The sequence below is a fragment of the Anabaena sp. UHCC 0399 genome, from assembly GCF_034931465.1.
GTDB classification, from domain to species: domain Bacteria; phylum Cyanobacteriota; class Cyanobacteriia; order Cyanobacteriales; family Nostocaceae; genus Trichormus; species Trichormus minutissimus.
In genome coordinates this window covers 1-57,671 of sequence record NZ_JAYGGZ010000040.1, presented here as the reverse complement: position 1 = coordinate 57,671, position 57,671 = coordinate 1, and the positions used below count along the sequence as shown (strand labels likewise).

Annotated in this window: 51 protein-coding genes, 1 tRNA gene and 1 pseudogene (1 of these 53 running past the window's edge); 30 read left to right on the top strand and 23 right to left on the bottom strand. The window is 40.5% G+C overall.

Going from position 1 to position 57,671, the window contains the following annotated elements; genetic code table 11:
- The 4 genes from VB693_RS20245 to VB693_RS20230 form a co-directional block, all read right to left on the bottom strand.
- Positions 1-242 carry the 5' portion of a serine/threonine-protein kinase gene (locus VB693_RS20245; RefSeq protein ID WP_323267820.1) on the bottom strand. 1,258 nt of this gene lie to the left of the window's left edge, so the window shows 242 of its 1,500 coding nt (coding positions 1-242); it begins with the start codon at positions 240-242; its stop codon lies off the left edge, out of view.
- Positions 243-290: 48 nt separating this feature from the next.
- Positions 291-1,898, bottom strand: coding sequence for a serine/threonine-protein kinase (locus tag VB693_RS20240; protein ID WP_323267819.1), 1,608 nt, complete (start codon positions 1,896-1,898; stop codon positions 291-293).
- A 439-nt stretch (positions 1,899-2,337) separates the two neighbouring features.
- Positions 2,338-3,516, bottom strand: a complete 1,179-nt coding sequence (locus VB693_RS20235; protein WP_323267818.1) for an esterase-like activity of phytase family protein — start codon at positions 3,514-3,516, stop codon at positions 2,338-2,340.
- Between the two features lie 81 nt (positions 3,517-3,597).
- On the bottom strand, positions 3,598-5,607 hold the full coding sequence (locus tag VB693_RS20230) for a glycoside hydrolase family 10 protein (RefSeq protein ID WP_323267817.1): 2,010 nt from the start codon (positions 5,605-5,607) through the stop codon (positions 3,598-3,600).
- Between the two features lie 175 nt (positions 5,608-5,782).
- On the opposite strand from VB693_RS20230, the gene VB693_RS20225 reads away from it, so the two are divergent.
- The 6 genes from VB693_RS20225 (at position 5,783) to VB693_RS20200 (ending at position 11,500) form a co-directional block, all read left to right on the top strand.
- Positions 5,783-5,923, top strand: a complete 141-nt coding sequence (locus VB693_RS20225; RefSeq protein WP_323267816.1) for a hypothetical protein — start codon at positions 5,783-5,785, stop codon at positions 5,921-5,923.
- Positions 5,924-5,943: 20 nt separating this feature from the next.
- A complete protein-coding gene (locus tag VB693_RS20220; protein ID WP_323267815.1) occupies positions 5,944-6,414 on the top strand; it encodes a hypothetical protein in 471 nt (156 codons plus the stop codon).
- A gap of 635 nt (positions 6,415-7,049) precedes the next feature.
- Complete coding sequence (locus tag VB693_RS20215) at positions 7,050-7,760, top strand: NYN domain-containing protein (RefSeq protein WP_323267814.1); 711 nt, start codon at positions 7,050-7,052, stop codon at positions 7,758-7,760.
- 197 nt (positions 7,761-7,957) lie between these two features.
- On the top strand, positions 7,958-8,668 hold the full coding sequence (locus VB693_RS20210; protein WP_190701718.1) for a response regulator transcription factor: 711 nt from the start codon (positions 7,958-7,960) through the stop codon (positions 8,666-8,668).
- A 150-nt stretch (positions 8,669-8,818) separates the two neighbouring features.
- Positions 8,819-9,910 carry a HAMP domain-containing sensor histidine kinase gene (locus VB693_RS20205; RefSeq protein WP_323267813.1) on the top strand — a complete coding sequence of 364 codons (1,092 nt, stop codon included), beginning with the start codon at positions 8,819-8,821 and terminating at the stop codon, positions 9,908-9,910.
- 288 nt (positions 9,911-10,198) lie between these two features.
- Positions 10,199-11,500 (top strand): hypothetical protein, encoded by a 1,302-nt coding sequence (locus VB693_RS20200; RefSeq protein ID WP_323267812.1) that lies wholly within the window; start codon positions 10,199-10,201, stop codon positions 11,498-11,500.
- A gap of 100 nt (positions 11,501-11,600) precedes the next feature.
- Here VB693_RS20200 and VB693_RS20195 read toward each other — a convergent pair whose 3' ends face one another.
- The 5 genes from VB693_RS20195 to VB693_RS20175 all read right to left on the bottom strand — a co-directional run bounded on the left by VB693_RS20195 (position 11,601) and on the right by VB693_RS20175 (position 16,505).
- Positions 11,601-12,746 (bottom strand): SpoIID/LytB domain-containing protein, encoded by a 1,146-nt coding sequence (locus tag VB693_RS20195; RefSeq protein WP_323267811.1) that lies wholly within the window; start codon positions 12,744-12,746, stop codon positions 11,601-11,603.
- Positions 12,747-12,918: 172 nt separating this feature from the next.
- Positions 12,919-13,662, bottom strand: coding sequence for a M50 family metallopeptidase (locus tag VB693_RS20190; protein ID WP_323267810.1), 744 nt, complete (start codon positions 13,660-13,662; stop codon positions 12,919-12,921).
- Positions 13,663-13,778: 116 nt separating this feature from the next.
- Positions 13,779-14,669, bottom strand: a complete 891-nt coding sequence (locus VB693_RS20185) for an FHA domain-containing protein (protein WP_323267809.1) — start codon at positions 14,667-14,669, stop codon at positions 13,779-13,781.
- 345 nt (positions 14,670-15,014) lie between these two features.
- Positions 15,015-15,737, bottom strand: coding sequence for a 6-phosphogluconolactonase (gene pgl / locus VB693_RS20180; RefSeq protein WP_323267808.1), 723 nt, complete (start codon positions 15,735-15,737; stop codon positions 15,015-15,017).
- 171 nt (positions 15,738-15,908) lie between these two features.
- The gene (locus VB693_RS20175) at positions 15,909-16,505 is read right to left on the bottom strand and encodes a phycobiliprotein lyase (protein ID WP_323267807.1); all 597 of its coding nucleotides are present in this window, start codon (positions 16,503-16,505) and stop codon (positions 15,909-15,911) included.
- Between the two features lie 114 nt (positions 16,506-16,619).
- On the opposite strand from VB693_RS20175, the gene VB693_RS20170 reads away from it, so the two are divergent.
- Entirely contained in the window at positions 16,620-17,438 is an 819-nt protein-coding gene (locus VB693_RS20170; RefSeq protein ID WP_323267806.1) for a pentapeptide repeat-containing protein, read from the top strand.
- Here the strand turns inward: VB693_RS20170 and VB693_RS20165 are convergent.
- Complete coding sequence (locus VB693_RS20165) at positions 17,428-17,634, bottom strand: hypothetical protein (protein WP_190701594.1); 207 nt, start codon at positions 17,632-17,634, stop codon at positions 17,428-17,430. The two genes, VB693_RS20170 and VB693_RS20165, sit on opposite strands and share 11 nt — an antisense overlap.
- A gap of 217 nt (positions 17,635-17,851) precedes the next feature.
- Positions 17,852-18,511, bottom strand: coding sequence for a HEAT repeat domain-containing protein (locus tag VB693_RS20160; protein ID WP_190701591.1), 660 nt, complete (start codon positions 18,509-18,511; stop codon positions 17,852-17,854).
- 131 nt (positions 18,512-18,642) lie between these two features.
- On the opposite strand from VB693_RS20160, the pseudogene VB693_RS20155 reads away from it, so the two are divergent.
- The 3 genes and pseudogenes from VB693_RS20155 to VB693_RS20145 form a co-directional block, all read left to right on the top strand.
- Positions 18,643-18,726: pseudogene (locus VB693_RS20155) on the top strand (DUF4351 domain-containing protein); the annotation flags it as partial.
- A 97-nt stretch (positions 18,727-18,823) separates the two neighbouring features.
- Entirely contained in the window at positions 18,824-21,175 is a 2,352-nt protein-coding gene (locus tag VB693_RS20150; protein WP_323267805.1) for a CHASE2 domain-containing protein, read from the top strand.
- Positions 21,176-21,202: 27 nt separating this feature from the next.
- On the top strand, positions 21,203-22,012 hold the full coding sequence (locus tag VB693_RS20145; protein WP_323267804.1) for a DUF928 domain-containing protein: 810 nt from the start codon (positions 21,203-21,205) through the stop codon (positions 22,010-22,012).
- A gap of 120 nt (positions 22,013-22,132) precedes the next feature.
- Here the strand turns inward: VB693_RS20145 and VB693_RS20140 are convergent, their stop codons facing one another.
- The 4 genes from VB693_RS20140 to VB693_RS20125 form a co-directional block, all read right to left on the bottom strand.
- A complete protein-coding gene (locus tag VB693_RS20140; protein WP_323267803.1) occupies positions 22,133-22,654 on the bottom strand; it encodes a hypothetical protein in 522 nt (173 codons plus the stop codon).
- Positions 22,655-22,719: 65 nt separating this feature from the next.
- The gene (locus VB693_RS20135) at positions 22,720-23,160 is read right to left on the bottom strand and encodes a hypothetical protein (RefSeq protein ID WP_323267802.1); all 441 of its coding nucleotides are present in this window, start codon (positions 23,158-23,160) and stop codon (positions 22,720-22,722) included.
- Positions 23,161-23,343: 183 nt separating this feature from the next.
- Complete coding sequence (locus VB693_RS20130) at positions 23,344-23,526, bottom strand: CsbD family protein (RefSeq protein WP_190701575.1); 183 nt, start codon at positions 23,524-23,526, stop codon at positions 23,344-23,346.
- Positions 23,527-24,044: 518 nt separating this feature from the next.
- Positions 24,045-24,533 carry a hypothetical protein gene (locus VB693_RS20125; protein ID WP_323267801.1) on the bottom strand — a complete coding sequence of 163 codons (489 nt, stop codon included), beginning with the start codon at positions 24,531-24,533 and terminating at the stop codon, positions 24,045-24,047.
- Between the two features lie 363 nt (positions 24,534-24,896).
- Between VB693_RS20125 and uvrB the strand changes: the two genes are divergently transcribed.
- The 3 genes from uvrB (at position 24,897) to VB693_RS20110 (ending at position 29,486) form a co-directional block, all read left to right on the top strand.
- Entirely contained in the window at positions 24,897-26,894 is a 1,998-nt protein-coding gene (gene uvrB / locus VB693_RS20120; RefSeq protein ID WP_323267800.1) for an excinuclease ABC subunit UvrB, read from the top strand.
- A 229-nt stretch (positions 26,895-27,123) separates the two neighbouring features.
- Entirely contained in the window at positions 27,124-27,609 is a 486-nt protein-coding gene (locus VB693_RS20115; protein WP_323267799.1) for a DUF2007 domain-containing protein, read from the top strand.
- A 236-nt stretch (positions 27,610-27,845) separates the two neighbouring features.
- The gene (locus tag VB693_RS20110) at positions 27,846-29,486 is read left to right on the top strand and encodes a serine/threonine-protein kinase (protein WP_323267798.1); all 1,641 of its coding nucleotides are present in this window, start codon (positions 27,846-27,848) and stop codon (positions 29,484-29,486) included.
- 120 nt (positions 29,487-29,606) lie between these two features.
- Here the strand turns inward: VB693_RS20110 and VB693_RS20105 are convergent, their stop codons facing one another.
- On the bottom strand, positions 29,607-29,948 hold the full coding sequence (locus VB693_RS20105) for a hypothetical protein (protein WP_323267797.1): 342 nt from the start codon (positions 29,946-29,948) through the stop codon (positions 29,607-29,609).
- Between the two features lies 1 nt (position 29,949).
- Positions 29,950-30,528, bottom strand: coding sequence for a phycobilisome protein (locus VB693_RS20100; RefSeq protein WP_323267796.1), 579 nt, complete (start codon positions 30,526-30,528; stop codon positions 29,950-29,952).
- Positions 30,529-30,553: 25 nt separating this feature from the next.
- On the opposite strand from VB693_RS20100, the gene VB693_RS20095 reads away from it, so the two are divergent.
- The 16 genes from VB693_RS20095 to VB693_RS20020 all read left to right on the top strand — a co-directional run bounded on the left by VB693_RS20095 (position 30,554) and on the right by VB693_RS20020 (position 51,725).
- Complete coding sequence (locus VB693_RS20095; RefSeq protein ID WP_323267795.1) at positions 30,554-30,763, top strand: hypothetical protein; 210 nt, start codon at positions 30,554-30,556, stop codon at positions 30,761-30,763.
- A gap of 1,339 nt (positions 30,764-32,102) precedes the next feature.
- Complete coding sequence (locus tag VB693_RS20090) at positions 32,103-34,145, top strand: nucleoside-diphosphate sugar epimerase/dehydratase (protein WP_323267794.1); 2,043 nt, start codon at positions 32,103-32,105, stop codon at positions 34,143-34,145.
- A 37-nt stretch (positions 34,146-34,182) separates the two neighbouring features.
- Positions 34,183-35,445, top strand: coding sequence for an oligosaccharide flippase family protein (locus VB693_RS20085; protein ID WP_323267793.1), 1,263 nt, complete (start codon positions 34,183-34,185; stop codon positions 35,443-35,445).
- Positions 35,405-36,607: a glycosyltransferase family 1 protein gene (locus tag VB693_RS20080; protein WP_323267792.1), complete on the top strand. Its 1,203-nt coding sequence runs from the start codon at positions 35,405-35,407 to the stop codon at positions 36,605-36,607. The genes VB693_RS20085 and VB693_RS20080 overlap by 41 nt, the downstream gene beginning before the upstream one ends.
- Positions 36,576-38,051: an O-antigen polysaccharide polymerase Wzy gene (gene wzy, locus VB693_RS20075; protein WP_323267791.1), complete on the top strand. Its 1,476-nt coding sequence runs from the start codon at positions 36,576-36,578 to the stop codon at positions 38,049-38,051. The genes VB693_RS20080 and wzy overlap by 32 nt, the downstream gene beginning before the upstream one ends.
- A 57-nt stretch (positions 38,052-38,108) precedes the next feature.
- Complete coding sequence (locus tag VB693_RS20070; protein WP_323267790.1) at positions 38,109-39,785, top strand: glycosyl hydrolase family 28-related protein; 1,677 nt, start codon at positions 38,109-38,111, stop codon at positions 39,783-39,785.
- A gap of 354 nt (positions 39,786-40,139) precedes the next feature.
- A complete protein-coding gene (locus VB693_RS20065) occupies positions 40,140-41,327 on the top strand; it encodes a glycosyltransferase family 4 protein (RefSeq protein ID WP_323267789.1) in 1,188 nt (395 codons plus the stop codon).
- Entirely contained in the window at positions 41,324-42,463 is a 1,140-nt protein-coding gene (locus VB693_RS20060; protein WP_323267788.1) for a glycosyltransferase family 4 protein, read from the top strand. Before VB693_RS20065 ends, VB693_RS20060 begins: the two co-directional genes overlap by 4 nt.
- 269 nt (positions 42,464-42,732) lie before the next feature.
- Complete coding sequence (locus VB693_RS20055) at positions 42,733-43,455, top strand: sugar transferase (RefSeq protein ID WP_323267787.1); 723 nt, start codon at positions 42,733-42,735, stop codon at positions 43,453-43,455.
- Between the two features lie 12 nt (positions 43,456-43,467).
- Positions 43,468-44,160, top strand: coding sequence for a WbqC family protein (locus tag VB693_RS20050; RefSeq protein ID WP_323267786.1), 693 nt, complete (start codon positions 43,468-43,470; stop codon positions 44,158-44,160).
- 8 nt (positions 44,161-44,168) lie between these two features.
- On the top strand, positions 44,169-44,837 hold the full coding sequence (locus VB693_RS20045) for a PIG-L deacetylase family protein (RefSeq protein WP_323267785.1): 669 nt from the start codon (positions 44,169-44,171) through the stop codon (positions 44,835-44,837).
- An 11-nt stretch (positions 44,838-44,848) separates the two neighbouring features.
- The gene (locus VB693_RS20040; protein WP_323267784.1) at positions 44,849-45,703 is read left to right on the top strand and encodes a hypothetical protein; all 855 of its coding nucleotides are present in this window, start codon (positions 44,849-44,851) and stop codon (positions 45,701-45,703) included.
- Positions 45,704-45,974: 271 nt separating this feature from the next.
- A complete protein-coding gene (locus VB693_RS20035) occupies positions 45,975-47,270 on the top strand; it encodes a hypothetical protein (protein WP_323267783.1) in 1,296 nt (431 codons plus the stop codon).
- Between the two features lie 11 nt (positions 47,271-47,281).
- Entirely contained in the window at positions 47,282-48,298 is a 1,017-nt protein-coding gene (locus tag VB693_RS20030) for an ATP-grasp domain-containing protein (protein ID WP_323267782.1), read from the top strand.
- A gap of 16 nt (positions 48,299-48,314) precedes the next feature.
- Complete coding sequence (locus VB693_RS20025) at positions 48,315-49,466, top strand: DegT/DnrJ/EryC1/StrS family aminotransferase (RefSeq protein ID WP_323267781.1); 1,152 nt, start codon at positions 48,315-48,317, stop codon at positions 49,464-49,466.
- 72 nt (positions 49,467-49,538) lie between these two features.
- Entirely contained in the window at positions 49,539-51,725 is a 2,187-nt protein-coding gene (locus VB693_RS20020; protein WP_323267780.1) for a GumC family protein, read from the top strand.
- 214 nt (positions 51,726-51,939) lie between these two features.
- On the opposite strand, the gene VB693_RS20015 is transcribed toward VB693_RS20020, so the two are convergent.
- From VB693_RS20015 to VB693_RS19990, 6 genes are all read right to left on the bottom strand, one after another.
- Positions 51,940-52,164 carry an indolepyruvate ferredoxin oxidoreductase subunit alpha gene (locus VB693_RS20015; RefSeq protein WP_190701510.1) on the bottom strand — a complete coding sequence of 75 codons (225 nt, stop codon included), beginning with the start codon at positions 52,162-52,164 and terminating at the stop codon, positions 51,940-51,942.
- A gap of 308 nt (positions 52,165-52,472) precedes the next feature.
- Complete coding sequence (locus VB693_RS20010; RefSeq protein ID WP_323267779.1) at positions 52,473-53,684, bottom strand: ATP phosphoribosyltransferase regulatory subunit; 1,212 nt, start codon at positions 53,682-53,684, stop codon at positions 52,473-52,475.
- 290 nt (positions 53,685-53,974) lie between these two features.
- Positions 53,975-54,931 carry a J domain-containing protein gene (locus VB693_RS20005; RefSeq protein WP_323267778.1) on the bottom strand — a complete coding sequence of 319 codons (957 nt, stop codon included), beginning with the start codon at positions 54,929-54,931 and terminating at the stop codon, positions 53,975-53,977.
- Positions 54,932-55,058: 127 nt separating this feature from the next.
- On the bottom strand, positions 55,059-55,871 hold the full coding sequence (locus tag VB693_RS20000) for an inositol monophosphatase family protein (RefSeq protein ID WP_323267777.1): 813 nt from the start codon (positions 55,869-55,871) through the stop codon (positions 55,059-55,061).
- A 280-nt stretch (positions 55,872-56,151) separates the two neighbouring features.
- Entirely contained in the window at positions 56,152-56,703 is a 552-nt protein-coding gene (locus tag VB693_RS19995; protein ID WP_323267776.1) for a thermonuclease family protein, read from the bottom strand.
- An 88-nt stretch (positions 56,704-56,791) separates the two neighbouring features.
- Entirely contained in the window at positions 56,792-57,160 is a 369-nt protein-coding gene (locus VB693_RS19990; protein WP_323267775.1) for a 2Fe-2S iron-sulfur cluster-binding protein, read from the bottom strand.
- Positions 57,161-57,264: 104 nt separating this feature from the next.
- On the opposite strand from VB693_RS19990, the gene VB693_RS19985 reads away from it, so the two are divergent.
- Positions 57,265-57,351, top strand: a tRNA-Ser gene (locus VB693_RS19985).
- The last annotated feature ends 320 nt before the right edge of the window (positions 57,352-57,671 follow it).

Below are 57,671 nucleotides of genomic sequence, written 5' to 3'. Positions count from 1 at the left end.
ATATGGAGGCTTTTTTGGCTCAAGGCTGCACTCATCAATGCTTCACGAAGAAAGTCTTTTTGAATTTTGGCATCAGATACAGTTTGTGTCAGAAATTTGATCGCAACTGGTGTCCCTCCTAGAAGCATATCAGTGGCTAAAAAAACTTCCCCCATCCCACCGCTACCAATTAATTTCTTCAATTGATAACGGTTAACAATCAGTCCTGTATTTTTTGGAGATGCAAATGTACTTTGATTCACTTTATGTAACCTCTAATATCACCCTTATCTTCAAAATATATATAAAAATCATTTATTGTTTTTATACCTAAACAATTGCATAAAATTTTCAATTATTTGAGCCAACCAATTTTTTAAATAAAATCTATCAATTGATTTGTTAGCCACTAAATTTTGCATGATTTCTAATTTAATTTTTTCATATTCTACTCTGAGTATAGCCTTAGCTTCTTCAGATTTAATTGATGCAGTTCCTTGCGCATTTTGAGTAAACTTCAAGCAATTTAATAATTGCTGACGCTGTTTAGCATTGAGTGTTAAAGTAATGACATGAGCGCAATTATTAGGCTCTTCTAGGGCGAAAAATAGTAAATGATAATATCCAGTATCTGCCAGGGTTTGGACTAATTTTTGTCCTTTATTTCCGTTTAAATCTATAAAAGATGATAACCAGCGAATTAGAGATAGTTGGGAATCATATAACACTGTTACCCATAATATCATCGGATAAGCTGATATTTGTTGCATAAATTCAGTGCTATGATTTCTACTTAAAAAGCTAACAATTTCTTGTTTAGGTAACATTGCCCAGTATGTAGGAATAATACCTTGAGTAGTATGTAGTAGATGAGGAAACCCAATTGTCTGAATCGGTTTATTTTTAGGCCATGTTTTTTGTAAACATTCTTTTTCTGAGATGGAAGTCACAGGTACTAACTGTACTGTAGGTAAGCTTTCCCACACATCACTATTGCCAACATTTGTCTCAATTTTGTTTTTAAATTGCTCTAGGACTTGTAATATTTGATGAATATTTTGTGGGCGATCACCTACTTCTTTAGCTAAACAATTCATCACTAATTCTTGTAATTCCTGCGGAATTTTTAATTGAGTATCAACTTCTGTCAATGCAGGTGGAGTTTGAAAACGATGAGCTTGATACCAATTACCAAAGGAGTTACTTTGTGTTTGAAATGGATGTTTTGCTGTTAACATTTCAAACATTAATACTCCCAAACTATAGATATCAGAACGGACATCAAGTAATTTGCGTCCTTCCATATGTTCTGGAGAGCAGTAGGGTAAACTGCCAATAAAAGAATCTGTTAGTGTCATCCCACTGCGTTCTGTCAAAAATTTAGCAATGCCAAAATCAAGAATTTTGACAAGCTCATTTTTTTGGGTATCTGTGGTCAGAAATATGTTCTCAGGCTTGATATCTCTATGTACAATTGGATAAATCTCACCTTTTAGGGTAATACCTTGGTGAGCGCATTCTAAACCCAAACAAATTTGATAAGAAATATCTAAGAATTTTCCGATTGTTAATGCTTGAGCTTTCAATATTTGCTTCAGGTTTTTACCTTGAAGATACTCCATCACATAAAAGGGAGTTTTATCATCAGTGACTCCATAACTCAAGACTCTGACAATATGTTTGCTTTTACGCCCTAATTGTGCGCCAATAAAAATTTCTCTGGCAAAGCGTTGAGATAACTGTTGATTTGCCAAACTTAGCATGAGAATTTTTAATGCGACTTGTTTACCACCCTTAGCTGTATCTTCTGCTAAGTAAACCCGTCCCATACCACCTTTACCAATCAAATCTATTATTAAATAGCGATTGTTTAAAAATTTTCCAATATAAACATCTGGCTCTGTTCTTGAGTTGACCATATTTGGAAATTTTACGCTATCAAATAATTTTCAATTACTTTAAGAGTTCATTAGTTATTTTTCAGATTTTATTAAATTTATAAAGTTAAGTAATCTGAAAATTGCTGTCAGAAACAGCTTATGTTCTAACATAGAATTTTGCTCATACTTCGGCAAAATCCCTTAAACATTATGTAACATATTGTTTAAACAAAAGATATGAGAAAATTTACGTAATCCCTAAATAAACTAAATTGACTTTAATAAAAATCACAGTAATTTTACTTAATTAATAAAATCGCATATAATTCAGCAGTAATGTGTCACAGTGCTACACTAGTATTAACAATACAATCATAAATTAATTTAGGAACTTGCATCATTTTTTTTCGTTAAGAGCCAAGAACACTGATTTATTTGAAAAGCTGAGGTGATGAATTAGCTCAATTTTCACACATCTTTACTTTTGCCAAAAAATACGATGAAATAAACTCATAATGGGTGATTCAATTTTAAGTTGAAAAGCTAAAAATTGAGTACGTTGTATAGTATTAAAATTGTTATCACTGACGAGAATTAAAAGGCGTTGTTTATTCGGTAGTTGTGGGCCAAGAGTTAAACCTTCTATATTGTCTAGTGCTACATCAAGAGTTCTTAAATCTAACAGTAATTTTTTTTGTACTGGTTTAATTTTTGTAGTATTGACTGCTAATAAACTATCTATATTGTTAATATTATTTGCTGCTGCTAAAGAGAACTGAAACAAAAAAACAGTAAATCCTAAGCCAGTAAAAGAACGTTCTACACTGAGAAAATGTCCTTGATTATCTAAGGCGAGTAAATCAGTTAATCCACTGGCAAATTTACCTGTGGGATTAAAAAAACTGGTTACTGGTTCAGTTTGGTAAAAGAACTCTTTTTCTGGTTGATTATTATTGAGATTATATTGCAAAATGCGGCAAGAAGTACCAATGTTAGGTTCAGCTATTACCCCATCTTGGATGAGAGCATTTTCTGTAGCAGTAAACAACGATTGGTTATCAGGTGTAATGGTGAGGCTTTCAAAGGCTAAATTATTACGTATGCCTTGCTTGCCATTTTTGTTAGGTAAAAACTTTTGTGGTATGGGTAGTGTTTGAATGACTTGACCAGAAGCTAAGTTAAACTCTTTAATAAAAGGTGCAATCAATCTATTAACATCACCTTCAGAGGAAATCAAGACTGTTTCATCTCTGGTGACAGCAATACCTTCTGTATCAGTTGCATTAGCGGGGAAGGGTTGATTGTTATCGTTTAATAGTGTGGTGACACCAACAGGAATAACTCCCCCATTTTGCAAATAACCTTTATTTAGCTCTATTTTAAAAGTGTAAAAACGGGCAGGGGCTTTTTGTCCACGGTCATCGGAGATTGCATAATAAAGGTCTGTTTTAGCATCGTAGGTAATGCCAGATAAGCCTCCAACTTCAGTTTTTTGGAAGGATAAACCTTTTGGTAAAGTAGCTTCTCCGATAAATTCGATACTGCTAATTTCAACAGCACCTGTTTCTAAATTAATTAAAAAGAAGCTGATAATTAAAATTGCGATCGCTAGATAAATAATTTTGGGTAAATGCCAGATTTTTTTCAAAAATTGCATAGATGGAAGGCTAATTGGGTTGATAGTAAGTCTTTAGTGCTTATTTTAGAAGGACTAAAGTCCTTACTACAAACTTGTTGATTAACTCACGGTAATTACTACACCCTCGCTTTCATTGGCTAATCTATCTACTGCACACACAGCGTAAGTTCCCGCCTGCACAGTGGCGAAAGTTGTTCCAGCTGATAATATTCTTTGTAGCGTCCAAGTTTCCCCATTTTGACGGTAGAGTGTCCATGAACGTACAGGTTGATTATCTCCGGGTTGCCAATTGAGTCTGCGGTTGTTGACTTGTAGTTCTTTGGGTGGGGGTGGTGCAGATTGATTTTGCCAAGACATTGTAGGTACTATGGCAGGTGTGGCATAAAGTGAGCCTTTAAATTTATCAGCGATACTTTGACGATTTTCAGTAATGGAACTCATGCTGAAGAAGATGTTCCCTAGTGATAAATCTTTGACTAAACTGCGGCTGATTTTTACTTGCTTTTCTATCTCTTCATCTTTCCAAGCTTTACCATCCAATTGTGAAATGTTATTACCTGTGTAAATGTGTCGTTTTTGGAGATTAATTTCTGTCCACCATTTGAGTAATGCAGGGTAACTTTGTTTAGGTTGGTCAGTCCGCCAATATAATTGCGGGGCGATATAATCAATCCACCCCTGTTCTAACCATTTTTTAGCATCAGCATACAATACATTGTAAGCATCTAAACCAGTGATTCCTGGTGGTTGTCCAGGGCGGTAAATCCCGAAGGGACTGATACCAAATCTTACATGAGATTTTGTAGCTTTAATTCCCTGGGATAGACGCAATACCATTTGATTGACATTTTCTCGCCGCCAGTCTTCTACACTGAGTTTACCCCCGGCTGATTTATAAGCAGCGTAGGTTTTATCATCGGGAAAAGATTGACCTTGGATGGGATAGGGATAAAAATAATCATCGAGGTGAATAGCATCTATGTTATAGCGGCGGACAACATCGATGATTACGTTGTAAGCTCTATCTTGAACGAGTTTTGAGCCTGGATCCATCCATAACTGATTACCCCATTGATATACTACGTCTGGATTGCTTAAAGCTATGTGGGGACTAACGTTAGCAGCACCTTTAATGCTCGTTTTGGCGCGGTAGGGGTTGAACCAGGCGTGAACTTCGATGTTGCGTTTGTGGGCTTCGGCGATTGCAAACTCTAATGGATCGTAAAATGGTTCTGGGGCTTTGCCTTGAGTTCCCGTTATCCAAGCACTCCAAGGTTCAATAAAGGAAGCATACAACGCATCACCTTCTGGACGCACTTGTAAAATGAGAGCATTAAAATTCAGTTCTTGTAGTTGCTTGAGAATCTCGACTAGTTCCGCTTGTTGTTGTGCTACAGGTAGTCCAGCTTTGGAAGGCCAGTCACTATTCCAAACTGTTGTTAGCCATGCACCCCGAAATTCCCGTTGATGACTAACTTTGACAGTGCTGGCGGAAGGGGGTGGGGGAACTACAAGATATGTAGAGTTAATCTTTTGGGCATTACCGAGATAAACTAAGGCTTGATAGACTATAACCGCGACATCAGCACGAGTAGCCGCAATCGTGTAGTTAAGTAATTTGATATTGGGAAAGCTAGAGACTAAACCTGCACTAGTAGCGATCGCAATTTGATTGCTACCATAACTAGGAATAGTCGCCGTATCTTGATAAATTTGCGGTAATTTGTCTAATAAATCGAGTTTAATCTTAGTGGCAATTTCCAAGCCATTCACCAAAGCGACTAAGACATCACCACGCGCAATTCTGTTATTGAGTCCGAAAGTTTTATCGGGGTAGCCAGTTAAAAATCCTGTTTCGTAAGCTTTTTTAACTGCACCAGCCGCCCAATGATTAGCCGGGACATCACTAAAGGAGATATATGGACGCTTTGCAGCAACGTTAAATACAGCTGCAACTATAGCTGCAAACTCAGCGCGAGTGACTGAGTTATCGGGGCGAAAAGTACCGTTAGGATAGCCATTCAAAATGCGTCTTTCCGCCAAGGCTTCAATAAATGGACGCGCCCAATGGTTTTGGACATCCGAGAAGCGTGCAGTAGTAGATACCATTGTTGATTGCCGCTAACTTGCTTGATTTTAGAGATTCTTTGCTAATTTAACAACCAAGCTGCGATCGCTACCTTAATCGCGTATAAATTTTCACATTTAGCAATATTCCCCTAGTTTACTGTTGAGAATGGGTAGACCTCTGGCAAAAGTCCGAAAATGAGATGTGTCATTCTGAATGAAATGTAGAATCTTTGAGATGTTTCGCTTCGCTCAACATGACAGCTTCAGCATTTATGCAAGAGGTCTGGTGTGTTATGCGATCGCTTCCGGCGGGCGGTTACGCCATCGCACTAAGCTAGCTAAAATAGCAACATGAAGTCGTCTATGGTCTAACAAATGGGGAAGAAATCACTAAAATCACGATTTTTTATCTTATTTGTACTGAGCTTAGTGAGTATTTTGGGTATATTTTATATTTTAGATATAGCAGAGCGATCGCCTATAGTGCGTTGTCATTCTTCGTGGGCTTTTCCTCAACCCAAAGAAGTTAAGTATTATACCCATCCCGAAAAAATAGTATTTCAGCCTTGGTTGGGACAGCATAATGTTTACGCTGTATTTATGATTCCCCAAGAATATCGATATGATTATCTATTCAGGCTAGATTTACCTGGTGGGGAAAATACTCGCTGCGGGGTAATACAACGAGCAAATCAATCTGTTATTGCTGATGTTGATGCCAAGCCAGGATATTATTTAGTAAGAGGATATTTAAAGACTAGGATTGCTTTGCGTCTGATTTTACAAGGACATCTAAGTCAGCTAAAGCAAACTCAAAACTGGCAATTAGGGTATTTTAAAAGATAATTATTAGTGATTGGGGTTTCCTTTTTTGACTTCTTTATAGCCTCTATTATCTGTGATTATTTCACTATTTAACCAACCCGCTTACTCGAAAAGACTGGGCTAATAAAATATCATGAATAATTCATAATTAGTGGATAAATATCGATTTATATGCGCGATCATTAACATTAAAAAATAAACTTAAAATATTAAAAAAATCTAAATTAATTGGTTTTATCTTCAAATCTTAACCATTAATTATTTTTACTAAAACTTGCCACATCAATATATAAATATTGCCTTAATGTAAGAAATTTTAAAGACAGAGGTACAATAGGAATAAGATGCCAATGGTTTCGCCACAGACCATGACAGCAAGTTGCTTTCGTCCAATTACTTCTGTAGCAAGTTGATGTGCTGTAGTGGTATGAAAAGAGCAGCATATCGACAGAGGGGATATCTCGTAAAACTTGCCTTAACAAGAGCTAAACGCTCTTGGTCATTAAACCTTGGAATCTCAAAAATGAACAAGATTTGAGTGTATTTGTGTCAAGCAACTGCATATATTTTTTTGCCTTGCTGATGATTTATCAGTACAGGCAACCTATTGTCAATTAACCCTTCAGCCTTGCAAGATTTAACATCCAGAGGAATCAATGACTAACACAAGTTTTACCAAAACAAGCAATATGTATAAACCCCTGTCCGAAGAACCTCATTTGTCAGGGAAAATTCAGATAAAAAATGGTAATAAAAGTGAAATTTCCAGACAGCGAGAACCCAGAAATGATTTAGCTGTAACAAGTGATTCAAATCGTGGTCGAGTAGCTATTTTTATTGACGGTATCAATCTGTTTAATGCTGCTTTACAAATTGGTATTGAAATCGATTATCTCAAATTACTTTGTCATTTAACCGCAGGTTCACGATTATTGCGGGCATTTTTCTACACAGGAATTGATATCTCACGACCAAACAATAACCGTCCTCGGAGTAACGACAAACAACAGGGGTTCTTATTTTGGATGCGTCGTAATGGTTATCGTGTAGTGACAAAAGAAGTCCAAGTTACAGATAACTCCAAAAGACCCAATTTGAATGTAGAAATTGCCGTAGATATGATTACCTTAGCTCCCTACTACGATACTGCGGTTTTAGTGAGTGGAGATGGCGATTTAGCATATGCTGTTAATGCTGTCAGTAGTACAGGCGTGCGGGTAGAAGTCGTGAGTTTGAGAACGATGACAAACGACTGTTTAATAGATGTTGCTGACTATTTCATTGACCTCGATAGCATTAAACAACATATTCAAAAAGATGCCCACATGGGGTATAGCTATCGAACACTGTCTAATTCCAATCTCTAGAAAAAGAACACATTGTCAATTTTTAGAGTAAATTACGACCTACATCAAGCTCAAAAGCGATGGTGTAGGTTTTTTGCTGAATTAAATGCAGCGCAATCCGCAATCCAACAAAGCAACGCAAATTTTGGGTTTCCTCATCCCTACAACTAGAGTACAATGACAATCCAGAAACTCTGCGTGGTCAAATTCTAATCAAGATGGATATTTTAATTGTTGAGGATGAATCAGAAATTGCTCAGTTAATCCAACATTCATTAGAAAAAGAAGGATTTACTTGTCGCAGTAGCCGCGATGGAATCAATGCTTTACGAATGTTTCAAGAGCAATCACCAGATTTAATTATCCTAGACTTAATGATTCCTGGATTAGATGGTTTGGAAGTTTGCGCAAGAATTCGTCAAAAACCTGGTGCAAAAGACCCTTATATTCTCATGCTGACGGCTAAGGGGGAAGAAATAGATCGGGTAATTGGTTTATCTACGGGTGCGGATGACTATATGGTGAAACCCTTTAGTCCTAGAGAATTGGTAGCTAGAGTGAGGGCGTTGTTGCGTCGTAGCCTGCGTCAAGGGGGACAAACTCAGGTTAACCGTACCCAACACTTTATAGTAGATGTAGACCAACGCACTGCCAGCCGCCAGATCAATTCCCAAGCACCAGAAATCTTAGATTTAACTACTCTAGAATTTAACTTGTTAAGTAACTTTGTCAGCAATCCGGGTCGAGTTTGGAATCGTACCCAGCTAATTGACAAACTGTGGGGAAATAATTTCTTTGGTGATGAGCGTGTGGTAGATACTCATGTAGCGAGGTTACGTAAAAAAATTGAGACTGACCCTGCTAATCCCACTTTTATTAAAACTGTAGTTGGGGTTGGTTACAAATTTGAAGATTCCCCCCCGGTTTAAAAAGTGCTGAGTAGTGAGTAGTGAGTAATGAGTAATGAGTAATGAGTACAAGCTTGGTAAAGTAGATTAGTAATAAATAAGGCGTAAATACAGGTAGACTCACTCAGCACTCATAACTCATAACTCATAACTCATGACTTTCTCAACATAATGAAATCCTTACCCTTAGCATCGCGCTTGTTTGTTTCCCACTTGGTAGTGATGATAGTGGGGTTAATTAGCCTTGTGATCATTAGTAAGGTTTCTTCCCCCCGTTTTTTCATTTTGCATTTAGAAACATTAGAAAGTAGGGGATTTAATATCGTTCATAGTCGCACAGAATTAGTGCAGGGATTTGAAATTGCTTGGTGGCGTAGCACTCTCTGGTCGGTGTTTGTGGGTACTAGTGCGGCGGGAGGTTTGAGTTACTGGGTTTCTCAACGGATTATGCAGCGATTAACTGAGATGGAACAAATCACTCAACAGTTTGCAGCCGGTCATTTAGAAGCACGATTACCTTTATCTGACATTCCCGAACTCAATCGACTGGGTACTAGTTTTAATCGCATGGCGGATAGTTTAGAGGGAGTGGAAATACGACGACGAGAACTAATTGGTGATATGACTCATGAACTGCGGACACCGTTAACTGTGGTACGTGGTTATTTGGAGGAACTGGCGGATGGGGCGATGGAAGCATCCCCGGAAGTTTATCGTCGGTTGGTTAGAGAAACCAGACGTTTAGAACGTTTGGTCAATGATTTACAAGAACTTTCTAAGGCAGAAGCTGGTTATTTACCGATTAATATTCAACCTGTAGATTTATATCCTTTACTAGATTCATTGGTACAGAGATTTACTGATCAGTTAATGGAAGATGGCCCGGTGCTGCGTTCAGAATTGTCCGCACAATTACCACTGGTGTTAGCAGATATCGATCGCACTGAACAGATTTTAGTGAATTTGTTGGGGAATGCAGTGCGTTATACTACCAACGGCTCAATTACTCTCAGTGATTGGATGGAAGCAGGTAAACTATGGATAGCAGTTATTGATACAGGTATTGGTATTTCTCCAGAGGATTTACCTCATGTGTTTGAGCGTTTTTGGCGAGCTGATCAATCGCGCGATCGCCATTCTGGAGGAACGGGGATTGGTTTAACTATTTCCAAGCGTTTGGTTGAATTACAAGGTGGTCAAATTCAAGTAGAAAGTGAACTAGGAAAAGGTTCTATTTTCCGCTTTTGCTTGCCTCTAGCGTAGATACAAACGATTGTCACAGTCTGGTTGTATCTACGTCATATTCAACTGTTAGGTTAAAGGGATACAAACACTTTACTCAAGACTAGAGGATCATCTGGCTTCTATGTCTACCCTAATTTTCGCTACTTTGTTGGTCAGTTTAATCACTGCGTCTGGTTACGCTGCGATCGCCTACCTGTTTCCTCAGAATAATTCTCACGACTAAATTATTCATGGGTGGGTGGTTAGCCCAAAACCAAACTTTATACTTAAGGAAAGGCGAATAAATTTCAATAGGAGAGGAGAGCAATGACTCCCAATCCCACTGTTATGCAAGCTGTGGAAAAACTGGGCTACCGCGTCACCGTTGGAGATGTGGCAACTCAGGCTGGATTGAACTTAGCAGAAGCTAACCAAGGATTACTAGCTTTAGCCACCGACGCTGGAGGACATTTACAGGTAGCAGAAACTGGTGATGTTGTTTACTTATTTCCTCGGAATTTTCGAGATATTCTCCGGAATAAATACTTTAAACTGAAATTGCAAGAATGGTGGCAGAAGCTATGGGGCGTTCTGTTTTACTTGATTCGGATTTCCTTCACGATTTTTCTAATTGCTTCCATTGCTTTAATTACTATCACTATCATTGTGATTATTACTGCTCTCAACTCCAGTAGTGATAATGACAACCGGAGCAGCAATTCCAGTAGTAGTTGGGGATTTTTTTATATTCCTGATTTGTTTTGGTACTTTAACCCCAATCATCAAAATTATCCCGAACAACGGCGGCGTGGCAGGCAACAAGACAGCCAAATGAATTTCTTCGAGGCTGTATTTTCCTTTTTGTTTGGTGATGGAAATCCTAATGCACGTCTAGAAGAACGCCGTTGGCAAGAAATAGCCGCAGTGATTCGGAGTAATCGGGGTGCAATAGCAGCAGAACAAATTGCGCCTTATCTTGATGATTTGGGTGCAGGATATCAACAGGAGTACGAAGATTATATGTTGCCCGTGCTGTTGCGATTTAACGGGCAACCAAAAGTTAATTCTGAAGGACAAATTGTATATTATTTCCCAGAATTGCAGGTGAGAGCTAGCAATAAAAAGCAGGAATCTGTGTCAACCTACCTAGAGGAATTACCTTGGCGGTTTAGTGCGGCTGGTTCTGGGCAAATTATGCTTAGTGCTGGATTGGGTGTAGCTAATCTTGTGGGTGCTTTGGTACTGGGAAGTTTATTAAGAGATGGTATAGTTGCGGCTCAGTTAGGTGGACTAGTAGCTTTTGTCCAAGGAATTTACTGGCTTTTATTGGCTTATGGTATAGGTTTTTTAGGTGTACCTTTGATTCGTTATTTTTGGATCAAGTGGCGTAATGGCAAGATTTTAACTCGTAACCGCGATCGCATTTCTAGAGCCAGACTATTAGCCAATCCCAATCCAGATTTACAGCAAAAGATTGATTACGCTCGTCAGTTCGGCACGGAAACAGTGATTACTAATGAAAATTTGGTGTACAGCACTGAAACTGACTTACTGGAACAAGAAGTAGAGCGTTCTGCACAAATTGACGCAGAATGGCAAAGGCGATTAGAGCAAGGGAGTGGGGAGTAGGCAGGGAGCAGGAGGGCAGGGGGAGAAGAATCTAATGCCCCCAATGCCCACTCAGCACTCAGCAATCAGCAATCAGCACTCAGCACTCAGCACTCAGCACTTACTTCGCCTTAATAGGTGTGAGGGCGACACCGCGATAATAATGTCCGAGGATTTGGAGGTGGTTAGCACCGCGTAAGGCTAAATTATACGCTCCCCATTGGCTCATGCCTAAACCGTGACCAAAACCTAAGCCTTGGAGTAGAAAATTACCATCGGCTGCTTTGGTGACATTAAACCGAGTGCTTCTCAGTTTGAGTGCTGTGCGGACTTCTTCGCCGCGCAGTACCTTTGTACCTTTATCTCCAACGATTCTTAAAGCTTTTACACTCTTAAAAGGCGAAAATGCCTCCGGAACTACTTGTTGAACATTGCCCACCCCAGCGATTCTGGTACTAATTTCCGTAGGTGAAAAGGTGCGTTGCCAATTACATTCTTTGATGTTTTGATCGTAGTCTTCTACTGCACGCAGGTAAGGCAGGGGATTTCCCCAAACATCTTCTACGTTTTCGGTATGTCCTCCCGAACAAGCATGAAAGACTGAGAGAATGAGATTATTTTGATAAGTTAATACTTGCCCAGCCGTAGTATCAACTGCGCCATAAGTGGCGGCAGATTCACTACTTACGCCTTTATAAATTTGCCAGCGATCGGGACTATCACCTAAATCATAAACGGGGTTTTTACGCTGTTCTTGTCGCTTGTAAAGTGCATAAGTACGGGCAGCGATCGCCTGAGCTTTGAGGGCTTCTTGTGGCCAGCTAGAACTCATTTCTGCGCCGATAACGCTGTAGAGATATTCTTCTAAATCTACCCAGTTAACGACATCGATACCTTTGTCTGTGGGGACAACTAGAGTTCTACCGCGATACCAGCGATCGCCAATATACACGAATCCTTTCCCTGATGGTTCAATCCAAAATAAGCCAGATTGCCATTTATCTAAAGCTACACCTCCAGGTACGGCTTGAGCATAAAAAGCACTCATGGCTGGTAATTGTCCTAGAGTTCGCCCGGTACTGTCTTTGACAATCGCGGTTGTGGAACTGCCAACTTTAGTTTGATTGACTCCCCTCTCAATAGCTACACGCAGAATCACAGAAGCTTGAGCCGGAGCAACCAAAGCTATCCACAATAAAGCACCTAACCACCAATGACGTATTTTAAGCTGGGATAATAAAGAGCCGAATAACAGTTGAAATTTCATGCTGATTATCTAATCACAAGTATCTGTTGGTAGCTCTGGACGATGATGTCCATAAATTAAGATAAAACAATTCCCCGATGTCGGAGGTTGCCACCTCCTTCATAATTATGCAATGGGTTTTAGTTAGTCTCCTGTGTACAAATCAGCATTTCTCGTGTCAGATTTTTAATGACTATACGGAACGATAGGCTATGCGGAGACTTTGTACGAGAATAATTAAGGATGCGATCGCCATTAATCCACCCCAAAACCAATAAGGTAACAACAAATATTTTTGCATCTGGGCTGTATCAGAAAGTCCTAAAGGGCCAGCTGTGCTGCTAAATAAATAATCTAGTTGGTGGTAGGTACTCACACAGGCTTGTACGCCTAAAAATTGGATGGCAAATCCTTGCATCCATTGGGGGGCTTTATAACCAATGCCTAAAATCATTAAACCCAATAGAGGAATTGCCACAAATCCAAACGGGGAACGTACCCAAATTAATGTAGAAACTAGTAAAAAACCTCCGAGAATTTTGAGACTCAAGGAGGCAGTTTTAAAATTACGAGACGCTAAAATTAAAGCTGCGCCAGCTAGTGGTGGCCCCATTGGCCCGGCGGCGGCGACTAAGAACGGGCCAAGGGGAGCTAATGACGAACGGAGAGCATAGGTTGCTACCCCAGAACCATTACTAAAAATTTGTAATTGCTGAAACTTTCCCCCTAATAGTAAGGCCATCAGCCCGTGACCCATTTCGTGAAACCACGTAGCTAAAATACTAAAAGGGTATAAAATATAATTACCTCCCGGCACTTGCCAGAGGACGGCTGTAGCGATCGCTGCGCCTACTAGCCAAGTTAGCTCCATACGTTCAACCACTGGCGGAGCTTCGTTAGTAAATAATTTATAAAAATCTTTTCCTGGTTCGCTCATACTAATTCGTAGTTCGTAATTCGTAATTATTACTATTTTGGACGGTTATTAGGTTGTAGGGGTTTCAGGGCTGTAAATACCTACACCCTTCTACCCCTCATCCTTTATACCTATAGTTAAGCGAGTTTAAAGAGGAATGTCATTAAATCTCCTTTACCAAGGCTGATGCGATCGCCTGGTCTGAGGCGGTGTCTGTTACCTGGTAATAAGGGCAAATTATTAATGTAAGTGCCGTTAGAACTGCCGACATCTTCTATGTAGTGAGAATCTCCCTCCATGCGAATATCAGCGTGGATGCGGGAAACAATTTCCGAATTAGAAAATCCTGAAACATCTATATCTGGGGGGATACGGTCATTGGGCTTGCCAATGTGAATTACAGACAGACTTGGTGGCAATTCAATTTCTCTGTCGCTTTGGACATGAACTAATAAGGCTGTGATTTGCTGTAATTGGGTTCTAGCTGGAGACGGTGGTGCAACTACAGGCTGTGGTGCTGGTGTTGGTGCTGGTTCTTCCACTACTTGCACTGGTGCTGGTGCTGGCTCAGGAGGTGCAGTAGGAATAGCTTCTTCAGGTTCTTCAGGTATTACAACTGGTGGTGCTGGTGGTGGTGTAATTTCTGCTTCTACTGGATTAGGCATTACAGGAGGCACAACTGGAGGTGCAGCCATTTCTGTAGGTGGTAAAGGTGAAACCCCAGGGTCAATACCGAAAGCATTAGGTTGTAATAATTCTAACATTGGATCTGGTATTGGATCAGGCGTAACCAATGCTGGCACTTCTACAGGGATGTCAGGAGCAACAGTAGCGACAACAGTAGCAGCAGCAGGTACAGCCGTTGAATGTAGGTTAAAGCCACATTGACCGCAGAAGGCGGCATCAGACTGTACCGTTGCACCACAATTGGGACAGTGGCTAGTAGCGGGTAACGGAGTGTAGCAAGCTTCACATTGAACCGCGCCGTCTGGATTTGAGTGATTGCAATTAGGGCAGACTATAGTCATTGATTTAAGCCTTTGTTCAAGAGCATCCTAAAATATAGTGTTGGGGACTGGGGACTGGGGACTGGGGACTAGGAATTTTAGATTTTGCGGAAAGTTCTGTAGGCGGGTTTCCCGCCGTAGGAAACTTTTCAAGACGGATTTTGGATTGAATAATTAAAAATCCAAAATTGCAAATCCACTCATTGAAAGGCTGGGGATTGGGGACTGGGATAAAATCTCCCTCCCCTGCTCCCCTGCTCCCCTGCTCCCCTGCCTCCTACAATCTGCCTTCTTCAAAAAGAATCAGAATTGTGGCAAAAGAGTAACTCTAGCTTTCGATTTTAACAACTACTTGTGATACAAAAATCAAGCTGGCAGTTCCGCACCTGCGGCGGCATCAAGTAGCCACAAAAGTTCCCCTTGGGGTTTAATTAGGCGGGATGGGTAGGTGGATTCATCCGCTTCTGGGGCAAAGATTTGAGCTAGAGCGGGTCTTTTATTCGCACCAGCCACTATAAATATGACAGTGCGAGCCGCATTAATGAATGGGTATGTAAAGGTGATACGGGGATTGCCGTCTTTGTTACCCACAGTAATTAAGCGATCGCTTACTTTTAAAGCTTCTGTCTGGGGAAACAAAGATGCCGTGTGGGCATCATCACCTATGCCGAGCAAAACCACATCTAAAGCGGGAAATTCTCCCGGTGCAGATTGAAAGAATGCTTGCAGGTGTTGTTCGTATTTAGCAGCAGATCGCCCTGGATCGTTATCTAAGGTGGGTACAGCATGAATATTGGCGGCGGGGATATCAACCCGATCTAGCCAGGCACGACGCGCCATTAATTCATTACTATCAGGATGATTTGGGGGGACATAACGCTCATCGCCCCAAAACACATGAATTTTATCCCAAGGTAATTGTTGCTGGGCAATCGCTTCATATAATGGCTTAGGCGTGCTGCCACCAGATAAGGCGATCGTAAATTTTCCCTGCTCTTTAATGGCAGTATCTAACTTGGTCAGGATCAAATCAAGCGATCGCGCAACTAACGCTGATTGATCCGGTAGGACTTCAACCGTTTTATTCATGGCTTTATCATCACATTACCGGCTTCCAGCAATACCATACCTAACTTATAACAACTCCCCTGTTGAAATTTTGAAACTTTTAACATCAGGAGGTAGGACAGAATAAGTCAACTCAATTCAATTCATGCTTATCACTTTCTTTGGTTAGTTGTCAGTAGTCAGTTGTACTAACTAGTGAATAGCGTTTCCAACCCTAGACAAGTTGTGTTGCACCATTTCTGCTAAACTCGCCTCAGTTAAACAGCGTCGTTCGGAGCAATAGGTCATCAAATATACTCCATTCATCATCCGCACTGTACTGACGCGCACTCGAAAATCATCTGTCATAAACCAGCAGCGTTCCTGTCCCTGGTTGCTGTCATATTCTGTATCAATTGTTAAAATCCCGTCTTTGCCAAACCAGTAACGGCTAACCACGGGAATCTTTTCCACATACCCTTGGTTGCGGAGCAATTTGCCTGATCGCCCTGTCTCATCATCTGGGACATCAATCAACACAGCAGCCTGCTCAGGATTAGGTTCTTGGTCACTATCGTGTGCTTGCCACATAAAGCTAGCTCCTCCCTTCGCCGCCACTGGATCGATGCTTTGCTGTTCACAAATCATATTGATCCGTGGATCATCTAGTGTAATCACCCCCACATATAACTTTGATTCTCCCGACTCATCAGCTACCGTATCAAAGTGATGCACCGTGCGGTGGGTAAACCAGACTCCTTCACTCTTACGAAAAAAGTCCATCATCGTCATCGGTGTGATCAACGCCATAGGTTATCCTCAAACAAACAAAATAAATTTAATTACGAATTACGAATTACGAATTACGAATTACGAATTAGTGTCGCGGTACAATACCCCTAAATAATCTCACGATTTCAACTCATGATCAGCAGGGAGACTCTCAAGACACCCCAAGACGTTTTGGCTGTCCTCAAGGCGGGACTTGCTCTGTGTCAGCAAGATTTATACCAATTCAATCTCAGTGGGATGGAACTGCAAAAAGCCAATTTTCATAGAGCCACTCTAATTCGAGCAAATCTCAGTCAAGCCGATCTGAGTGCAGCTGATCTCAGTGCAGCTGATTTACGGGGAGCGGATCTCAGCCAAGCTATTTTGCGGGATGCAAATTTACTCTCAGCTTGTTTGTACCGAGTTGATCTCAGTGGTGCAGATTTACGGGGAGCGATTTTGACAGACACCAAGTTGCTAGGGGCTAAATATAATAGCCAGACCCTTTTTCCAGAAGGCTTTGTCTATAAATCCTCTGGGGCGATCGGTCCAAATGCCAATTTGAATGGGGCGCAGCTGAATACAGCCAACTTGCGGAATGCTGATTTGCAAGGTGCAAGCTTGTTGGGGGCATATTTGGGGGGTGCTGATCTAACTCTTGCGAATCTTCAGGGGGCGCGTTTAAGTCAGGCAGACTTGCGGACAGCCTGGTTGGCGGGGGCTTATTTACGTAATACTCGATTGAATGGTGCTAATTTGGCAGGTGCAGATTTGCGGGCAGCAGATATGACTGGCGTTGAGTTCGAGAAGTTAGAAAGCATTGCCGGAGCGGATTTTACCCAGGTGCAGGGGCTAAGTGACAAAATGCGATCGCGCCTGCTTAGTCACCCTCCACAAGAGCTAGATACACCTCATGCTTTAACCCGCCGCACTACACGCGCCAGCTTGGAAAGTTTAGCTATTAAGATTTAGTTGCCGTCCAATCTTTCTTCAGCAATGCCAAAAAGGTAGCAATCCCTTTAGAAAATCCTTGAGGATCGGGTAAAACATACTGCGGAAACTCTTCATACGGCCGCCACTGCTCCGACGAATTATGCCGCAGGTATAAGACCCGATCGTCTCCTTCCATTTTCCAGAGCATTTCACCGCCGGTGGGAATTTCAGCCATGTCTTTCTCCTTTCGTGCAAACAAAAATACTCAGTAACAGTTTGCTCTTGACCAATTCTGCTAGTCTAAATATTAAATTCTGTAGATATTAATACAATACGTCTAGACCTTTATGTCGAATTGTTGTCCGAGCGCATGGATACATTATAGGTGTCTCTTACAGAACGAGTAAAAAGTTAAAAGGCAAAAGGTAAAAGGTAAAAGGTAAAAGAAAGATTTACGGGACTAAATCTTCCATTGCTGCCCCCACTACTCGGTAATCAGCATCCTGTCTCAGTTCTGCTAGGGCTTCTTTGGCTTCGGAGGCATCAAAATGTTTTATGGCATAGGCAACGCGTACCCGGATATATTCAGCCTCAGAATTTTTCAGCATCAGGAGTTGAGACAAAGCAGCCTCAGACTGACGGGAACTAGCCAACCAACCCAGCGCATCTACGGCTGCTTCCTGCACTGCGGCATCTTCCCCTTGTAGTCCCAAAGCACAAACCTCCAGCACTTCTTCAGGGCAGTCCATTTCTACAAGGGCTGCCAGAATGCTGCGCCGCACCAACCAGTGATCATCTCGCAAAAATGTCTGCACTAGATGAGAGGCAGAAACCCTGCCAAATAAGGATAGGGAGTTAGAAGCTTCTGCCCGCACATTGGGCGTGTTATCAAACTTCATAATTTGCAGCAGGGCAGCAAAGGATTCAGACGTTTTTTGCTTGCCCAACTCCCTAGCAACAAATGTTCGCACCAGAAACTCTGGGTCTTGGATATGGCGGGTTAGTAAAGGAACAGCGACATCGGTGGGATAATCTTGGAGGGCAGAGATTGCTTTGAGGCGGTATTGAAAATCCGCGTCTTGCAATTTAGTTTCGATTTCGTGGAGTTCCATAGCAACGAACAATAGATGATTTCTTATACTTTAGTCTGAAGCGGATGTCTCATATCTTGACTTTTCATGTTACGTGGAAAAGCTCACGCGAAACATAACCCCCTAACCCCCTTCCCTACTAGAGCTACTGTGTGCCTGTTCTCGAAGATTTGAGTGAAGCACTGTTAGATTTTACCAGTGTTGCTGATTTACAATCTTGGTTAGAAGCACGTTGACGACTCATTTGCTGCATATACCCTGACAACAGTCGTACACAGTAGTGTAACCTTTCGTACTAAAGTAAGTTACATTGCCATATCTGGGGTACTGACGTTGGGTAAGTTAGTAGTTTTAAAGTTAGGCACAGGAAGTTTTGAGGCGGGATTTTCCGTCATATTGCAAATTGGTGATGAAAATGTGCGACCAATTGTAGAAATTATTGGCGAACTACCACCAAACCCAGAAATTCCCCTTTGTTACCATCAATGGCAATCTATTTATTGTCAACTTAAATTTTCTGGTCGTCCTATCGGTATTCCTAAGCAATCAAAACAAACCCTTTCCTTAGAAGATTGCGAAAAAGCGGCGGATAATTTGAGGTTTCACTTAAATACTTGGCTATCATCCAATAGTTTTCGTCCTATCCGTGAAAAATGGCTGGAAAGGCTTGTACCAGAAGACCATATCCGCGTACTACTACAAACCGATGACCTGAGATTGCAAAAACTGCCTTGGCATTTGTGGGATTTATTAGAACGCTATCCCAATGCCGAAGTTGCTCTGAGTGCGCCTAGTTATGAACAAGTTAGCCGCAACTCACCGCCTAAACCACAGGTGAAAGTTTTAGCCATTTTGGGTAATAGTGAGGGAATTGATATCCAAACAGACAGTCAGTTGTTGAAAGAATTGCCTCATGCCAATACTACTTTCCTAGTTGAGCCATCAGGTAAAGACCTCACTGACCAGCTATGGGAACAAGACTGGCAGATTTTGTTTTTCGCGGGACATAGTGCTACTGATGGAAGCAGTAATCAAGGGAAAATTGATATTAATCAAACGGAAAGCTTGACAATTACTCAATTAAAGTACGGTTTGCGAAAAGCAGTGGAACGGGGTTTGCATTTAGCAATTTTTAACTCTTGTGATGGTTTGGGTTTGGCGCGGGAGTTTGCAGATTTGCATATACCCCAAATCATCGTCATGCGAGAACCAGTTCCTGATAGGGTAGCGCAAGAATTTCTGAAGTATTTTTTAGAAGCATTTGCTCGTGGCAAATCTTTATACATAGCTGTTAGAGAAGCGCGGGAACGCTTGCAAGGACTAGAAACGCAATTTCCTTGTGCTACTTGGTTGCCTGTAATTTATCAAAATCCGGCAACGATGCCTTTATTATGGCGAGAATTACACGTCAACCAGAATAGTCAGCAAATAACATCTGTACCCAAAAACCCAACTAACAGAGGTATCAAACTACGACAAGCTTTGTCTGCGGTCATGCTTGTCAGCATAGTCATCACACCATTGTTAATGGGAGTAAGGTATTTTGGTTTACTGCAATCATGGGAGTTAATGGCGTTTGACCATATGCTGCGTTTGCGTCCCCAGGAGAAACCAGATTCTCGCATACTGGTGATTGAAATTACGGAAGAAGATGTACAAGCTCAGTCTTCCAATAGGCGGGGGTCTCTGTCTGACGAGGCTTTAGATAAGTTATTAGCCAAATTAGAGGCGTATAAACCACGGGCAATTGGTTTGGATATATACCGAGACTATGCTGTACAGCCAGCTTATCCAAAGTTGGCGGAACGCATGAGAAATAGCGATCGCTTTGTGGGAGTATGTCAAGTTAGTAACTCTCAAACTAGCAAACCAGGTATCAAACCACCGCCAGAAATTTCTCCCGACTCTCTCGGCTTTAGTGATATCGTCGTTGATGCGGATAATGTGGTACGTCGTCATCTCTTGGCTTTAACTCCCCCTCCCTCATCTCCCTGTACTGCATCTTATGCTTTAAATGTGCAGTTGGCTCTACGTTATTTATATACTGAAGGAATTCAGTTACAATTTGCCTCTGATGGAGCATGGCAATTAGGTAAGCTAACTTTAAAACCTATTGAGGCTCATACCGGAGGCTACCAAGGGATTGACGCGTTAGGACACCAAATTTTACTCAATTATCGCTCCTTTCCTAACTTAGAAGCGATCGCCCCCCGCATCACTTTACAAGAAGCATTAACTAGTAAACTACAAGCAGATGCAGTTAAAGACAAAATAGTTTTAATTGGCACAACAGCCGAAAGTTTTCGAGATTATTCATTGACTCCCTACGCTTCAGCAAAAGGTCAGTCACAGGAAATCGCCGGAGTTTGTTTACAAGCACAGATGGTGAGTCATTTGTTGAGTGCAGCTTTGGATGGGCGGCCTCTGCTAAGGACTTGGAATCTCTTGGGTGAAGTGTTTTGGGTTTGGGTTTGGGCTGTTATTGGAGGCGTACTTGCTGCATATCTGCGACAACCCACTTATTTAAGCTGGTCAGTTGGGGGGGTATTTCTGAGTTTGTACGGGTTTTGCTTGATATTATTAATACTATACAGTTCTTGGATTCCTTTTGTACCTGCGGCGATCGCTTTAGGAGGTAGTGCTGTCATTGTCATGACCGTCATCAAGCCTATCAAACAATCATAAAAATATATTTTTGCTTGACAACAAATTATGAAAATCCTTCAATTAACTATAGCCTTGGGGATACTATTGACTAGTAATATATCCTACCCTTTAAAACTTCAGGCTTTACCAGTTAATCATCATCTTGCTTCGGTCAAATTTATCCCACCACCGCCACCACCAGACCGTAGTGCAGCCGGTTCGAGAAGTGGGGCCGCAAGCCGTGGATGCGATGCAGGGAGTCAAACAGTAACAGCCTTAGTCCCAACCTACCAACAGACTATTAACCAAGATCAGCAAGCGGTTGTTCCCATAACTCAAGTTTGGGGTTTAACAAACGCTGAACATCCTGATTTTTTCTTTTTTGTTCCCTACAATGCTTCATCTATCGCCAATATAGAGTTTGTTTTGCAAGAACAAACTCAGAATAAAAGTAAAACTGTATACCGTACTTATCTGACACCACCAGAATCACCAGGAATTATGAGCGTTCATTTACCCCCAGGTGAAGCCTCATTGCAGGTAGGAACAATGTATCACTGGTTTTTTAAGGTACGGGTTCAATGCAGCCAAAAACTACCTCTGAAACTGGATTATGCAGAGGGTTGGGTGCAACGGGTTAACCAAAATTCAACATTAACAGAACAACTAAAACAAGCAGAACTCCAACAAAAAGTAACGCTTTATGCCACAAATGGTGTTTGGTATGATGCTATTGCAAGTTTGGCAGAATTACGCCTTACCAATCCCGAAAATGAATCTTTACTAACAAAGTGGACAACTTTACTTCATTCAGTTGGCTTAGAGGAAATAGCTAATCAGCCACTGATTAATTGTTGCAAACCCAGAACGCAGTAATGAGTGGTGAGTAATGGGTAATGAGTAATGAGTAATGAGTGGTGAGTGTCAAAGGTCTTTCGACTCAGCACTCACCACTCTGCTCAAAGTCTCGCTACGGCTAACCGAACTCAGCACTCTTTATTTGCGGCTACCCAACCACTTGGCGGCTGCTATACCGATAATCCCTGCAACTACAGGATTGCTGAGGAACTTGATAATCCCTGGCTGTTCGGCTAGAACTTCGCGGAAAATGTCGGGGTGATTGTGATAGGCGAAGGATGCAAGCCGACTGACATCATCCGCATTCATCCGGCTGGCGTGGTGTGTGGAAAGACCTAATTGCTGTTCTAGGTGGCGGTCGTCTAAACCTCTTTGCTTGAAATGTTTGAAAAAGGCGCGTGCGACATCATCCCGTTCGTTGGGTTTAATTTGGGCGATCGCTTTTTGCAATTCGGGTTCCATTTTACTAGGGGGAATCCGTTCTGGTTGCAAGGAACGATTGAACAAACTACGGCGTTGATCTGGTGTTGTCCGTTGAGCAAAATCATCGAAGGTTTCGTATTGAGTCCCAGAATCACTACTTACATCATCTAGAGATTCAATATTTCCTCCAGCTAAATCCTTCATGATTTGCCGTCTGTATTCTTCACTGCTGGTCACTTTTCTCATCTCCTTCTAGTTTTAAAAGTTTGCAGTTAAGACTTAAGTCCTAACTACGAACTCTATTAGGTATACTGAATCTGATTGGTTTGAGTATCGTATTTGGCAGTTACAATTAGCTTTTTGTCAGGCCCGTAAATCAGAACAGTTAAATTTTGATTGGGGAAATTCTTCCGAAAACCTTGTGCTAAAGATTTGGCTAAAGGTTTCACTTCGTTAGGACGGACTTGAGGAGAAATCACAACGCCTAGTTTGTTGTTATCACGTACATAAGCATCTTGGACTAATCCCCTAGATGTTTGTACAACCCAGTTACCAAAACTTTGTCCTGATGGGGTGTTACCTCTCTCTAACTCTGAATAAGTTATATCTCTACCAATGGCTGGAGGTGAGGTAATACGGTCACTTTGTGTTATTGTTCCGCCACCGCAAGCCGTAACTATCATCAACACCAAAATTAAAACAAAAGTCGTCAAAAATTTGCGACTCTGCTGTAGCAGAATCATATTTTTTCCTCCCATTAAAATCTTTACTAGACAATTTTCTAAAATTTTGAATTTTTATTTATTTAAATATGAATTATATGCTCAAAACCAGTGTAGGAAGGTAGAGATATGATATACATATCCCTACAGTCAATGCTATATTTCCACCCGGAAAAGCCTTCAAATACTTAAAACAAACTAGAGTTAATCAAGCTTCTTCTTCACGTTATCTTTGACATCTTCGACACCGTGACGTACTTGACTTTCGGCTTGCTTGGCTTTGCCCTCAGCTTGATCTTCAGGATCACCAGTCACATTTCCGAGTGCTTCTTGAGCTTTCCCTTCAATATTTTTACCTGTAGCTTTCGCTCTTTCTTCTAAACTCATTTTGCACTCCTAAATTTATGAATGATTAGCTTCAAAGCAATAAATTAACTTTGAATTTATTTGGTTATCACTCTATACAATCTAACTTTATAAATTTTTCCTAACTTCCTCCACAGGATATATTGTTGACCTATACACAAAGACATAAAACCAACAAACATATATAGCTTTTCTATCTATTACATGATAAATCTGAAACTTTAAAAACCCGCTTTCCCTATATATTGCACCAGTTTTTTCTGCTGACAATAAATTAATTTCTTGGTGTTGCAAAAAATATAGGTTGGGTTGACGTAAGGTAAACCCAACACCAATATCTATGTTGAGTTTCTGAGTCCATGTTGGGTTGCGCTGCGTTTAACCCAACCTTGTATCTTAGATTTTTAAGCGCAAGCGCAGGCTACGCCAACAGAAATCAAATCGGATACCTATATATATTTTCTCAATCAAAAACCCAGTCACTATCAGCAACTGGGTTAATAATGGATTTATTAAAATTAATGAGATTCTTTGCTTATCTAATCTATAAAACCCATTAGGCTATCAGAATCATCTGTCTCGTTGGGAGCAACTGGACGATTACCCATTACAGAATAGTTGCTAGAAATAACTAGCGCACTAGAAGAAATTGGACGAATTCCTGACAAGTTAATACTATCCATAACTTGGAACGTATTAGCACCAATGGGACGAATTCCCATTATATTTATTGTCTCAACTACTTCCAAATGACTTACACCAATGGGACGTATTCCAGCACTGGAAAATGTATGAGCAACTTCTAAATCACTACTAGTAATAGGACGCTCTCCAGCAACGGCTAACGTTCCTACCACTTCTTGTTTATTCGATTTTTCTAACTGCACTGGTAAATTAGCACCTTTTTCGACTTGTTCTTGATTCGAGCTATGACCTTGGTTATTTTCGACTTCCACCGTTGTTTCTCCTTTAAGTTTGGCACGTCTTTGCCGAGGGCTGACTGTTTTGCCATTAGTGCTGATGGTCATAACTAGACACCTCTGGTTTCGTAACTGAACTTTACAATATTTAAGGAAAACTTAAAATATTTCCTATATAACAGAGTTTAACCTTAAACAACCTTGCATAGATATAAGTATCTTCAAAACTGAGATATAAGTAAATTTAAATTAAGAATTTTTGCAAAGTAAGATTACTGAATTGAAAAGGGACTGAGGAAAAGAAAGCAGGGGAAGCAGGGGAAGCAGGGGGAGAAAAATACAATGGCCACTCAGCACTCACTACTCATCACTCATCACTCATCACTCATTACTCATTACTCATTACTCAGCACTCAGCACTCAGCACTCCCTAACGCTACTATGAGATAGGGTATTTCTTAGTACAAATGTATGACAGAATTTGGTCTGCAAGCTCCCTTTAGTCCGACTGGTGATCAACCACAAGCGATCGCACAGTTAGTTGCTAGTATAGAAGCGAATAACCGTTACCAAACCTTACTAGGGGCGACGGGAACAGGTAAAACATTTTCCATAGCAGCAGTAATTGAGAAGGTGGGTAAGCCGACTTTAGTTTTGGCGCACAATAAAACCCTAGCTGCACAACTTTGTAATGAGTTGCGGGAGTTCTTCCCCAATAACGCTGTTGAATATTTTGTCAGTTACTACGACTACTATCAGCCAGAGGCGTATATTCCTGTTACCGACACTTACATTGAGAAAACGGCGGCGATTAATGATGAGATTGATATGCTACGTCACTCAGCGACGCGATCGCTATTTGAACGGCGTGATGTGATTGTTGTAGCATCAATTAGCTGCATCTACGGTTTGGGTATCCCCGCCGAATACCTGAAAGCGGCTATACCCTTACAAATTGGGATGGAAGTAAATCAACGCCAGATTTTGCGGGATTTAACTTCAGTACAGTACAGTCGTAACGATATCGAAATGGGACGGGGACGTTTCCGTGTCCGGGGTGATGTCTTAGAAATTGGCCCCGCCTACGAAGATAGGATTATTCGGGTAGAATTCTTTGGCGATGAAATTGATGCAATTCGCTATATTGACCCTGTAACGGGTGAAATTATCAATAGTTTGCAAGCTGTGAATATTTACCCAGCGCGTCACTTTGTCACCCCAGAGGAACGTTTAGAAGTCGCCTGTGAAGACATTGCGGCTGAATTAAAACAACAAAAAACAGAACTAGAAGCAGCTGGTAAGTTAGTGGAAGCTCAACGCATAGACCAGCGTACACGTTATGACTTAGAAATGTTGCGTGAAGTTGGTTACTGTAACGGGGTAGAAAACTATTCTCGTCACCTAGCAGGTAGACAAGCCGGAGAACCACCAGAATGTTTAATTGATTATTTTCCTAAAGATTGGCTGTTAGTAATTGATGAATCTCACGTTACTGTACCGCAAATTCGGGCTATGTATAACGGCGACCAAGCCAGAAAGAAAGTTTTAATTGAACATGGTTTTAGACTGCCTAGTGCGGCGGATAACCGGCCTTTAAAAGCAGAGGAATTTTGGACGAAAGTCAATCAATGTATTTTCGTTTCCGCTACTCCAGGGAATTGGGAATTAGAAATTTCTGAAGATAGGATAGTCGAGCAAGTAATTAGACCGACTGGTGTAATTGACCCAGAGATTTTTGTGCGTCCCACAGACGGACAAATTGATGATTTGTTGGGAGAAATTAAAGATAGAATTGATCGCCAAGAACGGGTATTGATTACCACTTTAACTAAACGCATGGCGGAAGACTTAACCGAGTATCTGCAAGAACACAGCATTCGGGTGCGTTATTTACACTCAGAGATTAATTCCATTCAGCGCATTGAAATTTTAGAAGATTTGCGAGAGGGTAAATTTGATGTTTTGGTGGGTGTGAACTTACTGCGGGAAGGTTTAGATTTACCAGAAGTTTCCTTAGTGGTAATTATGGATGCTGATAAAGAAGGATTTTTGCGAGCCGAACGTTCTTTAATTCAAACTATCGGGAGAGCCGCGCGTCACATCCGAGGACAAGCGATTTTATACGCCGATAATTTTACCAACAGCATGGTGAAAGCTATTGAAGAAACTGATAGACGGCGGGGAATTCAAATGGCACATAATCGAATGCACGGAATTACACCGCAACCAATTGTGAAAAGATCAGGTAATGCAATTTTATCTTTTTTAGATATTTCGAGAAGATTGAATGCAGGAGATTTTAAAGTTGTAGAGGAGAATTTATCTGAATTGCCATTAGAGCAGATTCCTGAATTGATTACCCAACTGGAAACACAGATGAAAGCCGCAGCGAAAAACCTAGAGTTTGAAGAGGCGGCAAAATTGCGCGATCGCATCAAGCAACTGCGCGATAAAATGCTAGGACGTTAACAAAATTACCCCGATTGTGGATAAAAATCGGGGTTTTAACTGCTGACTCAAAACCAGAGCGATTACTTGCCAATATCAATCAGTTAAATATTTTGCTACTTTAGTCTACGGTATTTACATAGGTTTATTATAATTTATTTCGAGATAACTTATAATTCCTGATTTACACCTATACTGCAATTCCAGAACAAATAAATCTTGCTGTATTCAATATATTACACAAAGCGGCATGGTTAATAATTTTGTCACAGTATCCACTTTTAGTAACTATGTTGATGCCAATTTAGCCAAGCAGTTATTAGAATCTGAAGGCATTCAATGCTACTTAGCTAATGAGTCTACTGTCAACATGGCATGGCATCTAACAGTAGCCGTTGGCTGGATTAAATTACAAGTTAATCAAACAGATTTAGAACAAGCCAAAAAAGTTTTAGTATCTTCTGAGTTCGAGATAGAAGATTCAGTAGACGAATGGCTGCAAGATGATGATATAGAAAAAATATCTTGGGCAGATGAAACCGCAGATAGAGCATTTCGCACATCTGTAATTGGTCTAATTTTACTCTTCCTACCCATTCAAATTTACTCTCTCTGGCTACTGGTGCGTTTATTAGTTTCCGGTCGTCAAATCAGTTCCAATCGACGTATTAAAGTAATTGTTGCCCTGCTACTTGATTTACTAAATCTTTATATACTCTGGGAAATATTATTTTAGATGGGCATTATTTTTCGCCTACTGTATTATTGAGAAGAAAAAACTATAGTCAACCACAGAAGGGTTTGACCAAGACGGGAGATACAAAAAATCAATTGTCCTGATTGCAGCAGAACTTTGAGCTAGTTAACTAATACAATCAATATGGACAGGCTTTTGATTTGGCTCTCTCCCGACAACCAGAAAATAGTACCGTATTCTCATCGTGGAATCAGGACTCAGGACGCAGGCTCTCTATGGTAGCAGGTAAAATTTTGCAGGGTGGGAAATACACCCTTATCCAAGAAATTGGACGCGGTGGCTTTGGCATCACGTTTAAAGCTACTCATCACTACTTAGAACAGGAGGTAGTGATGAAAACAATTAATGAAAAACTGCGACAACATTCTGAGTTTGCGAAGTTCGAACAACAATTCCAAGATGAAGCCCGAAGGTTAGCTACTTGCGTTCATCCCAATATTGTCAGAGTCAGCGACTTTTTTGTAGAAGACGGACTCCCTTATATGGTGATGGAATATATTCGTGGGGAAACCTTGGGAGATGCGTTTATCTTGCCAGGAATACCCTTACCTGAAGCCACAGCTATTCATTACATCCGACAAATCGGCGCAGCATTGCAGGTAGTTCACAGCAATGGCTTACTGCATCGAGATGTTAAACCAGATAACATTATTCTTCGTCAAGGCACTCAGGAAGTCGTCCTAATTGATTTTGGCATTGCCCGTGAATTTAATAATGGCGTGAGGCAAACTCACACAGGGATAGTATCTGAAGGCTATTCCCCTATTGAGCAGTATTTAACCCAAGCGATGCGTACACCCGCTACAGATGTTTATGGTTTGGCAGCTACTTTGTATGCCTTATTAACAGGACAAGTACCCTTACCAGCATTATTACGCGATCGCGAACAAATGCCAGCCCCCCGCGAACTGCAACCCCATCTCAGTGCATCTGTCAACCAAGCCGTCATGCGTGGAATGGCTGTAGAATCTCGCTTTCGTCCCGCCACCGTTGCTGAGTGGCTGCAACTACTACCAGGTAGTGGTATAAACGTTGCACCGCAAGTCATCCCCACCTATGCAGTCCCTACTATCGATTTATCTGTTCACAATCTTGAAAATGCGGCTAGCGGCAATATTTTCAGTAGTGTGAAGAAAACCTCGCCATTAAAAAACATCGCCATCATGGTTCAGAAGCTAGCGACTTCTAAGGTTTTCTTGGGTGTTAGTGTAGCTTTAGTTGCTGCTACCGCAGGTTTTGGCATCACCAATATGTTTTCTGATTCCCAACCCAAGTCACCTTCCAAACCATTGTTTGAAGAACGCCCACTAGAATTAGGGGGTAAAAACACTACCCCACAAGAAAACAACAATATCCGCAAATCTTCCACTGTTGATTCTGGAGAAACTACACCCACTACCAACTTTAGACGACGCAGACGCAACTTACCTGAACAGCAGACTGAACCTGCAAATACCAACAGCAGTGCTACAGAACAATCACCACAACCCAACACTGGAGAATCAGCAAGGGTCAATTCTGAAAAAACTCCTCCCTCATCTAACACTGAAGCTTCACCATCCCTAGTCGAGACATTGCGGGAAATTCGTTCCTCTCGTAAAGCTAACCCCGCCAACTCTTTAGAAAATTCCCCACCCTCTAGTAGCCAGAATTCTACCCCGTCCCCAGTTGATAAACAGCCTAAACCTGTGATACTACCAAGCGCACCACCTACGGAGTCGAAAAATCCCGATTCTTCTTCTGTGGTAGTGCCAACAGTGGAAGTTAAACAAAATTCATCGACTGATAGCCAACCAGCAAAAGTACCATCTCAGAAAAACGACAAGCTTTTAGAAACCCAACCAAGCAATAATTAACAAGGCAAAATAATTGATTCAATTTTGCTGGCTACGTCAATGAGCAAGTGCGATCGCATCGCTGAGGACGTTTTCAATTTCGTGAAGATTTAGCGAGCTAACATTAGTAAAAATGTCAACTTAGGACAACTCTTCCTGATTAAATAGTTCTAACAAACCAATTGTGCCTACAAAAAAAGTATAAATACCATAATGTAATGGTGTCCTGTTTTTTGCAGGTGCATAAGTAGTTGCTATTACTGCTTCTAAAAAATGGGTTGTGATAACAATTCGCCCTATCCAAAGAATTATATTTAAATGATTTAAAATTTGCTGGTTATTTATTAGCAGATAATCATTCCATAATTCTAAGAGAATTGCTCCAGTCGTAACCACTATAGATATGATTTTTATAAAAATAAATATCTTGGGGTTGACTTTTTGAAAAACCTGATTATAAAGAAATAGTTTGATATTAACCATATTAAAATCGCTTTAATTGCTCAATCAAATGATCGAAATAGGGGGCTATCTGGGCTTGTTGGTCTGGTTCAACTCGCTTTAAACTGGCAGTCTTAATACCTTCTAGTCCTACCACCATTGCATCTAACGGCACTTGCAACTCTTGATACAGCAGTTGCATATAGTGCAATCCTTCCGTGCTGGTGTAGTCAGTATGCTGTCCAGCGATGCCATAGGTAATACAGCGCAGGAAGTGCCAAAAATCACGCCAGCAGGCATCTGCCCTAGCGGCTGGGTAGAGTCCGCCACCGGGTTGAGTGATGTTAGGGAATGTTTCCAATACCTGGGTTCTGGCTTCATCTACAATTTCATTGACGCGATCGCGCATTTCCCTAGTTACTATAACGAATGCTGTGCTTGATGGCACAAGCTGCTGAATTTGCTGTAAATCTTCATCTGTGAGGTAGCGTCCCTCATCATCTGCCGCCTGGAATCGCTGAATTATTGCCAGAGGATGGGTACTCTGCCAGGTAGCAAAACTGACAATTCGAGCTTTCTGGATCAATTCTTGAACGGCTGCACTTAGGGTTGGCTTCGTCACGTTGCTTTGCTCCGAAATCAAGGCCATGGAACAAAATATATTTTCCCATGTTTTGGGGCGATCGCCGGATATGAGTTCTGACTTTTCATTTGAAAGCGTCGCGGCTGCGGTTACGTTTGACCCGTTTGACATCGCCAGGCGATCGCTTCACAACAGTTTTACCGTCTTGGCGTATTTTCTCTACCCGTTTAACTTCCCTAACTTCGTACTCAATCAGGGGTTTACCATCAACTAGAAATACTTCAAACGGATAAATCCAACCGAGCAGCCTAAAACTCGTACCCGCAAGCCAAAACCAAACTGACTAAAAATCTGGTTGTAAGATTTGAAGCATTTATGATCAAGGATGGTTTAAATTTCCGACTCAAGTCGCTGCGTATGGGGTCGGCAATACCGTAATGCTTGGCAGCTGATGAATTATATTTGTTATTTATCATCTTCCAGGCTACGCGACATTCAGCGATTTTTACAGCGTAGCACTGATTTTCAAATTCCTCACTGGGGATTCACCATACATAGTTATAGCGTTCAGGTTAATCCATAACGCTCATTCTCCCTTCACTATCACCTGTCCCCTGTCACCTAATCCAACTACCATGTTCTCAATGACTCTGTTATTCCTACTCATTCTGTTTAATTACTACTCATACTTGATTTAAAAGCTATCCAACTGTGTCATTCTAATCACACAATAAAGCCTCAAAGCATTGCTTTTTCGTCTTTAGATTCTATTATAAAAATCAGCTATGTAATTTGAACCACATAAACATCTATAAAGGTTTAATGTCCTTATACATCTTTAATTCTATGTTCAGAGTAATTTGTTTTGCAACTTCATATTTTTGCTAAATATTATTCATCTGAGTGGCTAAAAATTGAAGTTTTGATAAACATAAATCAAAGATTGCTTTATTCTTTTATTTTCGATTCTTTGCCAAGTTGGCGAGACTTAATCGATTATCTTCTGGTAAAACAATAATGTCTTTAGTTAAGTCCTGCACCATTTATTTTCATACAATATATCAATCAAAGTATAAAATAAGCCAATTTTATACTGTCTTCCTAACGGTCTTTTTGCTATGTAACGTTGAGGAAACTAATATTAGTATGAGATACCTCATGTTCAGAGGAATTTATATAGCGTTTCTCGGTTGAGTGAGGTACAAAAACCCCACCCCCAACCCCTCCCCGGAAGCAAGGAGGGGATTATGACTACCTCATCTAATTAAGAAAAGCTATATATGATTTTCAGTACACTAGATAATGGATAATTAATTTATCTGAGACTCATGTTTATTGACAGCCCATCATTGACTTGAAGAAGAATTTAGAAGTCAGAATAGCTTAAAAGCTATGCTTAGATAAATCAGTACAAAGAAGTGGGGTATTAAAACTCACCACTTTCTACAAAATTTTTCACTAATTGAAGACCAGTTGTAGAGTAAGGGTTTTAATCCTCTATCCCTCTACGAACTGGACTCCAATTCATACTGTAGCTTTTTGTGTGGAAAGGTTAATCTGACAACTAACGCATATATTCTTTGTTGATAAATCATCTAGAGGCTTGCACGGGTATGAATGACTTATTTTTGAATTACCATCAGTGGGTACAAAAACCCGTTAACCATTTCTTGAAAAGTTTTTTAAATCTCAGAAACAAATACTTAATTATCATTGATAGTATTATCTTTGTCATTACACCATTGTTAGCTTTATTCCTATCTTCAGATGGCACAATAGGTCTACGAACATATATATCTGAGCTAGGAAGAGTCACAATAATTTTCTTATTCGTCAAAATAATTGTCTTGTGGAATTTGCGTTTTTATAGATTTTACTGGCGTTATGCCAGTATTGAAGAACTAATAAATATCATCTTGTATATGGGCATTACGACGGTTATCCAAATGTTGATATTTTATAATTTGGATTTACTACCGTATTTCAATATAGCTAAATTGCCACCATCAATACCATTAATTGACGGCTTGCTTTCCTGTATTCTCGTTGGTGGAGTACGTTTCAGTATTCGGATTATAGAAAGAACCAGGCAAAAGTATACAGTATTTTCTTTACAAGAGCGTGTCCTAATTGTGGGTGCAGGTAATGCAGGAATCGACCTCGTGGAAGAAATGCAAAGAAATCCGCAATTAGGGTTTAATCCTATTGCTTTTGTTGATGATGATCCACAGAAATTACACGCCAAGATTCGCGGGATTAGCGTAGTAGGCGATCGCTACACTATTCCTAACATTGTACAATCTCTGCAAATTCAGAAAGTTATCATTGCCATGCCAACAGTTGCAGGTAAAATTATTCGAGAAATCGTCGATATTTGTCAAGCAACTGGCATCCAAACTAGCACTTTACCAGGAATACATGAAATCCTCAATAATCGGGTCAGAGTAGACAGCATTCGAGACGTGAGAATTGAGGATTTACTCAGACGAGAACCAATACAGACAGATATTGAAAGAGTATCTCAATTTCTTAAAGGTAAGGCGGTACTAATCACAGGTGCAGGAGGATCAATTGGTAGCGAACTTTGCCGTCAAATTTGCAAATGTCGTCCTGCCAAAATTATGCTGATGGGACACGGAGAAAATTCTGTTTTTAATATCCAACAAGAATTAGAGCAGCTAATTTACATACTCAAAAAAGATGTAAAAGCACAACAATATACACCTCAAATTTCTAGCTTTATTGGTGATATTCGCTGTAGAGAACGACTAAAATACGCGTTTGAAAAATTTCAGCCTGACGTAATTTTTCATGCCGCTGCTCATAAGCACGTCCCCCTGATGGAATTAAATTCACCAGAAGCAATCACTAACAATGTGTTGGGAACAAAAAATCTCTTGGATATGGCACTAGAATATGATGTGCAGAATTTCGTGATGATTTCCACTGATAAAGCTGTGAATCCAACTAATGTCATGGGAGCGAGTAAGAGAGTTGCAGAAATGCTAGTGCTGCAAGCTGCCAAAGATAGTGGGAAACCTTATGTTGCAGTCCGTTTCGGTAATGTTTTAGGCAGTCGCGGTAGTGTTGTTCCTACTTTTAAAAGACAAATTGCCGCAGGTGGACCAATAACAGTTACGCATCCAGATATCTGCCGTTATTTTATGACTATTCCTGAAGCCGTACAATTAGTGTTGCAGGCAGCAGTCGTTGGGCATGGTGGTGAGGTTTTCATGCTAAATATGGGTCAACCTGTGAAAATTGTGGACTTAGCAAAAGAATTAATTCATCTTTCTGGGTATGAAGTCAATAAAGACATAGATATTGTATTTACAGGATTACGACCCGGAGAGAAATTATTTGAAGAACTGTTTATTGACGGGGAGGAATATGAGCCAACTCAACATGAGAAACTCATGATTGTGAAAAATGCCAGTCGAATCTTGCCAAAAAATCTAGCCATTAATGTAGAAGCATTATGTTCTGAAGCTAGAAATAATAATCCTAGTTCTATAATTTTTCTTCTAGAGAAATTAGTGGCTGGATACAAACATGAGCAAGAAAAAACTTTTATTCCATACACAAATAATACCAGTTTGGCTAGCTCTAATTCTAAAGTAAATATCTTAGCGACTATAGAGACTAAAGGTGTGTAATAGGTTGAAAAAGTAAGCACTAATTCCTCAAAAATGTATGTTAAGAAATAAGCCATTAACATTACGAAAAAACTTCTCTTGGACATTCATTGGTAATTTAGTTTATGCAGGCTGCCAGTGGGGAATGCTCGTAGTGATGGCTAAACTCGGCAGTCCAGAGATGGTGGGGCAGTTTACGTTGGGGCTTGCAGTCACCGCGCCCGTAATTATGTTTACAAATCTCCATTTGCGATCTGTGCAAGCAACGGATGCTAAAAAACAATATCTATTTAGTGATTACTTAGGTCTTAGACTAATCTCAACTGTGCTGGCTCTTTTGATTATTGCCATCATTATTTTGTTAGGAGGATATCGATGGGAAACCATTTTAACTATCTCGCTCATCGGTCTAGCAAAAGCATTTGAGTCGATTAGCGACGTATTTTATGGGTTGATTCAGCAGCAGGAACGGATGGATCGAATAGCCCTATCACTAATGCTCAAAGGTCTTCTATCACTACTATTTCTGGCAATTGGAATATATATATCTGGCAGTATTTTGGGAGGAGTAGCAGGTCTAGTCTTGGCTTGGGGTCTGGTGTTGTTTGCCTATGATATTCGCAGTGGCTTCTTAATGCTCAGGCGGAAGTCACAGTTACAACCATGCTGGCATCGGAAAACTATTACCAAACTGGTATGGCTCTGTTTGCCTTTGGGATGTGTGATGATGCTCATTTCACTCAATAGCAATATTCCACTCTATTTTATTGAGCAATATCTAGGCGAACGGGAACTAGGAATTTTTTCCGCCTTAGCCTATTTGATGGTGGCAGGAAATATGCTAGTCAATGCTTTAGGAGATTCAGCCACACCTAAACTAGCCAAATATTACGTCGCAGGCGATCGCCAAGGTTTTCGTTCACTCTTACTCAAGTTGGTGGGTATTGCAGTTCTCATTGGCGGAACAGGTGTATTAGTGGCGATCTTTGCTGGAGAGCAAATTCTTACACTGCTATATCGATCTGAATATGCAGAGCAGAATAATTTGTTTGTCTGGCTAATGGTGACGGCCGGAATGAACTATATATCCTCCTTTTTAGGCTACGGAATGACCGCAGCCCGGTATTTTCGGATTCAAATACCTTTGTTTATTACCGTAGCTAGTATCTCTGCAATAGGTTGTCTGTGGTTGTTGCCAAAACTGGGATTGCTAGGAGCGGCGATCGCTTTGTTACTAGCAGCTACAGTGCAAGCTTTGATTAGTTCGGGAGTAATTATTTATGTATTACACAAGCAACAAAGTCATACCTCAAGAATATGAAAAACTAGCCGTTCAGCGTCCTATACGTGTACTTCATGTTGTAGGGGGGATGAATCGAGGCGGAATTGAAACCTGGTTAATGCACGTCCTGCGCCACATTGATCGCGATCGCATTCACATGGATTTTTTAGTCCATACTACCGAGCCTTGTCATTATGATGACGAAGTACGTCAGCTTGGTAGTCAAGTTATTCCCTGTCCTAATCCGACAAATCCCTGGTTCTATGCCCATAATTTCCGGCGTATTCTGCACCAACATGGTCTTTACGATATCATTCACAGTCATGTTCATCATTACACCGGCTTCATACTTTACTTAGCACAGTTGGCCGGTGTGCCTGCCCGTATCGCCCATAGCCATTTAGATAGCTCTTACCAAGAAACTAAGGCTAAATGGCAGCGCAAGTTATATTTAGCTTTCATGAAACAGTTGATTACTCATCACGCTAGTGTTGGTTTAGCGTGTAGCCAAGATGCAGCTGTAGATTTATTTAACTCTGGCTGGACAACTGATCCTCGTTGGCAACTTCTTTATTGTGGTATTGACCTCAAACCATTTCAAGAGGTCATCGATACTGGCACAATTCGCACTGCATTGAGTATACCTGGGGATGCTTTTGTCATTGGTCATGTCGGTAGATTTGAGCCGCAAAAAAATCACAAATTTCTCATAGAAATCGCTGCCGCAGTTGCCCAAAAAGAACCAAAGATGCGTCTGTTGCTAGTCGGTCAAGGTTTCTTACGGACAGAGATTGAGCAACAGGTGGTTGAATCAAATTTAGTTGACAAAGTGATATTTGCAGGTACTCGATCTGATGTTCCCCATCTGATGCGAGGCGTTATGGATCTCTTTCTATTTCCCTCCCTCTACGAAGGGCTACCCATCGTCGGACTAGAAACTCAAGCGGCTGGACTACCCATAATTATGTCTGATGTGATTCCCAGAGAGCTAGATCAAGTAGAGTCACTAACACAACGCCTCAGCTTATCTCAACCTGCATCTGTATGGGCTGAAGCAGTTTTAGCCGCACGAAATGCTCGGAGACACGACAGTCAAAACCGTAGTTTAGCATCCCTAGAAAAAAGCAAATTCAATATTAAATACAGTGTAGAAAGTCTCATAAAAGTTTATGAAAATCAATACTATCAAACCAAATCATAAACACGCAGAAATTATAATTGCGGCTCATTTGTTTATGATGATAATTTTGATTATCTTCCGTTTACTATATGAGCCATTTGATTCTCAACCAGAGTCACTAATCCCCCTCTTTTCTTGGGTAGTTTGCATTCAAATTATTTGGTCTTTTTGGTCATGGTATACTCTCGCGGAAAGTTTATTCAATCCTTATCTGTTATTTTTACTATCAGCATTTCTCTTCAATGCTGGACAAGCATTCATAGAAATATTTCATCTGAATAAAGATGGATTATTAGGAGGGTTTGATTTTATTAGATTTTCTTCCATCACTTTACTAGATTCTTTATTTCTAGTTATATTGTCACTAGGGGCATGGCACTTAGGAGCATTAATCAGTTTTGCTCAATCTCCAGCGAATGAACAAAAAATTAGCCCCAAATCACAAGCATTTTATATAAGTAGCAAGTCTTCTTATAGAGTTGGAATTTTCTTGCTTAGTATATCCTTATTTCCTGCCATCTATACCATCAGTAATAATTTATCACTTGTCATGGCTTCCGGTTATTCTGGGTTATACCAAGTAGAACACGCCACAAGTGTTGGTGCTATACCTAATATATTGACGGCTTTTCTGATTCCTTCAGCTCTCTTTATATTAGTCGGAAGTAAGTATCAAAAAAAAGCAAAGTTTATATCTATAGCTATCGTCCTTATTTACTCAATTATCCAGTTTATTTTGGGTCAGCGAAATCAAGGAGTAATGCCATTAATTAGCTTTGCTTGGCTATGGCATCATGTGATTTACCCAATTCCTAAAACTTTATTGCTGGCAGTAGGTTCTGTAATCATGTTTATTATTATTCCTTTGATTGCAGTGATTAGAAATATTGGCTCTCAAGACCGATTATCAATTGATTTTCTAATCGAAACATTTGCGAATATAGATAATCCTATAGTTGCAGCAATATCAGAAATGGGAAGTTCTATGTTGACAGTAGCTGCCACTTTAGACTTAGTTCCAAATGTGAGAAATTTTCAAATGGGAACTGATTATTTATACGCCTTACTCACGCTAGTACCTAATTATTTCGGAGCAATTCACCCAACGGTAGCACGAGGTATCCCTGAGCAATGGTTGGTCGAAGAAATAAATCCCTACTTTGCTATGCACGGTGGTTCTTATGGATTTTCTTTCATCGCTGAAGCTTATCTTAACTTTGGTTGGATTGGAACACCAATTGCTTTAGGAATAATGGGGTTTCTGTTTGCAAAATTCACATTATGGATATCTAAATCTGGTGAACCAGCAAAAATGGCAATGCTTGCTAGTTTTCTTTCTTTTTTCTTGTTCTTTCCTCGTGCCGAATCTGCTTTATTAATCCGCCCTCTATTATGGTATTCATTTCTGCCTTATTGGATTGTGTCTTGCTTAAGCAAAAAGACATATAAAAGACTAGCAAGATGATTTGTATGAGGCAGACTTTACTTAATTTTACTAAGTTATTCAACTCTAGAGAATACTATGCTTTTTAAAATTTCAAATCCCTGGAAAATTGTGGTATTTTTAAGCCCTATATTTTTAGTAACTCTAATTATTTATTTTCCTGGATATTTGACTAAATGTACTGATTGCGAACAGAATAATAAGCATCAAATATGGCAGAATAAAATGGACAAATTAAAATATGACGAATTAAAAATAACAAATTTTATTCATCAACCAATTCCAGATTCTAATTATCAGATAATTCTTTCTCAACAATCAACCAAGCCCAGATTAGAAGTTTCTGTTAAGAAATTTGGTGCTGTTGGTAATGGTAGCTTCAATGACACACCTGCAATTCAAGCAGCAATTGATGCAGTTGCTAAAGCTGGAGGGGGAGTTGTCTTTTTCCCAAGTGGTACTTACAAAGTCAGGATTAACCCATCAACATCACAGGCGATTACGATTCGGCCGAATGTGACAATCCAGGGTGCAGGAAATGACAAAACTATGATTCAGCTAGCAGATAACCAAGGTAGTTATAACGCAATACTGGCAGGAGAAAAACCCAACTCTGATCTATCTAATTTTGCTATGTATGACATAGGCATTGATGGTAATGGTAGTAATAATCCTGTGAAAGCAGAATCAGATTTGACTGACGACAGAATGAGGTATGCGCTACGAATTTTTGTAGGTTCAAAAATTGAGATCGCTAGATGCCGATTTAAAAATCAAAATAATGCTAACACTATCACAGTTAATAATGATTCTCTAGTCTCAGATGTCACAATCAAGCATAATATTTTTGAATTAATTGGTGGCGGACTGATAGACTATGATCATTCCACCATTTATAGTCATGGCAAAAATATAGAAATATCTCATAATTCTTTTTCTTCCAGAAATGGCGCGGGTACTAATGGAGCAAGAACGGCAATTGAAATACATGGAGATAAACATACTGTCAAAAATAATATTATTAATGGTTTTACTAACGGTATCAATGTAACTGGTTTCGCGACAAGTTCAAATAATCAGATCATCACGGATAACACAATAAAAGATGCCTATAATGGTATAGTAATATGGTCATATTTGCATCAGCCGCAAAAGAATGAATATGCACTTGATAATATCTTGATTTCTGACAATAAAATTACCCTGAATATTGATGGTTGGCGGAAATTATGGGGTGAGACTCCGAGTTCAGGTATTTCATTAGAACCAAGTTCAGATGCACCATTCACAAATCTGAATATTGTGAATAACGAGATATCTTTTACCAATTTTATCAAGAAAGGTAATGCTAGTGACAGTTTAGCAAATGGGGTCAGAATATGGAGGAGTGATTTTCCCAATATAGAGAGCCAAAATATTCTGATTTCAGGTAACAACATTAAAAACTCTCTAGCTGCTGGTATCTATATCTCTACGCCAATCAATAGAGGTGAAATATCGCAAAATATCATTGTTAATCCAGGGAGAAGTAATGGAGATTTTCATAATGATTACCGAGCAGCAGTTATCATTGATGGAGTTTTTGATCGTGTAAATATTAATGAAAACTTTTTAGCTGATCATCAAACAAATAATACACTTAAAGGAGGCATTATTTCATTTATCAAATGTGTAAAAGGTTGCCAGTTTCAAGGTAATAGTTTGTATGTAAAAAGTGGTGCTAAATTCCCAGTAATTAAATCTAATTCAAATTAATAAGTGCTGGTTGGATAGCCACTATTTGGAAGTTTTCAAGAAATACAGGTGACAGGAAAGAGAGAAAGATAGAGTCTCTTTTGTATTTTGCCAGTGCGTAGCTGTGCTAGTCGGCGGTAAATATTTTGCATCATTCTCAATAATCCTAGGGTGGGCAATACCGACGGCACAAAAATCATGACTACAAGTGAATTTTCAGCATTGCCTACCCTACAGAAATTGGCATTCAAGAACTAATTAAGGCAAATGTAAGCCCCAAAGAAAAAGCATAGAATCTCTTCAATTTATTAATGTATTTTACCCTACACCCTTTTGTTGATATTGCAAAAAATTTATTTTGGAGGCTATGACTAAATGAATGTTGTAGTTACACTTGAACATCGCTTTGATAGCACACCAGATGGTAAGCTATGGACACAAACAACTTTTGCACATACGTTTTGGCAGTGCTATCTGGAGGTTTTCGATCATGTGCTTGTGGTGGCGCGTGTGCGGGAAGTATCATCAGTTCCCGATGATTGGAAGCAAGCTAATGGCAAAGGAGTTTCATTTATTGCTGTACCCTACTACGTTGGTAGTTGGCAGTATCTTCTGCGATCGCAACAAATCAAACGTACCACCCGCATAGCAGTTAGTCCGAAAGATGCGGTGATTCTCAGAATTGGTTCACAGATTGCTTCTTGTATCCAACCTCTTTTACACCAAAGTGGTCATCCCTATGCAGTGGAAGTTGTCAGTGACCCCTACGATGTCTTTGCTCCTGGTGCGATGAGCCATCCACTACGGCCTTTTTTCCGTCGGTTTTTTCCTCAAATACAGAAGCAGCAATGCGCTCAGGCTATGGCTGCTGCCTATGTGACAAGACAGGCTCTACAACAACGCTATCCCTGTCCTAACTACTCAGTTGGAGTCTCTGATGTTGAACTTTCATCTGATGCCGTACAAATTGAACCTCGTCCTCTATGTCAGAGCAAGTCTAGATGGACACTCATCTTTGTCGGGACATTAGCTCAACTCTATAAAGCTCCCGATGTACTGATCAATGCCGTAGCTATTTGTCTGCAGGAGGGATTATGTCTGAAGTTAATTATGCTTGGTGAAGGCAAGCATAGAAAAGAATTAGAGGCGAAAGCCGTAGCATTGGGTTTAAAAAATCGAGTCTGTTTCCGTGGTCAGTTAGCATCTGGCGATACTGTGCGTGCAGAATTAGACCGGGCTGATTTGTTTGTTTTACCATCCCATCAAGAAGGCCTACCAAGGGCGATGGTGGAGGCTATGGCGCGAGGATTACCTTGTATTGGCTCTACAGTCGGCGGTATCCCGGAATTATTAGCGGCTGAGGATATGGTGCAGCCTGGTGATGCGAATGTTTTAGCACAGAAGATTCGGGAAGTAGTGACTAATCCTGAACGTATGGCCAAAATGTCAGCTCGTAATCTCCAGAAAGCCAAAGAGTACAAAAGTGAAGTGCTATATGAACAACGAATTGATTTTTATCGGTATGTGCGTGAACAAACAGAACTTTGGTTAAAAAAACAATGAAAAGTTTGTTAATGGTGACTACTGTACCAGATACTCTGAGTGCCTTTCTGATTCCTTTTGCTCATCACTTTCGCACTCAAGGTTGGCGGGTTGATGCGATGGCTACGGGAGTTTCTCAGAATGTGGAATGTATAAAAGCTTTTGATCAGGTTTGGGATATAGAATGGTCACGCAATCCTTTAAATCCATTGAATCTTGTTGTTGCTCCGCGTATCATCCAACAGGTAATACGGCAGGAGAAATATGATCTAGTTCATGTCCACACGCCAGTAGCAGCTTTTGTGACCCGCTATGCTCTCAAGGATTTGAATAAGCAGAACAGACTCAGGGTGATTTACACGGCACATGGTTTTCACTTCTATAACGGTGGAGAGCTTTTAAAAAATGCTATTTTCCTAACTTTGGAGAAGTTGGCTGGACGTTGGACAGACTATTTAGTAGTAATTAATCGTGAGGATGAAGAAACAGCAAAACGTTACAGATTGATTCCCCATGAAAAGATTAGATATATGCCGGGAATTGGCGTGGATTTACAGTATTACAATCCTCAAGCTGTTTCCGATGCTGAAGTTGAGCAGCTACGCCAGGAATTAGGATTAGCACCAGATACCCCATTCTTTTTATCAGTAGCTGAGTTCATTCCTCGCAAGCATCCTCAAGATGTTTTAAGGGCATTTGCTCAGTTGGCTAGACCTCAAGCCTGCTTGGCTTTTGCTGGAGATGGATTTTTAATGAATCAAATACAGAATCTGGCAATGCAACTAGGGGTGCAAAATCAAGTCCGCTTTTTGGGTGTGCGCCGAGATATTCCCACTTTAATGCGTGCAGCCACAGCTACGATACTTGCGTCTGATCGAGAGGGTCTACCCCGGTGTGTGATGGAGTCTATGTCTATGGAAACTCCTGTAATTGGCACAGATATTCGTGGAACTAGAGATTTACTCAAAGAAGGCTGTGGTTTACTCGTAAAAGTGGGTGATATAGAGGCAATTACACAGGGAATGTCCTGGATATTAGATAATCCTCAAGCAGCTCAAGCGATCGCCAAGCAAGGACGAGAACGTATAGCCAGCTATGAACTTTCGTACATTCTGAAAGAATACGAAGCTTTATATGCTGAAGCTATGTTGGCATAAATTGGGGATTGGAGGAGGGAAATGACTTTTCAGCACGCTGCTCACGCTCCACTCCGCTAACACAACTCAGCGATTATTTATCAAGTCTGCATTATATGGACTTGTCGTAGCGATCGCCTTTCGTCCTTCATGCCATTTCTAGTATTTATCTAGCAATTTGTTGTTGCATCAAAAGATTTTACCTGTCTATCTATCGCTAGCTAGATAAAGTCTGCTAGATGGCTAATAAATGCTGTTTTTTTGTTTAGTAATATCAATATATTACACACATGAACACCAAAAATATTAATGACAATATTGTCCAAATATCTGCTACGATTAATACAGATTTTTGGACAAAGAAAAAATGGCTTAAAGTTCAACAATCTTATCTAAGCATACATAAAAATATCAGGTTGCAACTGATATGTAAACGTGCGTTTGATGTTGTAATATCTTGTATAGCGATTGTTAGCTTATTTCCTATTTTCCTTCTCATCGCTTTAGCTGTTAAACTTACTTCTCCGGGTCAGATTTTATTTTGCCAGGAACGCCTAGGACAACTAGGTAAACCATTCGTGATTTATAAATTTCGCACGATGATGGATGGAGCTATTCACATCGGTGCTGGTCTTGATACATTCAAAGGTGATCCCCGCATTACACCCGTTGGTAAGTTTTTAAGGGAATATCACCTGGATGAATTACCTCAGCTTTTCAATATTTTGTGCGGAGATATGAGTTTAGTAGGGCCTAGACCGCTATTGGTTTCATCTCTAGAAACTTATAGCAATTTACAGAAAAGACGCTTATTATTACCGCCTGGTTTGACTGCTTGGGAAGCAGTAAAGGGCGGCTTATCCAACAGCTTAGAGGAACGGTTAAATTTAGATATTTGGTATGTAGACAACTGGAATTTTTGGTTAGACATCATGATTATTTTTCGCACGATTCCAGTTGTGCTGCGCCAAGAAGGTGTATACGAACAAGATAACGGTTTATCAGATAGTTAAGGTATTTAAATAATGAAAACCGCAGTGATTCACCAACCACAGTATTTTCCTTATCTGGGATTTTTTCACAAGCTAAATCAAGGTGACATTTTTGTAGCGATGGACACTGTACAGTTTGAAAGGCGTGGTCTGCAACATCGCAATAAAATCAAAACTAGCCAAGGAAGCCAATGGATAACCGTACCAGTATGTCATCGCGCCAGGGAAGAAGAATTTATCAATACAATGGAAATAAACTCTGAATTTCCTTGGTCACGGAAGCATTGGAATGCGATTGTAACAAATTATGCCCGCGCTCCTTACTTTGCTCAATATAGCTCAGGACTAGAAAAAATATTTCAGCAAGAATGGGTGAATCTCTGTGAACTCAACATGGCAATGATGAGATGGGTAATGGAAATTTTAGAAATTAATAAACCCATTGTATATATGTCTGCATTAGGGGTTGAGGGTAACAAATCTGAATTACTAATTAATATTTGTCAAGCAATAGGAGCTAATGCTTACTTGTCAGGTATTGGCGGGAGACAATATATGGATATGGCAGAATTTACCACTGCTGGTATAGATGTATTCTGGCAAGAGTTTAGTTATCCGACTTATACACAAATGTTTCCCGAATTGGACTTTGCACCTAACTTGTCAATTTTAGACACTCTTTTTTGTTGTGGTTCAGATACTAAAAAATTCTTGAATGTTTGTTGAGTCAAAAAATGAAAAATCAAGTATTGATCATTGCACCCCACGCTGATGATGAAATCTTAGGCTGTGGAGGCACAATTGCACGCTATGTAGATAATGGAGATGAGGTACATATTTTAGTAATTACCTATGGTGATCCAGAAATATACCCACCAGAAGAAGAAATACAAACTCGTCAGGAACTCAAGGCTGCTCACGAAATTTTAGGTGTATCTAGTGTGCAATTTCTAGAATTTACTGCGCCCAAGTTAGATACTTTTCCCGGTTATAAATTGGCTGATACCATTAGCAGTGTAATTCGTTCATTACAGCCCAATATTCTGTATTTGCCCCATCGTGGAGATATTCACGCTGACCACCGCATTGTTTATCAGGCTGGTATGGTTGCAGCACGCCCTATAAATGCTTGTTCTGTACGCCAGATTTTTTGTTATGAAACTCTATCTGAAACTGAATGGGCTTCGCCATTTGGTGATGAGGCTTTTATTCCTACGGTGTTTGTAGATATCACAAATTGTTTAGAGCGCAAGCTCAAGGCTATGGCTTGTTATCACAGCCAACTCAAAGAAGCTCCCCATCCCCGTTCTTTGCAGGCGATCGCTAATTTAGCACAGTTACGTGGTAGCACCGTCAGTTTACCTGCGGCAGAAGCTTTCATACTGGTGCGGGATATACATTAGGTAAAACTAAAATGTCAATCAATAATTTGCAGATACGAGATGTATCAGAAGCCAAGTTAGTACCGATAACAGAAGAAGAATATGCAAACTGGCTGCGAGGGAAAGGAACACGTATCATCAAGCATAGAGGTAGATATTGGCAAGAAAGCTATCCTGGTTTTTTTCAACCTGTTCATTTGTTAGCTCGTTTAAGCTATGAACAAGCCACCGCGCCACAAATTTTCAATTGGGGATTTCAGACAACTCTAGATACTAATGATGCAGCCTTTGCTAATGGAGTATTACCCATTCATCTGTTGTCTGAAATAGAAAACTACGATTTGCAGAGTTTGTCCGCAAATCGCAGGGGACAAATTCGCAAGTCTCATAAGTTAGTTAAGTTTGTTGAGTTAACTGGCCCAAAGCTTTTGCAAGAACAAGGACATGAAGTTCTTGCTTCAGCATTAAAGAGGACAAATTATGGCAATCTCAAAAATTATTTAGCAGATATTGCTAATCTAGATTTCCAGCATTGGTTTGTGATGGGGGGTTTAATTGAAGGCAAATTAGGTGCTTTTATGACTGCCTATGCTATTGATAACACAGCATATATGCACACACTTCATATTGCAACTGAGGCATTATCAACCTGTATTAGCCCAGGGTTGCATTTTGAATTTGTACAAATGTGCCGTCGTTCAGGTAAAATTCGGGAAATTGCTCATAGTTTGCACTCTAGAGAAGACTCAGCACTCTGTACTTTTAAAGATGGGATGCGCTTCGGTGTTCAGAGGATTCCTTCTAAAGTAGAAATAAATCCGATCATAGCCAAATTTATTCAGAAGCGATATCCAAATAAATATTATCGTTTAACTGGACAAGATTAATAAGTAGTCGGAAAAAATTAAATTCATGGGTGGAGATAGGGTATAGGGGACAGGGTTATAGGTTACGGGAAAAAATTAATTCTGTATGATTACTTACCAACTTATATACTCATACTCTGATCAGACTAATTAACTGTCCAGAAATCCAGGTTATGTAAGAAGCTTTCTATTTGGCATGATTGTTATAGTCTCCCTTTTTTAGGGGGATTTATGAGAATATCAAAATATTTGATACGGAACTCAGGACTTTTAAAACATACTTCAAGTATCTATGCAATTAACAAACATTGTAGTCAATCAGTCTATTTCTCCAGAAATTGAAATGCCTCTTTCTTGGACAAGACTATTCTATTTAGAAAAAGAGTATGGAGATTCTTTTTTTATCCTCGACATCAAAAAATTTGAGAGCAACTATCAAGAATTTTTACAAGCTTTTCGGGCAATTTATCCCAATACCCATCTTGGTTATTCTTATAAAACTAATTACATTCCTAAGCTATGCCAGAGTGTAAATTTTATGGGAGGTTATGCGGAAGTTGTTTCTCAAATGGAGTATGATTTAGCGATCGCAATTGGTGTACCGCCATCGAGAATTATCTTTAATGGCCCTTTAAAATACTCAGAAGATATTGAAAGAGCAATATTAGCTGGCTCTATCGTTAACTTAGATTGTTTAGAAGAAGTTGACATAGTTACAGCATTAGCGCGAAGATTGCCTGATCAGCAGATTGCAGTAGGACTAAGATGTAACTTAGATGTGGTGGGTATAGGTCGGATATCCCGATTTGGATTTGATGTAGAAGGAGGCGCACTAGATGATGTTTTTAAGGTATTTAGAGAATTAAATAATTGTTCTGTATTGGGATTGCATTGTCATATTTCTTCACCAACTAGAAGTGTAGAATCTTATAAGTTACGCACTCAGAAATTAATAGAACTTAGTGATTATTACTTTCAGGAAAAACCGCCGCAATTTATTGATGTGGGAGGTGGTTTCTTTGGCAAAATGAATGATGATTTGAAGGCGCAATTTGACTGTTATATTCCCAGCTATCAGGAATATGCAGAAGCGATCGCACCCCAATTAAAAAGTAGATTTCCTGGTAATTATACCCCAGAGCTAATCGTTGAGCCAGGTGTAGCCGTTGTTGCCGATGTACTTAAGTTTGTTGCTAAAGTAGTGGGGATGAAAACAGTACAATCACGCCAGATTGCATTGGTTGTTGGCAGTATCCACAATATTAAACCAACTTTAACAGGCAAAGAATTGTCATTGCAAGTCTATAGAAGTGAAGAAAATTCTGATCATAAAAATATCAGTCCCCCGGTGGATTTAGTGGGATATACTTGCATGGAACATGATTGTTTATATAACAATTATTCCGGTCAAATAGGCATTGGAGATTATGTAGTTTTTGATAATATCGGCGCATATACTGTAGTCTTTAAACCTCCCTTCATTCGCCCCAATCCTCCCATTATTAGCTATGATTCTACCTTGAATGAATATGACTTAATCAGAAGGAGAGAAACTACTAAGGATGTTTTTTCTACCTATGTGATATGAAAGGTAAAAATATGAATATCATGTTGACTTGTGCGGGAAGACGGAACTATCTGATTAAATTCTTCCAGGAGGCTTTAGAAAATCGTGGATATGTATTCGCTGGTGATGCTAGTCTAGAAGCTCCGGCACTTCAGGAAGCTGACGAAAGTTTTTTATTACCATCTGTAAATCATCATGACTATTTTGGAAAATTACTCTATATCTGTGAACAAAAACAGGTTCGTTTGTTAATTCCACTCAATGATTTAGAATTGCCACTGTTAGCAAAACAACGCGATCGCTTTTTCAAAATCGGAACTATCCCAGTGATTTCTGATTCGGAAGTCATAGATATTTGTTTTGATAAGTGGGCTACTTGCCAGTTTTTAAATAATCTGGGGATTGCCACACCCAAAACTTATCTTTCTGTTAATCAAGCCAAAGAAGCTATTAAGCAAGGGGAAATATCTTTTCCCTTAGTCGTTAAACCTCGTTGGGGAAGTGCATCTATAGGTATTGAATACCCAGAAGATGAAGAAGATTTAGAATTAGCGTATCGCTTCGTCAAAAAATTGCTGAGTAAATCATTTCTGGCGGAGATTAGCTCTACCGACTCTGCGCAATGTATCCTGATTCAAGAAAAGTTACTCGGACAAGAATATGGTCTGGATATTGTTAATAATTTAGCAGGCACTCACATCAATACTTTTGTCAAACGAAAGTTAGCTATGCGAGCCGGAGAGACAGACCGAGCGATAACTGTTTCTCATGAGGGTATGAGCCGAATTGGTGAGCAAATCGGCCAAAATCTCGGACATATTGGCAATCTTGACTGTGATGTGATGCTGACTGAAAAAGGGGCGTGTGTGTTAGAAATGAACCCCCGTTTTGGTGGCGGTTATCCATTCTCTCAAATAGCAGGGGCAAATCTACCAGCAGCATTGATCGCTTGGGCAAATGGGGAAACGCCTCATCAGCAATGGCTGAAGGTACAAACTAATACCATGAGTTCAAAATGCGATCGCCTTGTCAACGTCATGAGCAATTAAATCTCTCAAAATAAAGATGAATAAACCTATTCTTCTATCAACGCCACATATAGGTGCTGACGAACTAGAATTCGTCAAAGAAGCATTTGCATCTAATTGGATTGCTCCCGTTGGCCCTCACGTTGACGCTTTCGAGGCAGAATTTTGTCAGGTGACTGGTGCTGGTTATGCTGCTGCTGTCAGTTCTGGGACTGCGGCTTTGCACTTGGCTTTACGATTGGTGGGAGTAGAGGTTGGGGACGAGGTGTTTTGTTCTACTTTAACTTTTGCTGCTACCGCCAACCCCATAGTTTATTTAGGTGCAAAGCCAGTCTTTATTGATAGCGATCGCAATTCTTGGAATATGAACCCAGACTTGTTGCATGAAGCCTTGCACAATCGTGCATATCAAGGTAAATTACCAAAAGCTGTAATAGTGGTACATTTATATGGACAAAGCGCAGATATACAGCCCATTCTCCAAGTCTGCAATCAGTATGAAGTTCCCCTGATAGAAGATGCAGCAGAAAGTTTAGGTGCTACCTATAAAGGACGTTCTCCTGGCACATTTGGACGCATTGGTATTTACTCTTTTAATGGCAATAAAATCATTACCACCTCTGGTGGTGGAATGTTGGTGTCTGACGACCCAGAATTGGTCGCAAAAGCTCGTTTTTTGGCAACTCAAGCCCGCGATCGCGCTCCCCACTACCAACACTCAGAAATTGGCTATAACTACCGCCTTAGCAATGTTTTAGCTGGTATTGGTCGCGGTCAATTGCTGGTTTTAAATGAGCGAGTCGCAGCTAGAAGACATAACTTTGAAATCTACACATCTGCGTTAGGAAAACTACCAGGATTAGAATTCATGCCAGAAGCTGATTATGGAAGAGCAACTCGCTGGCTAACTTGTCTCACTATCAATTCTCAGGCATTTGGTGCAGACCGAGAACAAGTCCGTCTAGCACTTGCCAAACAGCAAATTGAATCTCGTCCCGTTTGGAAACCTTTACACCTCCAGCCTGTGTTTTCTGAGTGTGAATGTTTTGGCGGTGCAGTAGCAGAAGATTTATTTATATGCGGTCTTTGCTTACCTTCTGGATCTAATCTGACCAACGAAGATTTAGCAAGAGTGATTGATGGAATTACAACAATTCACTATGGTACTCACGAAAACCAAACTCATTGATTCATGGTTTAAGATTCGATGTACTTGAAACACCTAACAATTAAATTCGGTTTTTAATTATCCCAATTAATTATGGAAAATCAAGAATATAATTCTTCGTTTGATAAATATTGGCACATCTTCAAGCGTCGTAGAATGTCGGCAATATTTATTTTTCTGCCTGTTTTTTTGGCTTCATCAATAGCAATTTTTTATTTGAGAAAACCTGCTTATTTAGCGGAGGCAAAACTAAAGTTTCAAAGGACAAATACTACTTCAAATTTAACTGGTTTAGGAACAGAAATAAATAAGTTGGAGTCAGTCGCACAAAATCAGCTAACTAATCCTCTCAATACAGAAGCAGAGGTGATACGGTCTACACCGCTTGTTAAAAAAACCATAGCTAGACTTAATTTGAAAGATAATCAAGGTCGTCCTTTAAAAACTAAAAAGTTTCTCAAAAAACTCAATGTAAAAGATGTTAAAGGCACTGATATTCTGCAAATTTCTTACCAAGATAGTAACCCTGAAATGTCCGCCAAAGTCGTTAATACTCTAGTGGAAATATATTTAGAGCAAAATGTATCTTCTCTCAGAGGTGAAGCATCTGCTGCCCGCAAATTTATCGAAAAACAACTGCCAGATGCAGAATCAGTTGTTCAAAAAGCAGAGGCAGAACTAGCGAGGTTTAAGGAAAACTACAAAGTTGTTAATTTACAAGAAGAAGCAACCAAAGCACTGGAAGTCATTACAGACCTACAAAACCAAATGAATGCCGCTCAATCTAGAGTTGCTGATAGTGAGGCACAGTCTCAATCAATCCGTAAACAGCTTGGTATGAACTCACAACAGGCTGTAATGATGACTTCCCTCAGCCAGACTTCCGGAGTACAAAATATTTTGCAAGAAATCCAGCAACTAGAATCACAACTCACGGCAAGGCGCAATATTTTACAAGATAGACATCCACAGATTATTGAATTAGAAGAACGATTAACCTCATTAAATAGGCTATTACAACAACGAGTCAATCAGGTTGTAGGCACAAATCTATCTCAACTAAATCAGAACCTACAACTGGGAGCTTTACAACAACAACTATCCGGTAGACTAGTGGAATTAGAGTCAATTCGCCTAGGTTCAATCAAGCAATTTAGTACCTTATCTAACTTACAAGTTGCCTATAAACAACGTCTGAATAATTTACCAAGGTTGGAACAAAAACAGCGTCAGTTAGACCGTAAAGTACAAGTTTCTCAAATTACTTATTCATTGCTATTACAAAAGCTGCAAGAAAGTCGCATAGCAGAAAATCAAAATGTTGGCAACGCCAGTATTATATCCTCGGCTGAAACTCCAGACGAGTCAATGTCTTCGCCAATAATTTCTTACTTGAGTGCTGGCTTATTAGCTTTTATAGCAGCTTTAGCAACTGTGTATATTTTGGAGGCAAAAGATAAGTCTATTAAAACTATTGATGAGGCTAGAACATTGCTTGGTTTAACCTTATTAGGGGTAATTCCTAGAGTTAATAAATTGAGAAAATATGCTGATGAAGATGAAGGAATAGAGTATTATAGTCAGAGGATTATTATGAGAGATTTTCCTCGTTCTGCCATCAGTGAAGCTTACCGGATGTTAAGAGCAAATCTGAGGTTTATGAGTGCTGATAAAGAGTTAAAAGTGATCGTTGTCACTAGCTCTGTACCGCAAGAAGGTAAATCAACAGTAGCGGCTAACTTAGCCACAGCATTAGCCCAGAAAGAACATAAGGTATTACTAATAGATGCAGATTTACACCGTCCAGTACAGCATAAAATCTGGGATATCAATAATAGTCAAGGTCTGAGCAATGTGATTGTTGAGCAGGCAGAGACGACAAAAGCAATTAAGCCAGTTATGGGTTATTTAGATGTCCTGACGTCTGGAGTAGTACCGCCTAATCCTGCATCTCTCTTGGACTCCAAACGCATGGCAGCTTTAATCGACACCTTTGCGACTAAATACAATTTTGTGATTATTGATACTCCAGCCTTAAATGTTGCTGCTGATGCTGCTACTTTAGGACAAATGGCTGACGGCGTTTTATTGGTAGTTCGTCCAGGGGTAGTAGATTCAGTGAATGCGGCTTTCGCTAGAGAATTTTTAGAAAAATCTGGTCAGAATGTTTTAGGACAGGTAGTTAATGGCGTGATTTCCCACAATGAACGCTACAGCTACTACTTTGCTGAGGAAGATTACCTACAAGAAAGTTTTAGTATGGCAAAAGTTAAGGTCTGAACTCAAGTGGGTGTGTGTAGGCATCCTCTAAACAGGTAATCGATAAAATATATAATTTACAAACTACTTAAAACACTTGTGTTTTAGTTTCTCTTGGTGACATTCGGGTTTAGTTGTTGGTAATGGCTAATGGGGTAGCAATTATTATTCATTACCTGTTAACCATTACCGCCTCTCACTTGATAGCTAGCTGAAGTTGCTAGCTATGACAAAATTAAGGAGTTTTTTGTAAATCAGGTCTTTCTTCTGGAACGATCGCATCTGCAACAGGGCAAACTTGAATACAGATACCACAGTCAATACAGGTAGAGAAATCAATCCAGTACCAATCAGTTCCCTTGACATTTTTACCAGGGCCTTCATGAATACAAGCTACTGGACAGGCATCTACGCAGTCGGCGACACCTTCACAGACATTAGTAACAATAGTGTGCGGCATTTGTATAGATTCCCTCTCTTTTAAATCAGCTTTTTCTAGCCTAGCAGGGGATTGGGGATTGGGGACTGGGGACTGGGGAATAGGAATTTTAGATTTTAGATTATTCAATCCAAAATCTAAAATCTAAAATTGAAAAGCTGGAGATTGGGGACTGGGGATAAATCAAGTCAAAAGTCAAAAGTCAAAAGTCAAAAGTCACAATTAATGCCAGAAATTAAATATGCGTTATTCAGAGAAAGAGACGTAGGAATGTTGCATCTCTTTCTCTCAGGACTCAGGACTCAGGACTCAGCACTCAGCACTCAGCACTACCTAACGCTCTCGATTGTAGGCGTTCCGTCGGCTTTAATCCAAGCGATTTGGGCAATATTGCGATCGCCTGCGTATTGTCTAATTGCGGCTGCATCTTTGCCACCTAAATCCATTTCTACCCGGACTAGATGAGTAGAATCACGCAGCTTTTGGGCATAGGCAAAGGCCGCAGCGTGAGTAATTGGTGTTTCGGAAACTACTAACCAGTTACTAGCCGGGGTTTCTTGCGGTAATTGTTGAGTAGATAATAAAACTTGATACAGGTCTTCAATATTAAGTACAAAGCCAATACCAGGAATATCTTCACCTTGGGGGTGATATAGTCCCAAAAGCTTGTCATAACGACCACCGCGTCCTAAAACCTGTGCTTGCGATTGGCTACTGCTGACAATTTCAAAGACAATGCCGGTGTAGTAGTCTATGGTTTGAATTAGACTGAGGTCGAGAATAATAGGAAATTCCCCCTCTGATTCTAATAACTCTACTAGAGATTTGAGGTTATTAACTGCCTCTTGTTGCTCTGCATCTAAACCCAGACTGCTGACTTTTTGTAATACATCGGCACTATTGCCACGCAAATCTAACATGATTCTGGCGCGATCGCGCAGTTCGTCAGTTAAAGGCAGAGTATCTATTGTAATGCGGTCAAGATGAGCGATCGCAGTGCGAACTTTAGCACGTAGATTTTCTGGAAAAGCATTCAATAGCGATCGAGTGATTCCAGCTTCACCTAAAATTAAATGCCAGTTCTGTAAATCTAACGCCGCCAAGCAATTGCTTACCAACAGCAACACCTCAGCGTTGGCTAGCAATCCACCTACACCTAACAACTCCACTCCAGCTTGATAAAACTCTTGCTGACGATTGTGTCTGTTTTCCCAGATACGGCGAAAGACGTTGGCATTATAGTACAGTCGTTGCGGATAAGTAGTACCCGCCATCCGTGTCGCCACAGCACGAGCAATAGAAGCTGTCAACTCTGGCCGCAATCCTAACTCTTCATCTTCAGTATTTTGTAGTTGAATCACCATCTGGCGTTGAATTGCTTCCCCCGCCATCAGGGTATCCATACGTTCCAGCGTTGAGGTAATAATCCGGTGATATCCCCAACGGTGAAACACCTGTTGTAATCTATCTTCAATCCAGCGTTTTTGAGCCACATCTAGAGGTAATAAATCCCTCGCTCCTGCGGCTGGTTGATACACCATTCATCCTCCGTTATTTACCCCGGTTTCCTGCAAAAAGGCAGACTGCACATTGCGTTTTCTGTTCCCGCCTATGCAGCCAAGTATATGGGAAAAGGTAATGAATCAATTCAAAATTCAAAATTCAAAATTCAAAATAAATTTTAGAGCTTGTTTGAAAAGGGTCTTTCTGTGTCATGTTGAACGAAGTGAAATATCTCAGTATGCGCCTGAAGCCTAGATTCTTCGCTCCGCTCAGAATGACAAATTATACCTTCTCGGACTTTTCAAACATCCTCTTAGCTCGACTTTCTTTATTTTTTCTTCCCACTAAATAAACCACCAAATAACCCACCTCCAGATTTATCTGGTTGTTTTTGGCCAGAATTATGAGGTGCATTGCCCTTGGGACTACTAGATTGTTGTCCTAGGACTTTATCTAGTTTAGGCTTCCACGCCAACGCTGTTGGATCGTTAGGGTCTAGTTTTAAAGCATTGTCAAAGTGGATTTTAGCCATTTTCAGTTGATTTTGCTTTAAATACACAAATCCCAGCAAACTATGACAACGACTATTTTTTGGTCCAATCTTCAGTGCATCTTGTAACTCTACTTTGGCCGGAGCAAATTGATTTTTATTAATCAAGCTTTGAGCGCGACGGAGATATTGTTCAATGGCTGGATCTTCTTTAGATGGTGGTGGTGGTGGTGGGGGTGCAGCAGGTGTATTTGGTTGGGATGAATTGGAGTTAGCAGTAGATTGAGCAACTGGTAGTGGCGGTGGGGCTAAAGCTTTACCAGCACTCCGCATTAAGTAAACTAAATTCAACTCGCTGATTTGAGAAATAATGGGGATTACCTGCTGCAAAGAATTGTATTGAGTTTCAGCAATTTTAGCGATCGCACTTTTATAAACATGATCAATATTAGGAGATGCTGCTAACTGTTTAGCTAAGTCGGTAGTCAGTTCGATTGAAGCTGATTCCTGTGTCAACCGCTTACCTATTTGAGACAAAACGATGATGTATTCCGAACGAGTGCGTTCTACTGATAGTGCTTCGTAAGCGGGGTTAACTAACTTCGATAATAATTCAATAGCCAGTTTCTTTTCTGTCTCAGTATGAATCACACTGCTATCAGGATGTAAAAGACGGGCAATTTTTAGATATCGCTTGCGGATTTCTCTGACATCAGCGTCAACTGGGACACACAAAATAGCGTGATTGTCTATGAACTCATATTGAAATAATCCACGGTCTATTCTTAAAGACATATAGCACTTCTCACCAAAGGAGCAGTTATATTTTTTCTAGTTTACTTCGCTCACCAAGGTAAGCGTCAGTATTACCCTGTGATTATTATTCCCTTTGGTGAATGATTAGCTATCTGTTGTTATGTTTTTATTGCCAAGCTAATAGAGGTGGTACTTGCATTAATGCCTTACTGAGGTTGTCGTGAAGATTACCATTGGTTGCGAGAATTCTACCAGAAGCGATTTTAAATGGCGTGCCATCATAAGCAGTGACCTTACCACCAGCTTCTTGTAACAAAATTATCCCAGCCACAACGTCCCAAGGAGATATTCCCCGTTCCCAATAACCATCGACACGGCCACAAGCGACGGAGGCTAAATCTAAAGCTGCTGAACCACTACGTCGCACCCCTTGGGTAAGATGGGTGAGGTGACAAAATTCGGCATAGTTATTATCCGATGTTTCGCGACGATCGTAGGCAAATCCTGTCACCAACAAGCTTTTACTCAATTCAGTTGTTTCAGAAACATGAATTGGACGGCGGTTGCGTGTTGCACCCAAACCAGCAGCCGCCCGGAAAAGCTCATCATGAAATGGGTCATAAATCACCCCCACCTGCGGCGCACCATCAATTAACAAACCAATGGAAACACAAAAAGCCGGGTATTGATGAGCGTAGTTAGTCGTACCATCGAGAGGATCAATCGCCCAGAGATATTGATGATCTTGATTACCAATTTTCCCCGATTCCTCCGCCAAGATGGAATGCTCAGGAAAATGGCGGCGCAAAATTTCTAAAATTACTGCTTCTGAAGCTTTATCAGCAGCAGTCACTAAATCCCCAGGACGACCCTTTTCCGTAATCGCATCTTCTAACTTACCTAAGTACCCTTGCAAAACAACACCCGCAGCCAGTGCAGCTTCTGTTGCAATATCAAGAAAAATTTGCAGGTTAGTCAAGTCGCTTCGCTCCAATTAAAAATTAAAAATTCAAAATTCTTGCATTAAAGACTTAAGAGTGGGGGCAGAATTAATTAATTCAAAATTATTCTTACCCTTCCTCACAGAATTGTGTTGGCGCAGCCTTTCCGTAGGGTATTTTGCATTTTGAATTCCAAAAAAGGCATTAGTCATTAGTCATTGGTTAATAGGTATTGGGCATACTCTCCCTTATCTCCCACTCACTACTCAGCACTCACTACTCAGCACTCACTACTCAGCACTCAGCACTCAGCACTCACTACCGATTAAGACGACGAAACTCAGCCGGAGTCTGACGCATGGGTTTTTCTGGATTCCAGATACCTTTACCCATGATTCTCGCCCATTGTTGAGCGCGTTCTAAACGTTGATTGTATTTTTGATTAGGCGATCGCGCTACAAACAAAGCATACCCTTGTTTGACCACTTGTTCGTTTAACAACTGGTTATCTTTCCACACGTAGGCTATGGTTCGACCAATTTTGTCTTTGGCTTCGATATCAAACTCCAGGGTTACAGGTTTTTCTAAATCGCCAACCAACTTTTCTACAAGTTCCTTAGACTGATCTCCCCAGGGATACTGACGCAAATCTGGCGCATCTACACCAACTAACCGCACCTGGGAAATTAAAGTTGGTTGTTCAGCCATCCCCACCACTTCCAAAGTCTGACCACTCACTACCCGCGCCACCCTCACCTGCTTTTGATTGTTCTCAGACTGAGTCCTACCTTGACAACTCACCAAGAGTAATAAGCAAGCGAGAATGGCAAGTTTTCGCAACCAGTTTTTGAAGGACTGAGGATTGGGCATGAAACAACATTCTTTCTCCCCTGCACCCCTGCACCCCTGCTTCCCCTGCTTCCCCTGCCTCCCCTGCTTTCCTATCCCCATATCGCAACTAATCTTCATCTAACGGTAAACCCGCTTTAACTCGCCCCTTAGCGAAGTATTGCCCAAACTGGAGTTCATAAACTTCATCTTCGTCTTGGGTTTCTACTTCCAAGTCAGAACGAGCATAACTCACGCACAACAAAGCATAACCTTGCCGACGCAATTCTAGGGACAAGCCTACTGCCTCTGGTTGATAAATATCCCCCGACACCACCCGCACAGCGCAAGTGGTGCAAGCTCCATTACGACAGGAAAAGGGCAATTCTACCCCTTGGTGTTCGGCGGTGTGGAGGATGTAACGGTCATCTGGTACTTGGAGGGTGTACTGTTCGCCAGTGGCGCGATCGCGTACTGTAATTGTGTATGTGTCGGACATCTTAGATTTGGTTTTGAGACGTTCAGAATCAGGCTAAAAAAAATTCCCTTCTTTATCTTTGCATTTTCTGGGATTTCATGTTACTATTGTAAATCGTGACACCTGGAGAGGTGGCCGAGTGGTTGAAGGCGCAGACCTGGAAAGTCTGTTTGGGGGAAACTTCAACGAGGGTTCGAATCCCTCCCTCTCCGTTACTCAGGCTAGTTTAAATATATAGTTTGCACCCGATTTCTACAAATGGTCGGGTGCAAATTATCATATTAGACCATTCTCAATAGACGTAGGGTGGGCAATACCGACGACATGAAGAGTGCTGAGTTGCGTTAGCGGTAGCGCGGCGTTGAGCCGGTGCTGAGTTGAAAGACCGCCCACGTTCGCGCAGCGTTCTGTAGGGAGGGACAGAGCTTTTACCTATGAAACAGCCCTAATCAATCCCCTCTCTACATCAGGGTTTTAGGAAAAAACTTGCAAGTCATAATTTTGACAACAACTTAAAAGCTTTTCCTTGATC

Coding starts and splice junctions, on each gene's coding strand:
- VB693_RS20240 (WP_323267819.1), bottom strand. CDS start 1,898: ATGGTCAACTCAAGAACAGAGCCAGATGTTTATATTGGAAAATTTTTA.
- VB693_RS20235 (WP_323267818.1), bottom strand. CDS start 3,516: ATGCAATTTTTGAAAAAAATCTGGCATTTACCCAAAATTATTTATCTA.
- VB693_RS20230 (WP_323267817.1), bottom strand. CDS start 5,607: ATGGTATCTACTACTGCACGCTTCTCGGATGTCCAAAACCATTGGGCG.
- VB693_RS20225 (WP_323267816.1), top strand. CDS start 5,783: ATGAAATGTAGAATCTTTGAGATGTTTCGCTTCGCTCAACATGACAGC.
- VB693_RS20220 (WP_323267815.1), top strand. CDS start 5,944: ATGGGGAAGAAATCACTAAAATCACGATTTTTTATCTTATTTGTACTG.
- VB693_RS20215 (WP_323267814.1), top strand. CDS start 7,050: ATGACTAACACAAGTTTTACCAAAACAAGCAATATGTATAAACCCCTG.
- VB693_RS20210 (WP_190701718.1), top strand. CDS start 7,958: ATGGATATTTTAATTGTTGAGGATGAATCAGAAATTGCTCAGTTAATC.
- VB693_RS20205 (WP_323267813.1), top strand. CDS start 8,819: ATGAAATCCTTACCCTTAGCATCGCGCTTGTTTGTTTCCCACTTGGTA.
- VB693_RS20200 (WP_323267812.1), top strand. CDS start 10,199: ATGACTCCCAATCCCACTGTTATGCAAGCTGTGGAAAAACTGGGCTAC.
- VB693_RS20195 (WP_323267811.1), bottom strand. CDS start 12,746: ATGAAATTTCAACTGTTATTCGGCTCTTTATTATCCCAGCTTAAAATA.
- VB693_RS20190 (WP_323267810.1), bottom strand. CDS start 13,662: ATGAGCGAACCAGGAAAAGATTTTTATAAATTATTTACTAACGAAGCT.
- VB693_RS20185 (WP_323267809.1), bottom strand. CDS start 14,669: ATGACTATAGTCTGCCCTAATTGCAATCACTCAAATCCAGACGGCGCG.
- pgl (WP_323267808.1), bottom strand. CDS start 15,737: ATGAATAAAACGGTTGAAGTCCTACCGGATCAATCAGCGTTAGTTGCG.
- VB693_RS20175 (WP_323267807.1), bottom strand. CDS start 16,505: ATGGCGTTGATCACACCGATGACGATGATGGACTTTTTTCGTAAGAGT.
- VB693_RS20170 (WP_323267806.1), top strand. CDS start 16,620: ATGATCAGCAGGGAGACTCTCAAGACACCCCAAGACGTTTTGGCTGTC.
- VB693_RS20165 (WP_190701594.1), bottom strand. CDS start 17,634: ATGGCTGAAATTCCCACCGGCGGTGAAATGCTCTGGAAAATGGAAGGA.
- VB693_RS20160 (WP_190701591.1), bottom strand. CDS start 18,511: ATGGAACTCCACGAAATCGAAACTAAATTGCAAGACGCGGATTTTCAA.
- VB693_RS20145 (WP_323267804.1), top strand. CDS start 21,203: ATGAAAATCCTTCAATTAACTATAGCCTTGGGGATACTATTGACTAGT.
- VB693_RS20135 (WP_323267802.1), bottom strand. CDS start 23,160: ATGATTCTGCTACAGCAGAGTCGCAAATTTTTGACGACTTTTGTTTTA.
- VB693_RS20130 (WP_190701575.1), bottom strand. CDS start 23,526: ATGAGTTTAGAAGAAAGAGCGAAAGCTACAGGTAAAAATATTGAAGGG.
- VB693_RS20125 (WP_323267801.1), bottom strand. CDS start 24,533: ATGACCATCAGCACTAATGGCAAAACAGTCAGCCCTCGGCAAAGACGT.
- uvrB (WP_323267800.1), top strand. CDS start 24,897: ATGACAGAATTTGGTCTGCAAGCTCCCTTTAGTCCGACTGGTGATCAA.
- VB693_RS20115 (WP_323267799.1), top strand. CDS start 27,124: ATGGTTAATAATTTTGTCACAGTATCCACTTTTAGTAACTATGTTGAT.
- VB693_RS20110 (WP_323267798.1), top strand. CDS start 27,846: ATGGTAGCAGGTAAAATTTTGCAGGGTGGGAAATACACCCTTATCCAA.
- VB693_RS20105 (WP_323267797.1), bottom strand. CDS start 29,948: ATGGTTAATATCAAACTATTTCTTTATAATCAGGTTTTTCAAAAAGTC.
- VB693_RS20095 (WP_323267795.1), top strand. CDS start 30,554: ATGGAACAAAATATATTTTCCCATGTTTTGGGGCGATCGCCGGATATG.
- VB693_RS20090 (WP_323267794.1), top strand. CDS start 32,103: ATGAATGACTTATTTTTGAATTACCATCAGTGGGTACAAAAACCCGTT.
- VB693_RS20085 (WP_323267793.1), top strand. CDS start 34,183: ATGTTAAGAAATAAGCCATTAACATTACGAAAAAACTTCTCTTGGACA.
- VB693_RS20080 (WP_323267792.1), top strand. CDS start 35,405: ATGTATTACACAAGCAACAAAGTCATACCTCAAGAATATGAAAAACTA.
- wzy (WP_323267791.1), top strand. CDS start 36,576: ATGAAAATCAATACTATCAAACCAAATCATAAACACGCAGAAATTATA.
- VB693_RS20070 (WP_323267790.1), top strand. CDS start 38,109: ATGCTTTTTAAAATTTCAAATCCCTGGAAAATTGTGGTATTTTTAAGC.
- VB693_RS20065 (WP_323267789.1), top strand. CDS start 40,140: ATGAATGTTGTAGTTACACTTGAACATCGCTTTGATAGCACACCAGAT.
- VB693_RS20060 (WP_323267788.1), top strand. CDS start 41,324: ATGAAAAGTTTGTTAATGGTGACTACTGTACCAGATACTCTGAGTGCC.
- VB693_RS20055 (WP_323267787.1), top strand. CDS start 42,733: ATGAACACCAAAAATATTAATGACAATATTGTCCAAATATCTGCTACG.
- VB693_RS20050 (WP_323267786.1), top strand. CDS start 43,468: ATGAAAACCGCAGTGATTCACCAACCACAGTATTTTCCTTATCTGGGA.
- VB693_RS20045 (WP_323267785.1), top strand. CDS start 44,169: ATGAAAAATCAAGTATTGATCATTGCACCCCACGCTGATGATGAAATC.
- VB693_RS20040 (WP_323267784.1), top strand. CDS start 44,849: ATGTCAATCAATAATTTGCAGATACGAGATGTATCAGAAGCCAAGTTA.
- VB693_RS20035 (WP_323267783.1), top strand. CDS start 45,975: ATGCAATTAACAAACATTGTAGTCAATCAGTCTATTTCTCCAGAAATT.
- VB693_RS20030 (WP_323267782.1), top strand. CDS start 47,282: ATGAATATCATGTTGACTTGTGCGGGAAGACGGAACTATCTGATTAAA.
- VB693_RS20025 (WP_323267781.1), top strand. CDS start 48,315: ATGAATAAACCTATTCTTCTATCAACGCCACATATAGGTGCTGACGAA.
- VB693_RS20020 (WP_323267780.1), top strand. CDS start 49,539: ATGGAAAATCAAGAATATAATTCTTCGTTTGATAAATATTGGCACATC.
- VB693_RS20015 (WP_190701510.1), bottom strand. CDS start 52,164: ATGCCGCACACTATTGTTACTAATGTCTGTGAAGGTGTCGCCGACTGC.
- VB693_RS20010 (WP_323267779.1), bottom strand. CDS start 53,684: ATGGTGTATCAACCAGCCGCAGGAGCGAGGGATTTATTACCTCTAGAT.
- VB693_RS20005 (WP_323267778.1), bottom strand. CDS start 54,931: ATGTCTTTAAGAATAGACCGTGGATTATTTCAATATGAGTTCATAGAC.
- VB693_RS19995 (WP_323267776.1), bottom strand. CDS start 56,703: ATGCCCAATCCTCAGTCCTTCAAAAACTGGTTGCGAAAACTTGCCATT.
- VB693_RS19990 (WP_323267775.1), bottom strand. CDS start 57,160: ATGTCCGACACATACACAATTACAGTACGCGATCGCGCCACTGGCGAA.